Genomic DNA, 57,671 nt, shown 5'->3' with positions numbered 1-57,671 from the left:
TTATATTATTTTGGTTTTTTTCATACACTATGTGTACACACAAACGGTCTATCTTTAAATTACATATGACTACAGCTTTATTTTTCTTCTTTAACCTTAATTTTCGCTTCTTTATAAAATGCTAGTTTTCCTTCGTTATACTCTTTTGTATACCCGTTAAACTTCTCTTTTTCTTTTTTCATTTCTTCCGTTAATGTATTTACTTCTTTCACTTTCTCGCTAATTTCTTTTAATTTTGTTTCTTTTACTTTTAATTTCGCATAAAGCTCTTTTTCAATCGCCATTGACTTCACATAACTTTCGTTCATTTTTTGAAAAGCATCATAACGATTTTTATAAGCTTCTTCTACTTTTTTCGCTTGTTTTTGTATTTTCTTATCTTCAATTTTCTCCACATTGCTTTGAACTGATTTCATTTCTTTTTGCGCTTTCTCTAATGCCTCTTTTTCATTTTTCAACAATTTTTCACGCTCGTCCACATTGGAAACTGCTTGATCTAGTTTTTGGACAACAGCCTCATTATGATCTTTTCCTTCTGTTATAATTTGAGCATATAATTCTTGTCCTTGTTTTTCCAGCGTCTCTAATTTCTTCGCATCTTCAAACAACGACTTTTCTTGTTTAGCTGCATTTTCAAATGCAACAAATAAATTTTCTTCTGGTTTTTCACCAAAACACCCTGATAATAATCCTACTGATAATGCTCCGACTAATGCTATTTTTTTATAACTCAACTTCTTTTCCTCCTATGTTACATACGTTTATCATGCCAGAAGTTCAATGGGAAGTGATCACTTTCATGATACGCTTCAAACTCATACCCTTTTTCTTTTAAACCTTTTATAATTGCCGGTACTGCTGCAACAGATTGCGGGTGAATATCATGCATTAAAATAACTTCTTTTGGATTCGTTGCACCTGCAATTACATTTTCAACAATTTTTGCTGAAGCGGCATCAACCGGCATCTTATTATATTTCCAATCTAAAGAGTCAATTGTCCAATCCCAAACTTTAAAGCCACCTTCAACTACTTTATTACGAAGCGCTTCATTTAAACCGGGCATAGAACCGTATGGAGGGCGCGTTAATTTAGGAGATTCTTCAATAATATTTGCGATTAAACCTTGATCTTCTTTCATTTCATTTACGTACTCGCCACTTGTATACAATTTTTTAAAATCATGTGTCATACTATGCATACCTACATAATGACCTTCTGCTTTCTCACGTTTTACTAAATCAGGATACTGCTTTACATTTGCACCAATTAAGAAAAATGTTGCCTTCGCACCATTTTGTTTTAATATATCTAGTAATTCAGCTGTATACTTTCCTGGTCCATCATCAAAAGTTAAGTATGCAACTTTTCTTACTTGACCATTGAATTGAACTGGTGCAGTTTTATTCATCTCCACTTTCGACTGTTCGCTTGCAAGTTGCACTGAATTTACTTGATCTGCTACTGCTCTAGCTGGTGATGTAATGGATTGAAACATAAAATACCCAACTGCGATCGCAACAATAGCCACGATTGTAACTACCATACTTTTTACATTAAATACATTTCCCATTCTATGAAATTCCTTTCCTTCTATTATTCTTACATGCACATTATATATATATATATATTTATTTTATTATATATGCAAACATTTTTAAATAACTACAATAGTATTTTAATACATATGTATCAAAAAAGGCTGGCTAAGCGCCAGCCTTTTACACTTAGTTTCGGACCGCTTTTGGTGCAACACCTAAATGTTCATTTAATTTTTTAGAAATATCCTGCACATTTTTTTCGTTTGGAATGTAGTAATAAATCCCACCTATACGTTTATCTGTGCCTTCTACTTGAATTTTCTCCATTTGCAAATCAGTTCCAGCCATATTTCTTGTAATAGAAAGCATATCATCAAATGTTAAGTTTGTTTTCATATTACTATCAACTGCATCTAAAAGAGAACCTAATTTACTAATGGATTGAACAGACATTGCTTTTTTCGCAATCGCTTCAATAACAAGTTGTTGTCTTTGGCCGCGCATTGCATCACTATCAATTTTACGCGTTCTCGCCAACGCTAGCGCCTGCTCTCCATTTAAATGTTGATAACCTTTTTCTAAATGAATCATACCTGCTTGGTCTTTACTATCTTGTTCTGTAAATGTAACTGGTACATCCACATCAATACCACCAAGGGAATCTACAATTTTCACGAAAGAATCAAAATTAAATTTCACATAGTAGTCAACCGGAACATTTAAAAATCTCTCAACTGTGTCCCGCGTACTTTCAACTCCTCCAAATACATGAGCATGCGTAATTTTATCCATTTTCTTTTTTGATGGGATATACACACGAGAATCACGCGGAATACTTACTAATTTTACTGATTTATCATCTTTATTGATTGTCGCTAATAGTAGTGCATCTGTTCGAACAGCTTCTCCATATTGACTCTTTCGAATATCGCTTCCATCAACACCCATAATCAACACAGAAATATTATCTTTTAACGGTTCAACTTCTTTATCACGTTTAGTCGATTTTTCAATTTGAGCATATGCATCACTAACGACTGCTTTTGCTTTATTATATAAAAACGAACCATATCCTACTCCTCCAAAAATGAGCAAGAATAATGGAATCAAAATGAACCACTTCACAGATTTTCTTTTAGAACGTTTCTTTTTACTTCTTGTATTTTGTTCTATTTCAGAGCCCATGGCTATTCCCCTCTCTTTCTCTTTTCCTAGTATACTCCATGTTTATCAATCTTCATATTGAATTTCATTTCATTCACCTTACATTTTTGTAAGGTTTCATTGTAAAGAAGTAAAATCAATATGTATATCATTTCACATTATACTCTTGTGTTTTATTTTAACAAGTCACTAAATAACACTTGCAAAAATTTCGCATTTTTCAACATTTGGACAAAAAGACCGCCAGTTAGAACTTTCATTGCACAACTAGCGGAAGTTTTCTACATTTATGTTTTATTTTTCATTCACTTCAGGTTTATAAACCATTTTCTGACCTTCATCAAAAATAACAGCCGATTTTGCTGGTACTTTTGTATCTTCTATTTTCACATCTTGGTCAGAGAAGTTTACAATTACTTTTACGTCTTTACCATAGGAAGTTGTTTGCACAAGTTTGTCTTTTGAAAGATATGCAAAGTTCGTCATTTCTTCTTTTACTGCTTTTTTATGGAATGTTTCCCATGTTTTTAAATGACGCGTAATTTCATTTTTATGCTCCTTCCATTCCACTTCATCTAAGTGATATAAAGGTGGAACGTTATATAATAGTTCATATAACATACGATTTCCGACTTCATCTTTCACCTTCAAGCTGCCCCATTCCCAATGATGAGTTGTAATGACAGAGTCATTGTACACTAATTTATATAAAGGAATTGAATACACGGGATTTAAATATACTTGCTTATATTCTTCTTTCACTGGTACTTGTTTTGCGTACTTTTCTGGAACGTTTTGATTTGGCGACCAGTAACCTCCTACATAATATGGGCTTGTCTTATTCTTTCTCATATCTTCATCAGCCCATTTAATAACAGGTGTTTCAATACCATGTGCAAAAGCGATTACTTGACTTGCAAAATCATTTCCACCTTCAGAGCCAACAACCATACTTTTTTCTTTCGCGATATAATCCATTCGTGCTAAACGAGCTTTTAAATCTTGTTCTTGTGTTGTAATATGTTTTGGAGAATAATCATCATAAATTTCACCTGTGGCATCACAATCAATAAACCATGAATTAAATGGGGTACCATTATTTAATATGCCATTAACACGATCTTTCACACTTGGTAAGGATAATGTCGGATTTAATTTACGACCTCTTCCTAAAAAGCCCTGTATTTTCTCACCATTCTTTTTTGCAACCGTTGCATCTTCAAATAGTGAAGGGTCTTTAAAAGAAGCTGTATTCCAATTTTTATCGCCTTTTTCATGAATCGAATGATAAGAATCATATGGACCAACTAAATAGCCCATTTTCTCGGCCTGCTTCACAAATTCTGGTTGAATGAATCCTTGCTCCCAGTTCGGCAGTCCAATCCACGCATGACCAATACCTGCTTCATTCATCTCTTTTAATATATTTGTTCCATCTGCACTCCCCCATGTTTCAACATTCTCCACTGCATCACCAAGTGCCGATTTTAACAAATGTTTATTTAAGCCATACAATTCCGTTTCAGTTAAGTGATCTATACCTTTTTTCAATAATCGATTTGCTTCATCATCAATTTTCGGAAAAATATCTTCTTTGTAAAACTCCTTCATTTCTAATACTTCGTTTATATAGCGTAGAACAACATTTTTTTGATACTTATCAATAAAATCTTGCTTATTAATTTGATCAAACACATGTAATTCGCCAGGCTCTTTACTATATTTTTGAATTAGTTCTTTTACCCATCCAAATATAGGACTACCGATTTGTTGTCTGAATTTTGGCCAATCTACATTACTTTGTGCTAAAGCATTTTGATTCCAAAAATAAAAATGAGCTGCTCCATATAATTTTTCAACTTCTTTATTTTGTTTTGCTTTCTCTTGTAATGTTTTAAATTCGCCTTTCTCTACAATATTGTTCTTATATAATTTCGCGATACTCACCGCATCATTATCAGTCACATACAGTTGAAAACTATACGATTTATTTTTGTTAACACTTGAAAACTCATGAGTAAAATCAAATCGAATTTTCGGATCAGAATGGAATTTCACTTCGTTATTAAACATGTTGTCTACAACAAATATCATAGAATACTTAGAACCGTTTAAAGCGAAAAATTTCATTGAAAATGACTCCGCAAATGAATACGTTTCACCATTTAAAAAGTTCTTCCAGTCCTCATTATCGCTCGGAATATTTTTACCTTCCCATAAAGGAAGAGTATAATTATCAGCTTGTACTTTTGGCCAAGTAAAGCTTTCTGCACCCGTGGACTCAATCTCAATATTCACATGATCTTCTTGCTTTTCTAAATTCACTTTCACCTTCTGATCTGGATATTCCCACGATGTATGTGTATCATCTTTTTTCAATTTCGATACTTTCATTTTCGGTAAAGGTTGTGATACTTGTTCCTTCACACCATCATGTTCAACTGTTAAAGTAAACGTTTCTGGATTCACCTCATACGTAAAATCCTTATATGTTACTTTTTTTGTTTTAAATTCATGTAAAACATTTTTTTGTTTCCAATCGCAGCCCGTCAAAGACGTAATCGTCATTGTTGTAAGAAGACATATTGTCATCATTTTTTTCATCTTCTGCACCTCCACCACTGAATATACAGGTGGTTTGTTACAGGAATGTGGCAAATCCTAACGATTCGCTCAATGCAAAAATATTTTCATATTGTCCAAGCACCCCTTTCTAGCAATGAATACAATAGACTAAAACTAAAAGGAGCGTATATAAATGTCATATTACAGTGACAAGAAGTATCGTCATCATAAATCTGACGAGCATATTTGCAATTCAGAAAAACATGATAAACATTGCTATGATTATAAAAAATGTGAGAAAAAAGGAAAGTTAGTCGATTTTGATTATAAAAATTTAAGTCCCATAGCTGACCCTAATTTAGATGATATCCCAATCATCTCTCCTCTAAATGTACAATCTCCTTTTTCAATTGCCGCTGTTACATTACACAATGTAAAAAAAGGGAATGCTGTATGGTTAAATGCACTCTACCACATCGATAATGACACTATAAGCGGTACCGTTAGAACAGCAGATATCGTTACTGCTATTTATAAAAATAGCGTAGCTGAAAGTAATCTTATTTGGCGCTCAATAGTAGAGATTGATGCTCCTGAGGGAGATGATGTTTCACAAATCATTGCACAATTTGTTGATAAAATTACAGCTACTTCCCCAACTGTAACCTATATCTTGACTGCACAGTTGGGCCCACAGACTCCAAATGCAGTAGCTGGAGTAGCTGGACCAATTACATTTACTGCTTCAGAAATTACTTTTTAAATTTATTCTTACTATTGCATAATCAGCAAATCCCTAAACAAAAAATGACTACAGCACTTTTTCACACGTGCTGTAGTCATTTTTTTAACTATTAATATACTACTTGCAACCATATACAATGTATGGACTTTCTTATGCATATTACAATTTATCCACACAAATATCTGCCTCACTTTTTACAACTACTCCCTCATGATCAATATCCAGTTCACAAACCTGAAGTGCCGGAAACACTTTCCCTAACTGTTCAGCAATATCTCGACGTTTTTCATACGGAGTTAAAATAAAAACAGAAGGTCCTGCACCACTAAGTGCTGTCCCATATGCTCCAAACCTTTTTGCATATTCGCGAATAGAAGACAAGAGTGGAACAAGCTGCGAACGATACGGTTCATGAAATCGGTCTCTCTCCATCATTTCCCCAACAACATTCCACTTTTTTTGACATAATGCTCCTACTAATACATTACTTATTGCGCTTGCACGCACAGCATCATGAAATGAAAGTATTTCGGGTAATACAGAGCGACTTTTATTTGTATCTAATTCCTCGTTTGGAATAAGTGAGATGACTCCCAATTCTTTACTCTCTACCCTTACAACAGATACATAATTCCCATCCATTGCGCCAATGACTGTACCCCCCAAAATAGAAGCCGCTACATTATCTGGATGCCCCTCAAAGCTTGTAGCAAGGTGAATTTTTTCATCTGTTGTTAAATGTAATTCACCCAGTTGATTTGCAAGTTCTATTCCCGCTACAATGGCCGACGCACTACTCCCTAATCCTCTTGTAAGTGGGATATTACTAGTAACTTCTATTATATAAGGCGTTAAAGACGGGCATACTTTACGTGCCGTGCTTACAATTAAGTTTTTTTCATCATTTGGGATTGAAGAATCAAATGAATGTTTTACATGCCAATGAGTGGACTTTTCTTTTACGGCTACTTCCAAATATAATGATAACGCTATTCCAACAGAGTCAAAACCAGGACCTACATTTGCTGTACTAGCTGGAACACGAACTTTAAATGGAATCACGACACAATCACTCCTTTAATATGTTCTTTTATTTGTTCCAAATCATTTGAAACACTTGCAATCTCCAAATGATTAGAAGCAATAGCAATATCAGGGTCTTTTAAACCATTTCCTGTTAATACAGCAACAACAGTCTCCCCTTTTTGAATTTTTCCTGCTTGAACATGTTTAATTACACCTGCTAGAGAAGCATTTGATCCTGGTTCTGCAAAAACCCCCTCTGTTCTCGCTAATAACCGATAAGCTTTTAAGATTTCTTCATCTGTCACCATATCAATTTCACCATTTGATTGCTCCGCTGCTTCTACAGCATAGGACCAGCTCGCTGGATTACCAATACGAATCGCAGTTGCGACTGTTTCTGGTGACTCAATGACATGTCCTTTCACAATTGCAGCTGCTCCTTCTGCTTCAAAACCATGAATTCTTGGCTTTTTAAATCCCTTTTCTTTTTCATACTCACAGAAACCTTTCCAATATGCTGTAATATTCCCTGCATTTCCAACTGGAATGGCAAGAACATCTGGTGCTTTTTGCAGCTGATCACAAATTTCAATTGCAGCTGTTTTTTGACCTTCAATTCGATATGGATTCACCGAGTTTACTAATGTGATTGGTTCCTCCGAAGCAATTTGACGTACAGCTCGAAGTGCGTCGTCAAAGTTTCCTTCTATTGAAATAATCTCCGCTCCATATGCGACCGCTTGCGCTAATTTCCCATGCGCAATTTTCCCTTCTGGTATCACAACAATACACTTCATCCCAAGGCGAGCAGAATATGCTGCTGCCGATGCTGATGTATTGCCTGTTGAAGCACAAATGATTGCTTGTGATCCTTCTTCTTTTGCTTTCGCTACGGCCATTACCATTCCTCTATCTTTAAAAGATCCTGTTGGATTAGCACCTTCATATTTTCCATATAAATGAATTCCTAATTCTTTAGAAATATTTAGAAGTGGAATAAGTGGTGTATTTCCTTCCATCAAGCTTACATCTGGTGTATGATCATTCACTGGTAAATAAGAAGCGTATTGCTTTAATAATCCTTTATACATATTGTTTCTCCTCCTCAATGGCGTAATAACTCTTGACTTCATTCGCTACACTCTCTATTGACGCTAAAACTTTTTCAAACTGATATTTTGAAGTTTGATGCGTCACAATCACAATTTCCGCAAGCTCTTGATTTAGTGGTAATTGCATAATTTCTTCTAGGCTAATCGATTCATTAACGAAACATTCTGTGATTTTTTGAAACATTCCCGGTTCATCCCATAGTAAAATACGTAAAAAGTATTTCGAAACAACTTCTTCATCTTGTTTTAATGTATAAGGTACTGACTCTTTTCGTACATCTTGACTTTTCATTACTTGATTCATATTTTTAACGATTGAAATAATATCACTCACTACCGCAGATCCTGTTGGTAATTTCCCAGCCCCTGGCCCATAAAACATCACTTCTCCAACAGCATGTCCGTGTACATATACAGCGTTAAATTCGTTGTTCACATTAGATAGTGGGTGATCGATCGGTAATAAAGTAGGCGCTACACTTAAGTTAATAGCCGAACCTTGCTTCTCAGCTTTCCCAACCAGTTTCATAGTAAAACCTAATTTCTTAGCCATTTCTAAATCTTCTTTTTCTACATTTCGAATACCTCGAACACGTACATCATCTAAAGAAACATTCATTGAAAATCCTAAGTTTGCTAGAATAGCCACCTTTCGCGCAGCATCTAATCCATCTACATCTGCTGATGGGTCTGATTCAGCAAAGCCTAGCTTTTGCGCTTCTTGCAGTGCCTGTTCATATGACCAGCCATTTTGACTCATTTTTGTTAATATATAATTTGTTGTGCCATTTACAATTCCCATAATCTTTTCTATATGATCAGAAGCTAAGCCATCTGCTAGTCCTCTTAAAATTGGAATTCCTCCAGCTACGCTCGCTTCATAATACAACTGACGGCCATTTGCATTAGCTAATTTTAACAATTCATTCCCATGTACAGCCATTAAATCTTTGTTTGCAGTTACGACATGTTTTTTATTGCGTAACGCCCTAACAATAGCCTGTTTTGCTTCTTGAATTCCCCCTATCACCTCTACTACGATATCAATATCGGAATCTTCTAGAATTTCATTCGCATCACTTGTTATCAAGATTCCATCAATTGAAACATCACGTTCTTTTTCTACATCACGTACTGCCACCGCTTTTACTTTTACTTCATATCCTGTATCAAGACTGATTTTCTCCTTATGCTCTTCCAAAATATGAACGACACCGCTCCCTACTGTTCCAAGTCCTAATACTCCAACATGTACTACATTTCTCATTTTTAAATCTCCTCCTATTTTTTAAAATACTTGATAATTAACTTTTTCCTATTTGCGCAGTCAATGGTGGTTCTCGTTCGAATCAATTGTTTCACTCCAACTGCACCTCCCTTCAATTCAGCAATAAATTTTATAAAAAAAACACACTCATCCCTAAAAAAGGGACGAATGTGTTTTCGTGGTTCCACCCTTGTTCCAATTCAAATATACTTTCATTTTGAATTGCTCAAGTTCAGATAACGGCTGAGACCGCCAATAATTACTAGATTACTCGTTCACTATCGGAGTTCAAAGGTGGTAAGTTTATTTCTCGTGTTAGGAAGCTCACAGCCCTTGGCTTCCCTCTCTGTAAACCGTAAAAATAATCTCATGTCCTTATCATTACTTTTCGTTCATGTCTATTTGTTTATTCATTATACGCACATAAGCTACAAAATCAAGGGGTATTTTTATTTTTCTAAATCTTCAAACTTAAACCCCATAAAAAAACACACTCATCCCTAGTAAAGGGACGAATGTGTTTTTCGTGGTTCCACCCTTGTTCCAATCCAAATATACCACTCATTTTGAATTGCTCAAGTTCAGGTAACGGCTGAGACCGCCAATAATTACTAGATTACTCGTTCACTACCGGAGTTCAAAGGTGGTAAGTTTATTTCTCGTGTTAGGAAGCTCACAGCCCTCGGCTTCCCTCTCTGCAAACCGTAAAAATAATCTCGTGTCCTTATCATTACTTTTCGTTCATGTCTATTTGTTAAATTATTATAATTACGACAATTCTAAAAAGCAAGCCCATTTTTAGGAAAGACATTTATATATTCTTTTCTCCACAAGATAATTACACTTTTGTATTTTATTTTAAGATAGTAATTCAGACTACTAAAAAAATGATTAAACCTGTATACTCCTCTTTTAAAACTAGAATCCACATAAAATCATCAACTCAAATAACCATAATTCCAGTTTGGAACACTTCTCCCTAAAAAAGTAAACACCCTTTAACTCTCTAAAACATAAATTATATCTATATATTTTATCAACCCATGTAGTATCCAAATTTTTAATACAATCTTTTTGTATAACTTTCTTCTAACGAACGTGCAACTTCTTCTTCATTTGCGTTCACTTTAGCATGTTCGACAAGCATTTTTGCCGCTGATGGTAATGCTTCTTTTTCTAACCAAGAATCTGGATCCCACAACTTAGACCTTATAAACGCTTTTGCACAATGAATAAAACACTCTTCCACTTCCACAACAATACCAAGCAACGGACTACGACCATTTACTTGCATCTTTTCTAATATTTTTTCATCGTTTGTAATAGCTGCACGCCCGTTTATTCGTAAAGATTCTCCAAGTCCCGGGATAAAAAAGATAAGCCCCACTTTTGGGTTAGATAAAATATTAAGGATCGAATCAACTCGGCGATTTCCCGGTCTTTCCGGAATGACGATTTGATTTTCATTTAAAACATGTACAAATCCAGGTGCATCTCCTCTTGGCGAAGCATCACAATGACCAAGCTGATCTGAAGTAGACATTACAAGAAATGGAGATTTAGATAGATAATCAAGGCAATGATGGTCAAGAGATGGAATCACTTTCTTCACCGCACGCTCACTTGGATCTCCTACAATAAGACGTAACTCTTCTTCCGTTGTAATGAAAGAATTTATTTTTGTTTCCTCCAATCCCATTCAATATACACCCCTTACTTTTCTTTATTTTCTCAAAATTACATACAATTATTGTATACTAAACTATATAGAAAGGGGAATGTAAATGACAGAATGGTTAACGATATTTGATACAGCAGGAAACAATATTGGCAAAAAACTTCGTGATGATGTACATCGTGATGGTGATTGGCACGAAACATTCCATTGCTGGTTTGTGGAAAAAGAAAATGAAGATATTTCGTTATACTTCCAATTACGAGCTAAAAACAAGAAAGATTTCCCAGGAAAATGGGACATTACATCTGCTGGACATATTATGCATGGTGAAGATGTACGAATAGGCGGCCTTCGCGAAATTGAAGAGGAATTGGGCCTATCCTTTCAAACTACTAATCTAGAATACAAAGGCATCTTTAAAATCAATCATGAAATCCCACACTTCATTGACCGTGAAATGTGTCATATGTATTTTCATGCCGTTACAAAATCACTTCCGTTTGCACCAGGTGAGGAAGTAGAAGATGTAATGAAAATAAATGCGACTTCTTTCTTACAACTGTTAAAAGGGGAAATTCCCTCTACAACAGGCATTCCGGTTATAAACAAAAATGCTAAACCGATTACAATAACATTTGAAGATATCTATCCATATGAACTTGAATATTATAAATTCGTTATAGAAAAAGGACGAGATCTATTACATAACAACAATTTGTAACTCTTGATTGACTCCTAACTGAAATAGCATAGGAGTCAGTCAGCGTTTTTTAATAACAAGATTTATATGCGATTTTCATTATTTCTCCAGCACTTTTAATTTATTCTCCACCCGTATAAATAAACAAATGAGGAATACTATCATAAGCCCTAAAATAACAATCATTGTATGCGGATATCTAAATAATATCCCTATTAAACTTCCTATTAAAATCATTAAAAATCCATTTTGTTTCATAACTTCAGCGCTATATTGATTTCCAGCATCCCATAACTCTTTATTTTTCATTGATCGTTTTGTTCGATACCCGTATACTGCGTTTATATCTGTTGGTGGATTTTTTTGCAATACGAGTGCAGCTAGTATAAATATAATACCGATTAATACGCTCATTCCTATATTTATAAATGCATATTCCATCTTATCACCCCACATCGTTCCAAATACATTTGGAAGTTTATACCTTTATGATACACCTAAAAGCAATCACAAGCCTATATTTTCTATAACAAAAAAATACACCATTCTTATAAAATGATGTGCAATCTGAATATATTATTTTATATTTATTTTCTCTGTTTCGATGTTTGAAACATACTAGGCAACGTCACAAATCGTGCCCCTTTCGCTTTCAGTTCAGGAATAATTCGATCTAATGATTCTACGGACCCTTGCAAATTCCCTCCTGGCGTAGAGTGTTGTAATATAACACTTCCTGGAAATGCATTTCCTAATACAGTATTGGTAATCTTTTCTGCGTTTACCCCTTTCCAATCAACTGTATCTACACTCCACTGTACAATCATAAAGTTTTGCTCTGTAGCCCATCCCAGCTGTGTTTCACGTATTTCACCATAAGGTGGCCGAATGAACTTTGGTGCATACCCTACCAAACGCTTTAATATCTCTTCGGTTTTTACAATTTGATTCCGATATTCTTCATCACTCACTTTAGCTAAATTAGGATGATTGTACGTATGATTCCCAATAATATGACCCTCATTTGCAATTCTCTTTACTACACTCGGATACCTTTCTGCATTTTCACCTAAAAGAAAAAAGGTACCTTTCACGCCATAATGTTTTAACTTATCCAATATTTTCGGGGTAAATACAAGGTCTGGTCCATCATCAAATGTAAGAGCAACCTCAGCCTTATTATATGGACCAGAAAATGCATAAGCGTATTTTTCAACCCATGAAAACGGAGTCCAAGAGCCTCGAGCCTCCTCCCCACTTTGCACTTCGTTACCTAAACCAACATTTGATAAATTATGGATCGAACTAGGATAATTTTGATAATAAAAAGGATCTGAATACGGTATATAAGAATACGGAGTATAAAAAGGAATATTACGTTCTAGATTCCACTGAAAAGGACTAAACATTTCAGATGGATAAAAATAGTACATGATAAAAACCTCCCTTATATTTTATATGTCGTTCATTCGAATTTTGTTAGAAAGGTCCATATTCACAAACAGAAATAAGACCGTCCCACCTTTGGAACGATCTTAATTTCCCTTCTATCTAAACACTTAATAAATTTTTTTACTATCTTTCGGCATAGACTTCACATGATTTAAGTAACTTGTCACTCTAGCATCATCATCTTGTGGATATTCGTAACCAAAATAGCTAGCAATTCCGATTGCAATTTTCCTAAATAAATCTTCCATTACAAAAAATGACTTCCAAATATTTTCATACTCCGCGTTTGAGAATGTATCCATATATTGTTTCCATATGTTATTCTCAAGATATTGTTCAAAATACTTCCCAAACTTTCCTGCGCTTACTGTAAAATTTGTTTTTATCCCTATATGCCACTCAAGCATTTTTATTAACATGTCTCGAACAGGTCCTTCAAGCATCCCTTTTACATAAGGAAGTTCCTTTCTCCACAATCCTTTTGCTACATTTGTACTGCACCACCAAAACTCATTACAGCAATCCGCAAATTCTTTTTCGCTGGGTCTTTTTATAAGATAATCTGCATCACTTGCTGGTGGAAACGGTTCAATACAGCCATCTTTATCTAGAAGAAGGACCCTTAAGCTATCCCTATCAAGAGATTCATTTACTAATGAAACTGGAACTAAAGTCAAATCGATGCGATTCCCGTCTATAAACTGCATCAAATAAGGAAACATTCCATCCTTTTCAGGTGGAATTAACGTACTTTCTTCTGGCATTTGTATAATCATTCTTTCTCCAAATCTATTGATCCAGCTGTGATCAGATGTGAATGATTTTATATCTTTCACAACATATAAAATATCGTAATCTTGAAAGCAATCTTTCTTCACATTTGGATTTACACGAGAACCATTCATAATAACTGCACGAATACGTTCATCATCTCTCGCTGTATGTAATATTAAATCCATCATTTCTTTTTCGTTTCTCATATTTTTTAACACCCTCCAAATTTTATTCATCTACTGTACTGCATTTATTTTGGGGGAGCACGAGAAGAATTACCTGTATTCCATACACGTTATAACATATCAAACATTTTTTTCATTTTTCTCCTCCTATTTCTTCATACCTTTTAATTTAGCTCTGTTAAAAGTTAGTGTTGATAATTATAATCATAAATGTCCTTCTTTACTTCACCTTATTAAAGTTATATAAATCTCCATCATCAAATCCTGTCGCAAGCGCAACATCTTTAGCAAATTTCCCTGGATTATTTAGTACATATGTATTCACAAACATAATAGTTGAAGCAATCGTTAAAAATGTTCCTAATACGAGGTTGTTCTCTAACACCCCATACAAATTTTTATAAAGCGTTATACTTTGGGATGTGTCCTCCGGAAAATAATCATTATTACTTGCCCAGCCTTCATCATCGCTATGCCATTCATTTGAGCCGGAAATATATAATTGAATGCTACTTTCAGTCTCATACAACCCGAAGTTAATCGCTATTATATCCTCTTGTGGCTTTTCTTTATCAAGTAAGTCATTTAACCATTCTTCAAATTGATGATAGCTAATTTCAAGTGTAGCTCTATAACTATCAAAATTAAAGACATTTTCAATACTTGCCACATTTGTTTCTAGCTTCTCTTTGCCATTACTTAATGTGGGTGTATTCTTAATAAAATAATTTAATAACAAATCTATTTGTTCTAAGTTACTCACAAACTCACCTCTTTTTCAGAGTTCCTCTTCTATAATTCAAACACTTTCCTCTTATTATAAATCAAAAAATTCAGAATTAAAAAGAAACAAAAAAAGATTTGGCTTTAAACCAAATCTTTTTACACATATGTAATTTCTTACGGATTAGTAGACCAAAGACCAGCAGATTTAATAAATGTACGTTTATTTAATTTCAGCTGCGCCACGATAAACTCTGCAATATCTTCCGCTTGCATCACTTTATCTGGATTACCATCTGTTAATCCTAAATCAACTGCCATATCCGTTGCAACTGTACTTGGCGTTAAGGCCGTTACACGAATGTTATGTTTACGTACTTCCATCGCTAACGATTCTGTTAAACCAAGAACACCAAATTTTGAAGCACTGTATGCACTTGTTACTGGTGCACCTTTTTGTCCTGCTGTAGATGAGATGTTAATGATGTCACCAGACTGTTGTTCAATCATATTTGGTAATGCAGCGCGAGTTGCATAGTATACACCCATTAAATTGACTTGGATAATCTTTTCCCAATCAGCAACTTCTAGTTCTAAAAATTTGCCGAACTTAGAAATACCCGCATTATTAATTAAAATATCAATAGACCCTAATCCGTCTTTTAATGTTTCAATAGCAGTAGTAACTTCTTCATATGAAGATACGTCAGCAGTAGCAATAACAGCTTTTACACCTTCTGCCTCTACTTCTTTCGCAACTGCTTTTAAGTTCTCTTCAGAACGCGCTAAAAGACCAACATTTACGCCTTCTTTTGCTAAAGCAATTGCTACAGCACGGCCAATTCCTCTTCCTGCTCCTGTAATTAATGCATTTTTCCCTTGTAATAATTCTGCCAAATATAACACTCCTCAATCACTCTATATTACTTTCTTCTATCATGAATTCTATCTGCATTTAATTTGAAATGCAATTATGCACTTTGATGTGCGTAGGTTACTTGTAAGTAACTACTTTGTACAATTCACAAATTACATATACCAGTTTTAGATAACGTATCCTTCTTGTTTTTGATATATAATCAGCTTATCAACATAGTTGTGAGTATGGAAACCGTTCTTTTAAAGAATAAATCTTTTATAAATAGGACATGCCCTATTTATAAAAGATTGTTTTTCCTGAACTTAACCATCTATCGTTTAATTTATTAATTTACTATCAGGAATTGAAATAATAAACTCAGTTCCATCTCCAACCACACTCTCTACCTGTATCTCCCCCTGGTGAAGATCAATCACTTTTTTCACAATGGCCAAACCTAAACCACTACCTCCAAATGCACGATTTCTTGATGAATCCGCTTTATAGAAACGTTCAAAAATGTGCCCTCTTTGTTCTTCTGAAATTCCAATGCCTGTATCACGAATACGAACTTCAGCCTGTTCACCATTTCGCATCAATTGAATCGTAATTGTTCCGCCATTTGGAGTGAATTTTATACTATTGTTCAGTAAGTTTATCCATACTTGGCTCATACTTTCTTCATCTGCAGTGATATACATTTTCTCTAGAGATAATTCTAACTCAATTTCCTTTTCACTCCAAAGCGGTTCACAATTTAGCACAATTTGCTTTAATTGTTGGTCTAATCGATACGTTACTCGCTCTGGTACATATTCTTCAGATTCTAACAGTGTTAATTTAAGTAAATTATGGCTAAGCTTAGATAGTCTTGTTGTCTCCGTTTCAATGATCGTTAGATAATGTTTTCTCTTTTCATCTGTTAAGTAATCATCTTGGAGTGCAAGTGCAAAACCTTTAATGGATGTTAGCGGTGATTGGATTTCATGAGACACGTTCGATACAAACTCTTGCCTCATTCTTTCCATTGTATTTAATTCGTCTGCCATTTCATTAATACTTTTCACAAGGACCCCGATTTCTCCATCATACTGCTCTTCATTCCTTATTTTCACAGAAAAATCACCTTTTGTAATTTTCTTTATCGGTTCAATAATAGACCAAACCATCGCTTCTCGCTTTGGCCTCATCAAAATACCAATTAACATACTAATAAGAACAACAAATAAAAAGCCAAGTATATCACTAATAAGAAACGTAACAAAAGGTGATACTTCGATTTCAAGAGCACGTAGCACATTAGATGATATAAAAAATGCAATTGACCACATAACAATGAGGGTAGAAAGTATTCCTATAATGCTCCCTGTTACCTTCCAAAATTTCCGTCTACTCATTGCTGTACCTCTAATCGATAAGCTAATCCTCGAATTGTTTTAATCGCAAAACTAGCTGTTTCTTTTTGAAATTTTTCCCGCAAACGATTAATATGAACATCTAACGTACGTTCATTTCCTTCAAAATCATAACCCCACACTTCCTCAATCAATTGCTCTCTCGAACATGTTCTCCCTATCTTTGAACCTAGCATAAATAATAGTTCAAATTCTTTTAATGGTAATATGATAACTTGTTCTCCAACGGTTACCTCAAAAGTTTTACGGTTTAATAACACATTACCTACTTGAATAGATTGTGATACAGTAATTTGATATCGTTTCAGCAACGCCTTTACCCTTACAACCAATTCTAATGGATCAAAGGGTTTCACAAGATAATCATCTGTCCCCAACTGGAATCCTTTCACCTTTTGAGAAGTTTCTCCTTTTGCAGTAAGCATAAGAAGTGGAATATCATAATACCTTCTTAATTCATAACATAATTCCCAGCCATCCATATTCGGCATCATAATATCAAGTATAACCATATCTATTTTCACTTCTGCTATTTTGCCAAGGGCATCTATCCCATCAATTGCCTCGTATGTTTGAAAACCTTCTCGTTCCAAAAATACAGCAACGAGTTCTCTAATATGCGGGTCATCATCTACTATTAAAATTTTCGGCACCAAATTATCACCTCTTCTCTTTTATGATGAAGAAGCAGCGAAGTAAAAAATGCCCCCACTGCTTCAAAATCCAATACTACAATCATTTTATCCCGTAGTAACAGGCAGTAATACTCCCGCCTCAAAATTCGGCGAAAACAATGTCCAGCTCTAGCGGCTAAAATCTCCAGCCATTTCGTTCAACTACTAATCAGCGTGGATGAAGCCTCCACTGGTTAAAGTTTCACTTTATATTGCACCTTCTTTAATTTTCAATTGCTGCGTTGCAAATTCTCGGTACATATTATGAGAACGTAACAATTCATCATGTGAGCCGCTTCCTGTAAGTTTCCCTTTTTCAATAAAGATAATTTTGTCTGCATCTACAACAGTAGACAGCCGATGTGCAATCACTAAAGTCGTTCTTCCTTTCATTAAGTTATTTAACGCTTTTTGAACAACAGATTCTGATTTACTATCAAGACTAGAGGTCGCTTCATCTAACATTAAAATCTGAGGGTCTCGAAGCAACGCACGAGCAATTGCAATTCGTTGTCTTTGGCCTCCAGATAACTTCACACCACGCTCTCCTACTTCTGTGTCGTACCCTTTTGGTAAATCATCGATAAACGCATCGACATATGCCATTGCTGATACACGTTGTATTTCTGCATCACTTACTTCTCCTTCAACTCCATAACAAATATTATCTCGAATTGTTCCATCAATTAACGGACTATCTTGTGAAACATATCCAATTTGACGTCGCCACGATTGTAATGAATATGTTGAAATAGGATCTTCCCCTAATTTTATTACACCACTTGTTGGTTCATAAAAACGTTCTAGTAAAGAAAACAATGTCGTTTTCCCACTACCACTTGGTCCTACAATAGCAGTCACTTTTCCTGATTCAATTGTAAAATGAATATTTTGTAGTACCTTTTCTTCCTCGTTATACTCAAAATCTACATTTTCAATCAAAATAGATTGCTTCGCATTTGTAACATGAACACCATCTATATGATTTTCAACTTCATACTCTAAAATAGTCTGAATACGTTCCGTTGCACCAATTGCCTTTTGAAATTGTGTAAAGAACATAGAAAGTTGACTCATAGGCATAATAATTTGTACTAAATATAAAATAAATGCCACAAGTTCCCCGGTTGTTAGGGCACCACTAGAAACACGCATTCCACCATATCCTACAATAATAACAAGTAACGCCATTAAAACAAATGACATAACTGGTGTAATAAGAGCCTGAACCTTTCCTTCTTTCAAACCAAATTGTAATAACTTTTGAATTCCTTTATTACCATTTTCATATTCTCTTGATTCTGTATTTGAAGATTTCACCAAACGTATTTCGGATAATACTTGGTTTAATACACTTGTAAAAGAAGCTGTCTCATCTTGCAATGTTTTAGAAATTTTATACATCATTCTTCCAAGAGGTACTAAAATCAAGACTGATAATGGAATAACCGTTAATAATAGCACTGTCATTTTCCAATCCAAAACAAATAATACAATTAACGAGCCAACAATAGAAATGCCACCTGTTAATAAACTAGACAGGTGCTCTGAAATTAACGTTCTTACAACGCCTGTGTCGTTCGTCATACGACTAATCGTATCACCCGTTCTATTTTGATCATAGTAAGCAACCGATAAAATCAAAACCTTTTTCCATAGTCGTTCTCTAATTCCAGCTACAATTTTTTGCCCGATATAATTGAGTAAATAAATCGATAAACCGGATGCAATTGTTTGAACCACAAAAAATGCAACTAAACCAACAATTTGCATTGTACTGATTGAAGAAATCGAGAAATTATCAACTAATCCTTTCGTAAGCATTGGAATAAACAAACTTGCTCCTGTTGAAAACAAGCTCATTACTAACGCAAATATAAGAATACCTTTCGGGGGATTTGTCTCTTGAATAAGCCGTAAAAAATCCCTCCAATTCCCCTTTTTCTTCTCTGTATTTTGTACTTCCATTTCTGGTCATCTCCTTATTTCAAACTAAACGGTTATTTCTAAAACTAGCATACGATATGAATGTAAACTGAATGTAAACAATCCGATCGTGCATTTACTTATTTGGTAATAAAACACACCAAATCTTATCTTTACAACAGATATAACAATCTGATATTATTACCTGGTACTTAATTAAAAGTCAGCATACTATAGTCTCATAAAAAAACATAGTATGTTCATCTATAAAACATATATTTTCATAGCATACGTATTTCACTAATCTTCATTCACCGAAAGGGGTATACCGTGCAAGCAAAACACAATTCTGAAAAGAAGACCATTATATTCATTCATGGATTAGTTGGAAATCGTCGCGCCTTCAAAAAAGAATATAAACGATTTTCTTCTTCCTACAATATCATAACGTATGACTTACTAGGACATGGTGAAGACAAAGGACAAGCAATTGAATTTTCTTTAGAACGATTGGTACAACAACTCTCTGATCTTTATGAAACGGAAGGAATTAAACAAGCTCATATTTGCGCCCTAAGCTATGGGTGCTATATTGCTACTATATTTGCACACAAATATCCTGAAAAAGTATTAAGTCTTTGTCATATTGGAGGGCATTATAACAATCCATCCATGTTATATAATGTCTTTCGAAAATTTTGGGATAAAAGAGGACATGACTATTCTACTTGGCTACATCAATATGCAAATACAATTTTCCCAAGTGGAATATTAAAGGCAAATCCTTTTGCAGTCATTTCAAAAAATATTTATTATCGCTTTGGGCTACAACTACACTCGTCTATTATTGTCGAATCGCTCAAACACCGTTTAGAATTTGATTTAAAATCTCGTTTAAAAGAACTTTCACAACCTATTCTATGGGTAATGGGAGAACATGATCATCTCTACAAATCTTGTCTGTTCGACTTAAAATCTATCCTCCCAAACGTGTTATACAGAGAAATCCCGCTAGCTGGGCATGCCGCAAATTTATTTCGCCCTAGCTATTTCCATGATTTATATTCTCGCTTCTTACACGGGGATTTAAAATAAATATATATTCGTACAACATAAAAAGAGAGAAACATCTATTTATATATTTGTTTCCCTCTTTTTCATTTCTATTATTCATTTGTATTCACAAAAATAAAACGAAACATAAGAAAAGCTTTCCAGTTTCCTAGAAAGCTTTTCCTTATAATATGAAAGAGTAAAATTCTCTTATTACGCTTTTGTATAACCTGCTAAATGTTTGCTCCAGTAAGGGTTATTTACTGAACTAATTCTCACACCAGTTTCATCCGTTTCTGCACTGATGAACTGACCGTTTCCTAAGTAAATACCCATATGAGTCATACCACCAGCACCAGTAGTATTGCTAAAGTATACTAAATCGCCTGGTTGCGGATTGCTTGTTTTTGTCTTAGAACTCCAGTATCCCGCAACTGTTTGACGCTCACCGCTATGACCTGCTTTATTTAATACGTAGTGAATAAATCCACTGCAGTCAAAGCCAGCTGGTGTTGTGCCTCCCCATTTATATGGTGAACCATTTAATGATTGTGCAATTGATACAATTGATGACCCATTAGATTGTGTTGACGGTTTTTCTGTTTGTGGTTTTTCCACTTGTGTATTTCCTTGCTCACCGCCAGTAGTTGGACGAGAAGGCGTAGTTACGTTGTTTGTTCCGCCTTTTACAAATTTCACATAGTCCGCACTTACATATCCAGTTCTGCCATTATGGTTAATTTTATACCAGCCATTTTCTGCACCAGTAACTTGTAGTGTTGTACCATTTGTTACGCCACCAATTACAGCGTTATATGTAGCTGGGCCTGTACGTACTTTTAAAGCACCTGTATTAACCACGTATGATCCGCCAGTTTGAATTGTTGCATTATTGTTAGTAGCTGGTTTCTCTGTTTGGTTAGATACGGCTGTACCACCTTTTGTTACGAAGTCTTTGCTTATGTATCCAGTTCCACCATTATGGTTAATTTTAAACCAATCTTGTACTTCACCTACAACTTGTACTGTTTGGCCTTTGTTTACAGAGCCTAAAACAGTATGAGACGCGCTAGGACCTGTACGTACGTTAAGTGAAGAAACGTTAACTGTATAATTGCCTGTTCCTTGTTGAACAGCAGTTTCTTTCTTCCCACCAGTTGTTACGAAGTCCCCACTTACATAACCTGTTTGACCATTTACAGATACTTTAAACCAACCGTTTTCTTGACCAGTAACTTGTAGGACTTGACCTTCTGTTACTTTAGAAATAATGTTATGTTCTGTGCCAGCACCTGTACGAACATTTAGTACATCAGCTGTTACTGTGTATTTTAGTTCAGAATTTGTTTCTACCGCTTTTGTTTCCACTGCTTTTGTTTCAATTGTTTGCGTTTGAGTTTGTCCATTGATTTCTTTTAGTGCATCAGATGACACTTGTGCATGAGCAGAATCCATTCCAGGAACTGCTACACCAGCTACAGATGCTGCTGCTAAACCTGCTATTACTTTCTTCATAAGTTGTGTTTACTTCCTTTCCCTAATACCCTCTAAAAAAACGAACTTAATAATCTATAATATTATTAAATCTAAATGCATATAAAATACCATTTTTTGACAAGGGTTTTATTTTTCACACGTCGATTATTGTAAATGATTGACGTGAATTTTATGTGAACTTCATGTGAACTTTCAATTCCAAGACTATATTTTATAATAAAATCTACCTTTTTTTATTTTGAAATAATACTAAACTCTCTCATCACTCAAAGTAAAAAAGCTAATTATCTTATTAAAGAATATCATCGGCCTCAAATTAAAAAGTTTTTTTGCAGTTCCACCTTTCTATCATGACAAAAATCTTACCATTTATCAACTATATAATATTCTAAAAAATTATATTTCACTCACTATTCATTAAAAGTAATTCTTTTTCTCGGTAAGCAGACAAGAAATTATCTATAATTCGAGCTCACACCAATTGAATTCTTATTTATCCCGCTATTTGCAGGCAGTAAGACCCACACCTCAAGATTCAGAGAAAAAGCAATGTCCAGCTCTAGCGGCTAAAGAGGATAGGTGAAGAAAACCACCACTGATTAAAGTTTCACTTTATACAGAAAAGAATCCCTCTCTCTAGAGCAATCCAAGAATCCATAAATATTAAAACCGTTAGTACTTATACTATTAATAGCTGTTGCGATTTACACGATTATGAAAAAAGATTTAGGAAAAGATGCCAGTTATAGCGGGATAACTATTAAAAAAGGAATTATCTTCTCTTCTGTTATTTTTATCATCGGATTTTATGATGGCTTTTTTGGTGCTGGGACAGGATCATTTTTATTATTTACATTCTTAATTATTGGCTTTGATTTCCTTCAATCGGCCGGTAATGTAAAAGTTTTTAATTTTGCTAGTAACATCACTGCACTTATGATCTTTCTCTATTTAGATGTCGTTAACTTTGCATACGGTCTTCCAATGGGACTTACGATGATTCTTGGGGCTTTTGTTGGATCAAATTTCGCAATCAAAAAAGGGGCATCTTATGTACGAGTATTATTTATCATTGTAACGTTATTTCTTATCGGGAAAAATATTGCAGATTATTTAGGAACTATCTAAACAAAAGTTAGGTAATATGTGGTATTTGTAGCATTTAATTGATAAAATAACCTTTATACATCGAAATGACAGGAGGTTTATTATTAATAATGGAGCAAATTATCAATAATAGTTCAAAACATTATATAGAATTTCATTATATACTTGTATACTTACTATCCTTATTAACATTCAAAAAAGTAACAACGATCGAAATCAAAAAAAATGAATTAAAGGCAACCATAAAACAACAAAGAGATGCAATTGTAAAAGAAAACCCTTATAAATTATAAAGATATTCTATAACGGGCATAGAAAAAGGATTATCAAAATTGATAATCCTTTTTACTTTATTTATAAAATTTCACTCGAGTCTCTAACGGCTGAAATTCTTTTTCTCCTGCCGGTGCAACAGGTTTACCAAATGGCATTTGCGCAGTCAACTTCCAAGATTCTGGAATATTCCATTCTTTTCTTACTTCATCATCAATTAATGGGTTATAATGTTGCAACGTCGCTCCAAGCCCTTCAATTTCTAATGCGGTCCAAATTGCAAATTGCAGCATTCCTGATGATTGCTGGGACCAAGTTGGAAAATTATCTTTGTATAACGCAAACTTTTCTTGAAGATCTTCTACCACTTTACTATCTTCAAAATATAAAACTGTCCCATAGCCACTTTTAAAAGCATTCATTTTTTCTTCTGTTGGGGCAAAATTATTTTCCGGCACAATTTTCCGTAATGTTTCTTTCGTAATATCCCATAGTTTATCATGTTGCTCACCTAATAAAACAACAACCCTTGCACTCTGAGAATTAAAAGCTGAAGGTGTATGCTTTACGACATGATTCACTACTTCTTGAATTTTTTCATCAGAAACAACTTGCTCTTTACTGATTGCATAAATTGATCTTCTGTCTTCAATTGCTGAATAAAAATCTTTCGCCATACTAATTCCCTCCAATTTTTTAGTTGAGGCTGACTGTTATGTATTATGATAGATTACGCCTCAAACTTATTAATAATAAGCTTATAAACTTATTATATCTACGAACGAAAATACTTTCAAACAATTTAACTCATACTTTTTCAGTTTTTGTTTTTTGTGCTTTTTATATTCCCTAAAATTGAATTTCGCCACCTTCACTTTATTAGAGAAGAGGGGCCTCTCGATTAAAATGATAAAAAACAGCTTATTTACCACTCAACCCGAGTTGTAAACAAGCTGTTTCACTTCACCTACTTAACAATTTCAAATCCATAAGACATTAGTTTATGCGTTTCTGTAAAACGTTCCATCTCACTCTTCGTACCCATCACAACCGTTACGATTCGTTTATCTCCTTGTTTCGCAGTCCCTGTAAAACAATATCCCGCACTATCAGTAAAACCTGTTTTCAGTCCATCCATTCCTTCCATGTAAAGTTCTTGGTTGGCTGGATTTAACATTTCATTCGTACTTGTAACAGTTATATTGTTAAATGCTAACTGGCTTTGACGTAAATGCGTGACATCCAATATCTCTGGATAATCCTTTACAAGTCGGTACGCTAACTTCGCTACATCTGCTACAGTCATTTTCGTTTCACTTCCATCAGCTTCTTGCAATCCAGAAGCGTTTGCAAACTTAGTTGCCTCCGATAACTCCAGCTGTTTGGCCGTTTGATTCATAATCTGTGCAAAATCTTGCTCCGTCTTTGCCATATGTTCAGCTAAAGCAACTGCAGAATTATTAGCGGATTGAATCATTAATGCATGATATAAATCTTTAACCGTTAATACATCTCCTGTTTGCACCGGAATTCTAGCACCCTCTGCCTGTGCAGATTTAGCACTAATTTTCACTTGGTCGTCCCAATGAACCTTTCCATTATGTATATTTTCCAAAAGAATATATGCCGTCATCATCTTTGACATACTCGCCGGAGCAAGCTGCTCTTCTTCATTATTTTTATACATAACTTGTCCGTCACTTGCATCAATAATCATTGCTGCTTTCACTTCAACTACTGGGACATATTTTTGTGGAATTACCTTTTCAGATAACCCCGTCTCTGGTAACTCTGCTACTTGTAGAGGCGGACCATCTATTGTCATTTCCCCTGTTGCTTTGGACACATTCTTTTCTAAAATACTTCCTTGAAAAAAGAACCAACATGCACCCAAAATAATAGCACAGAGTATTGTTACACTTCCCCACCCTAACCTTTTCATCAGTAAAACTCCTTTTACTCTATCTATTATAATTTCAAATTTAACCATAACAATAATAGCTTAAAATCGTCAAGAGTGAATAAAAAAGAACCTATATGCCATTTTAGTTTCAGAATGACACTAAAAAACGAGTGGCTTTCCATATAAAAGCCACTCGTTTCTTTACTGACCTAAATTTTGAACTTTATCTTTTAAATCTTGAACTTGTTGCACTGTCTTCATAAACTCTGAGTTTTTAAATTGTTCTACATCCATTTTTCCTTCTTCTATCTTTTTCATAGTTGTATCAATCAATGCGCTTAATTTTTCATTATATCCAACAATTTGCTGATGAATGTCCTTTGCTACATCTGGAGGTGTCAATTCATTAAAAGCTGGAATATCCTTTTTTATCTCTCCAAGCTTAGTTTCTAATTCTTTTCGAGCAGCACTATCATTGATGGCTTTTTCTACTAATCCCGGCGCTTCATTTGCAAACGCACTTACTTCATTCACATAGTCTGTTGCCTTTTGAGCGTAATCAATTGAATTCTTACCTTCTTCAATGACAGAACATCCCATTAAACCGATTGTAATTAAAAACATAAGTAATATTATCTTTTTTAATTTCATATGTTACCTCCTAAACGAATATGGATCCGCTGTTTCTTCTTATACATTTATAAACACTTATTCCTTTCGTTATACTATTATCCAAAATACTAGTTATTTAACTTTTCATTTTCCTTACCTCAACTTATATATTCTAGCAAAACTTTTCCATTCCCTTGTCATACTTCACAAAGAAAAAAACAACTCATTCTCAAAATGAAAATTGGTTGTTTTTTTAAGCCGTCGTTCCAAAATCAAGCATATTAATCTTCACGTCATATTTTACAGAAACTTTACTAAAATGTTGATTCCGATTATTTTTCCTTTATCATACGAATTACGTTCTTACATATCCGATAACCGTTACCAAGTCTAATTCTATATGTACACTAATAATTTCCTCGATAATATTTGTATATCCTTCTCCAATAGCCGCTCCATATTTAATGGAAACTTCTTTTTTCTTATAAACAGACTGAGGTATAGTCAAAACAAATTTCCTAAGATGTCTTTCATCTACTGGTTCCATAAGCAAAATGATTCCGTCTTCTTCCTCAAACATACAATCATCCTTTCACATGCATTCCTACTATGGCTCAGTATTGCCTTTATTATATTCGTTCTAAACACATACATCATCAAGTTCCCTCATCGATACATCTAAATATTAAAAATTACAAACATTGAAACATCAAGAATTTGTACTTTTACTACGTGTGGTTATACTCCTATATCCATTTCATAAAGCTTGCGGTATTTCTCATTACTCATTAGAAGTTGTTTATGACTGCCTTGCATCACAATTTGGCCCCCATCAAGGAAAATGATTTCATCTGCATGCTCAATTCCCATAAGATGATGTGTTACCCAAATTACAGTTTTATCTTTCGTTGCTGCAAACATCGTTTCCAATAAGGCTACTTCCGTTTTAGGATCCAAACCAATAGTCGGTTCATCCAGTACAATAATGGGTGCTTCTTGCATAAGAGTTCTTGCAAAAGCAACTCTTTGGCGCTCGCCTCCAGAAAATCTCTTCCCCATCTCATGCATTTTCGTTTGTAATCCATTCGGAAGAGATTGAATATGAGAAGCAATTTGTGCTTGTTCTAAAGCTTTCCAAATATCTTGATCCGAAGCCTCAGGTCTTCCGATACGTACGTTATTCCCGATTGTCGTGTCAAACAAATGTGGTTTTTGATTTAACACCGAAATATATTTTGATAACAGGTTCGTATGTGCTAATTTTCCATTTAGTAAAACTTGACCATTTACTGGATTCAGAGCACCGGTTAATAACTTTAATAAAGTAGATTTCCCTGTTCCACTTCTTCCTAAAATAGCAATTTTCTTTCCAGCTTTTATATGAAGCGATATATCTTTTAATACGAGTTCATTACTTTCTGGGTAATGATACGAAACATTGTTCAATTCAATTTCTACATTCATTGGCACAAACCCTATTTCCTCTTCACATGTCTCTCGTCTTTCTTCTGCAACTATAGCACTCTCCACATTATGAAGACGATGTGCAGACTCTACGTAAGATGGAATTCGATCAATTGCATCTGAGACAGGGATAAGCGCATTTGTTATTGATAGTGTCATTAATATAAATGCTGCAATCACTGTTGGTGCAATTTGCCCGCTTCCCGCTTGATTTCCAGTCCAAATAATCATGGAAATGACAACGATTCCTACTATTAAATGAATGATCCCATCTCGAATATGATGCCAACGTTTCATCTTCTTTTCAATCTTTACTAACTGGACATTTTGCTCTGTATATTCTTTTACAAACTCAGTTGTTCTGCCGCTTGCTTGCCAATCGGATAATCCAAATACAGCATCTGTTAATTGTTGATATAAACGATTCCTACCTTGCTTCAATCTAACATGCTGTTGTTTCATCATGAATAGCGATACAAATGGAAGAAGAAAGACAATAACAGCTAACATGCTTCCTACTATAAGTGCAAACATCCAATCAAACGCACCAAGGATAACAACAAATATACTGTATACAGCTAACGCTAATATACTAGGGAATATTGTACGCAAATATAAATTTTGTAGATGCTCGATATCCTCAGATAATACCCCTAATACATCACCAGTTTGAAAGCGAGACCGTAAAAATAAAGCTTGCGGTTCTACTATTCTATACAACTTTGTACGCATCTTTTCTAATATACGGAGAACCACATCATGCCCAACTAAGCGCTCTACATAATGAAAAACAGCTTGCCCGATACTAAACGCACGCGTTGCCACAATCGGAACATATACGGCCATTATATTTTCTGGCTGAAGAGAAGATTTAGAAATTAAATAACCTGAAATGAAAAGTAGCATTGCCCCTGAACTTATCCCAAGAAGGCCGAGAATAAGAGTCAGAGTCATTCTCCCTTTATTTTGCTTTATATAAGGCCCAATCCAGTTATTCATTTCGCTCTCCTCCCTTCAGTATGAAAATGGAATGATTTTCCCTCAAAAAGCTCTTCGTATGTTCCTTTTTCTATAATCTTACCTTTTTCTAAAACAAGAATATGATCCATTTGTTTCATCCAATGAAGACGGTGAGTTGCAAGAAAGACAAGTTTCCCTTTAAATACACGTAACATCGCTTGCTTTATCTCAAACTCAGTTTCAATATCAAGGTGAGCTGTCGGTTCATCTAGTAAAATGATAGGCTTTTTACTTAACAGAGCACGGGCCATCGCAACGCGTTGTTCCTGCCCACCACTTAGCATACGACCGCCTTCTCCAATTCTTTCATACATTCCATTTGGAAGCGAATCAATAAGCGAACGAAGACCGACCTCATCTATTACTCTTTCTACTTCTTCACTGGTTGTATTTGTCTCATAAAAACAAAGATTATCTCTTAATGAAATCGGAAAAATATATGGCTGTTGCGGAATATAAGCGATATTTTGGATCCACGCTTCACGCGTACTTGTATTTATTGTATTTCCATCTACAATTATGCTTCCATTTGATGGCTGAAGAAACCCTGCTAACACATCGATTAATGTCGATTTCCCTGCTCCACTTTCTCCAATAATGCCAATCATTCCATTACCTTTCCATGAAAAGCAAATATCTTCTAGTATCTCTTTTCCTGTTTCATCATTACAAACATTTATCTCTTTTAATTCCATACTACTAGATGAATCCCACATCATTTTCACACTACTTATATGAGGTGACACATCTTTTTGTTTTTGCAAAATCTCTTCCATTTGCTCCATTGCGATTTGTCCATCTAATGTCGCGTGATAATTGGCCCCAACTTGACGAATTGGTAAAAAATATTCTGGAGCTAAAATTAAAATTGTAAGAGCTGGCAACAACGAAATCGTTCCGTCTATTAGGCGGATTCCAAGACCTACTGCTACAAAAGCAATTGATAAACTTGTAAAAAAATCGAGTGCAAAAGATGAAAGAAAAGCAACTCGCAAAGTACGAATCGTTGCTTTTCTATATCTCTTACTTACCTTTTCAATCTTTCCTTCATGCTGCTTACTTTTTCCTAAATACTTTAATGTTTCTAATCCTTTTAACGTATCTACAAAATGATTGGATAATACGCGATACGTATCATATTGATTACCAGCCATCTTCTGCGCTGCCAGTCCTAAAAGAATCATAAAAACGATAACAATTGGGATCGTTACAACTAGAATTACCGATGACTCCACATCAAGTGTAAAGACATATATAACAAGAAGCGCTGGAACGATACAACTTCTAATCATTCGAGGGATTGTTAACTCAATATATGTTTTAAACTTTTCTACCCCTTCAATTGATAAGGTCACCACATGACCAGTTCCACTTGTTTGAACAAATCTTGGTCCTAATGTGAAATATGCCTCAATTAATTGTTTGCGTAGTAGCAATCCCACTTTTTCAGCAAAACGTTCAACTAGTAACTGTGATGTTCGAATCAATATTTGACGTACAGCAAATGAAATTCCAAAATATAAAATTTCATTTAACACCCCCTGCACTTGTTCCCCTTGAAATAAAAACGTAATAGCACGGGCTAAAAATACGGTCTGCGCAATAATGCTACAAGCTTCTAAAATACTAATCATACTTAATGATACATATAAAATACGGCTACCTGGATAAGACGGAAGTCCTCTTTTTCTTTTCATTAGTACTCCAAATCATCGTCTGACTTAACAGGTTGTCTAAACACATAGAAACTCCATATTTGACTTCCGATTACAAACGGCAATATAGCAATTGAAAAATAAGTCATGAGTTTTAACGCGTAAGCCCCTGATGCTGCATTATAAATTGTTAAATCATTCATCGCCCCTAACGTACTAATCATGACACGCGGGAACATGCCAATAAACACACTTGCACTTAGCAAAATGATTGTTAAACTCGTCATAAAGAAAGCGAATCCGTCTCTTCTTCTTTTATTTAATAACGTTGATGCAAATAACGCTACAAAAGCTCCAATTGGGACCATAATCCACTCTGTACCATGAGCAATGAAAATATCAGTTTTCCATAATCCTACACTAGCAAAAATAAAAAGTGCTATTAATGAAAAGGGAGCAATTTTTATTGCAGCAATACGTGCACGTTCTCTTAATTTACCAGTTGTACGTATTGTAAGAAATTGCAATCCGTGAACGATACATAATAGAAGGAACATTACTCCTCCAAGTAACGCAAATGGATGCAGTAATTGCAGGAATCCACCTACAACATTTTTAGTTTCATCAATCGGTACACCTACCATAAAGTTTGCGATCGCAACTCCCCAAAGGATAGGTGGTAGCAAACTTCCAATAAATATGCCCCAATCCCATGCGTTTTTCCATTTATGGTTGTCTATTTTCGCACGAAATTTAAAAGCAACTCCTCTCATAATTAAGGCAAGTAGCATAAATACAAACGGAATATAGAAACCACTAAATAATGTCGCATACCAATGTGGAAATGCCGCAAACATAGCGCCACCAGCACAAACAAGCCATACTTCATTCGCATGCCAAAACGGTCCGATTGTATTTAAGTAAACTCGTTTTTCAAAGTCGTTCTTTCCTAAAAACCTTGAAACTGTTCCTACACCAAAATCGAAACCTTCAAGTACAAAAAATCCAACAAATAAGATTGCGATAATGAAAAACCACAACTCATTAAGAGATAACATACTCTTCCTCCTTATCAAATGGATCATGGCTTTGATAATCCTTTTTCGTTTTCTTATTCGCATGTCCTTTAATAATACGAACGAATAAGTAAACGCAAATTCCACCCATAATTAAATACATTGATGTGAATGAAATAAGTGAGAATAATACTTCGCCAAATGTTACATTTGGTGATACAGCATCTTCTGTTTTCATAACACCAAAGACAACCCACGGTTGACGACCCATTTCAGTCATAATCCATCCTACTGTATTACCGATGAATGGAAGAGCGATTGCATACACCATTAATTTTAAATACCAAGGCTTTTCAGCTAAACGATCTTTTCTTGATAAGAACCATCCGTAAGCTCCTAAAAGGATCATAAATGTTCCGCTCATTACCATCGCCCTAAAGCTCCAAAACATTGTACGTACGGGCGGAATGTAATCTCCAGGTCCATATTTTTCTTCATATTGCTTTTGAATTTGATTCATACCTTCTACTTGACCGCTAAATTTATCATAAGACAATAGACTTAACATGTATGGAATTTGAATTTCAAACGAGTTTGATTTTGTTTCCGGATTAATGTTTGCTAAAACTGTAAATGGTGCTGGATCTTCACTTGTATTCCATAATGCTTCAGCTGCTGCCATTTTCATTGGTTGTGATTTAATTAAATGCTGCGCTTGTGCATGACCAAAGAATAGTACAAGCGCTGTTGCAATTGTTCCAACAGTAATTGAAACTCGGAAAGACTTTTTAAACATCTCCGTCTCTTGTCTTCTTGAAATTTTCCATGCGCTAACCCCAGCGATAAAGAATGCTCCTGTTGCCAATGCTGCTGTAATCGTATGTGGGAACTGCACCCATAGTTGCGGATTTTGAATAATTGCCCAGAAATCGTTCATCTGCGCACGTCCATCTGCTGCCATTTCATATCCTACTGGAGCATGCATAAAGGCACTTGCAGTTAAAATCCAAAATGATGATAACATTGTTCCTAGTGACAAAAGCCAAATACATAGAAGGTGGATGCGCTTCGGGAGTTTATCCGCACCAAATACCCATAACCCAAGAAATGTTGATTCTATAAAAAAGGCTAATAGCCCTTCAATTGCAAGTGATGGTCCAAAAACATCACCAACAAAACGTGAATAAGTTGACCAGTTCATACCAAACTGAAATTCTTGTAAAATCCCCGTTACAACACCTACTGCGAAGTTAACAAGGAATAACTGCGCCCAAAACTTCGTCATCTTCTTATAAATCTCTTGCCCCTTTACGACATACAACGTTTGCATTAATGCAATAATAAAGGCTAAACCGATAGACAACGGAACGAAAAAATAATGAAAAATCGTCGTGGATGCAAATTGAATTCGTGCCAATTCGAGCGTATCCATGTCAAAATCACTTCCTTCTTACATTTTTATATTTTTTAATAGATTGTGTCGTAATGATAGAACTGATAAACATTACAACGCAATGAATCGGAAATACGAAAAGATAATATCACTTATGTATTGTTGGAAAATAGAAATCTTCTGTCTTTTTTACATGTAAGAAAAAATGCTGTTTCCATTCGGTTTACCTTTTCACTATTTCCACAGTGTTTTGTTCGTTAATCGAATTGTATAATATACTTACATAATAAATCCCTATGATTTTTGACGTATTATTGACAGGATTTTGTCTGAAATATGTCTTTTGTAATTTTTTTGAAATAGAAATTTCATATTATAAAAACGTATTTTTTTAACATAGAACTTACTTTTGTAGCAATACAAAAATCGATTCCCTCTTCATCCACTTGACTTTTCTTGAAAAAAATGTCCTGTATCCCATTCGTAAATTCGCTTATTTTTTGTCAAGAGAAAAATGTATTTTTAAAATTCAGACCAACAATATTACTATTCACAATAGAAAAATCCTACTTATTTTTTATATGAAAATTCACAATTTGGTCATTTTCTAAACATACACAAATATGCCGAACTACTTCTACCTTCACTCCGATTACGGGAAACTTCTCACTGCAACTAAAAAACACCGAGAATGGATTACATCCCCGGTGTTTCTTCTGACTTATTTTGCTGTATGCTTTTTTATAGCTGGTATAATTTCAGTCGCAATCAATTCAATATTTTTTACAATCTTCTCAAACGGCACACCACCAAAATCAATTTGTGCCATAAATCGTTGTTGTCCATATAGCTCATATTGGTAGAGAATCTTTTCGATAATTTGCTGTGGACTACCAATCATTAACGCATCTCTATAATCTATCGCCCCTGTAAACTGTTGCTTCGGATAGCCCCCACCACGTAATGCAAGCATACCAGCATTAATATGAGGATAATATTCACTAAGTGCATCCTGTGAATTTTCCGCTGTATAAAATAAACTTGTTGTCGCAATAGGTAAAGTTGCTGGGTCAAACCCACTTTGCTTTGCTGCTTCACGATAAGCATCTACTGAAACTTTGAAATTAATAGCAGGTCCACCTAGTGTCGTTAACATCATCGGTACACCAGCATGCCCTGCTTTAATTGCACTTGCAGGTGGCCCACCAACAGCACGCCAAATTGGCATCTTATTCTCTTTAGGTCTTGGTATAATCGTCGCATGTTCCAGCGGTGCTCTGAATTGACCTTTCCAAGTTATACTTTCTTCGCTATTTATTTTTAATAAAAGCTCCATCTTCTCTTCAAATAATTCTTCATAATTATTTACATCGTAGCCTAGTAAGCTATATCCCCCTATGCGTGAACCGCGTCCAGCTACGATTTCAGCACGACCATTTGAAATTAAATCAATCGTTGCAAAATCTTCATATACACGACTGGATCAGACGTACTTAATACTGTCGCTGAACTAGCGATTTTAATATTTTTCGTCGCTTGTGCAATCGCTCCTAAAATAACCGTATGTGCCTGCGTTGTAAAATACGTTTGATGACTTTCACCGACAGCAAATACATCAAGTCCTGCTTCATCGGCTAACTTACTTGCCTCAATTAATTCATGAATTCGCTGCTGTGCACTAATTTTCGAACCATTATGTGGATTTAAAATATGATCCCCAATTGAATATAATCCAAATTCAATTCCTTTACTTGTATCAATACGATATTTTTCCATAGCTACTCTCCCTCTCTTAATCAAGTGGTACTAATTTTTTTTCAATTTCTATTCTTTTCTCTTCTAAAAACGGTGGTAAATCTAACTTTTTCCCAAGCTCTTCAACTGATGAATCCACTGTAAATCCTGGACCATCTGTTGCAATTTCAAATAATATACCGTTTGATTCACGGAAATATAAACTGTGAAAGTAAAAACGATCAATAATTCCCGTTGATTCAAATCCCTTTCCTTTCACAATTCCATCCCAATAACGCAGTTCGTCTTCATTTTTCACACGAATAGCTAAATGATGAACGCTTCCTTTACCTGGTCTTTCCCGCTCACCTTCCTGTTGTTTCACAAGAATCTCTCCAAACGCTTTACCAGCGACAGATTGGTAAATCCCCTCTTCATCTGAACGAGAAACTTCTATATACCCAAACATATCTGTTAATGTTTTCGCTAATTTATTTAAGCTTCGTACTGTTATCTCAACTGTTCCCATACCTAAAATGCGATGTTTTTGTTCTATAAGAGACTCTTCCCACTCCGTCCAATGCTGAGGTACTTCTTCACCATTGTTGTTTAACAATACTAATCGTAAGCCGTCTGGATCTTCAAAATGTAAAGCACCTCGACCAGCATATGTTGTAATTTCACCATGTTTAACTTGTAATGATTCAAAGCGCTTCTTCCAAAATGTAAGACTTTCAAAAGATGGGACGAGTAGCCCTATTTGCGTAATTGCATTCGTACCACGAATGGTTCTTCCTACATTCGGCATTTCAAAAAATGATAATTCTGTTCCAGCACTACCTGTTAAATCCCCATAAAATAAATGATACATAAAAGGATTATCTTGATTCACAGTCTTTTTCACTCGGCGCAAACCTAATACTTTTTGATAAAACTCATTATTTATTTGTGCATTTTTTGTCATCATTGAAATATGATGATGCCCAGGAATTTTATACATTTTTTGTTCCTCCCTTTATCGATTGACTAATCAAGTGATAGTGTAAAAAAATTACTCAGACGGTAATTCTTTTTTTTCACTATTTTTATGAACACGCGTTATTAACTTATATAGTGTTTCTTGTTCTTCTTCGTTTAATACATCCTCAAAAAATGATGATTGAAACGCAAGTTGCTCCGGTAATGCTTTGTCTAAAATAGAGTCCGCTTTCTCCGTCAGACTAATCATTTTCATTTTCCAATCTTGTTTACGTACAATATATCCTTCTTTTTCAAGGCGCGCTAGCATACGCGAAATACCACCTTGTGTAACCGTAACTTTTTCAGCTAACTCCATTTGCGTGAGTGGCTGATAAATTCGAATTTGCATGAGGACATCAAATTGAGCAGTCGTTAAATCAAAACGTTTTAAAAAGTCATTTGACAACTGATTACTTTGATTTGTAAAACGGATTAAACGTAACCAAATTAATGATCCTACCGTATTTTCACGCATTTCGAATCCCTCCTCATCACTGATCTTACTATCACTTTACTACTCAACTGATAAAGTTGCAAGCAAAAAATTTCAACGATTGAAACCTCCATCAGCAGAAGATTCCCCCGCTGATGGATCTGATCTCTCTCAACCGCCGTCCGTATTGCTCCCTAATTCTTGAGAAAATGTTTCATACACTATGTTCAATTTCCTTGTCTTTCGCTACCTTTTTATTGTTTGTTATATTCCTTATTTTTTTAATCGCTCCTACCAATCCTGTCGGGAATCCTAATAACACAATAATATATAGCAATCCAAGGAAAATCGTCCACCGTTCAAAGATTGGGTACTGCGTCGCAAGTTCAGATAAATAATATTTTAGAGATTCAATAATCCCTGCGCCCGCAATTGCTCCAATTAATGTTCCAACTCCCCCAATCATCGTCATCAGTAAAGCATTCAAAGTCATTTCAATCGAGAACACAGTTGTATTTATAAATCGTAATGTAATAACAAACAACCCACCGCTAATTGCTGCGACCACTCCTGCAACTATACTCGCGATAATTTTATAGTGAAGCACTTTATATCCAAGCGCTTCTACCCGTTGCTCATTTTGTGAAATCGCCTTCAAAACTTTTCCGATAGAAGATTGGGTAAATAGGCGCAGCAATAAAAAAATTACAAGTAGACATCCGAGTGTAATATAGTAAAAAGCGAAGCGATCACGAAACATATCCGGTACACCAAATGTAAATCCATCTCCTCCATGCGTGACGGCTCGCCATTTTTCAGCAAGTACAAAAAATAGTTGGGAAACAGCCAGTGTTAGCATGGCATAAAAATGACTTTTTAACCGTAAAGAGAGTAAACCAATTATATAACTAATGATCGCTGCTAATATAACGGCCAACGCAATACCAATAAAAAAACTCATTATAGAAACTTCGTAGCGATCAAATAAGAGTGCGACGCAATAAGCCCCTATTCCAAAAAACATACAATGACCAAATGAAACAATTCCTGTATATCCAAGAAGAAGATCAAAGCTCATTGCGAATATAGCAAAGATGAAAATTTGTGTGAACAAAATGAGTAAGCTCCGCGAATCATTTACGAAAGGGAATATACTTAAACAAACCAATACAGCTACCCCAAAATATATCCCAGCCCGGTTACATGTACTGTTCACCATTTCACCCCTTTTCACCAACAAGTCCTGTCGGTTTAACTATTAAAAAAAACAATAACATTAGCATATTAATCGCGAGTGATAAATCAGGTATATAATATGCCGTAAATGCTCCAGCCAATCCAACAATTAAAGAGGCTAGCGCCGAACCTTGCACACTGCCTAATCCCCCAATAATGACAACAATAAAAGCTAAAATCGCATACTGCATACCCATTTCAGCAAAAATAACGCCTGAATATGGTGCAAGAAGAAACCCTCCTAATGCTGCCATTCCAGCTCCTAATAAAAAGACAAATGAAAATATAGCCTTTACGTTGATACCAAGAGCTTGTACCATCTCCTTATCCATTACACCAGCACGAATCATAAGACCTATTTTTGTTTTACGTAATAACAACATCAAGCCAATATAAATTACGACTCCAACGATAATGACAAATAAGCGATACTTAATTAATATAATGCCATCAAATGTAAAACTCCCTTGTAACCATGATGGTAATTTAGCACTAATTGGATTCGGTCCCCAAAATACTTTTATACATTCACTAAGTACGAGCATTCCACCAAGTGTAACAAGAAGTTGACGAACATGATTGCCATAGACAGGACGAATGAGAAATCTTTCTAAGATGAAACCAAGGAACATTCCCATCACAACTGCACCAATTAATGCAAGCATATAACTACCGGTCATATTGAATAACCAAACCCCTGTAAAGGCTCCCCATGCAAACAATCCACCATGAGCAAAATTAAGCACACTCATTAATCCAAAAATAAGCGATAGTCCAGATGCTAATAAGAAAATAAGCATACCTGTCGAGACGCCATTTACAAACAAATTCACTAACACATCCACGTGCTATACCTCCTCCGTATCAATGTTAAGAAATCCCTAAATATTTCTGACATGCTTCCTTATCTTCTTTCAATTCATTCATTGGGCCGTTATGCACGATTTTTCCATTGTCCATAATATAAAAATAATCACCTATCTGACTAGCCATCATAAAATTTTGTTCTACAAGTAAAACAGTTGTTTTCTCTTTCATTTTTAAAATAGCTGACATTAACTTTTCAATCATAATCGGTGCTAATCCTTTACTTGGCTCATCGATTAATAGCAATCCATCGCTATTAATAAATGCCCTTGAAATCGCTAGCATTTGCTTTTGTCCTCCGCTCAACAATCCACTTTTTTTATTCCAATATTGTTTTAAATCTGGAAATAGATCCAGCATCCATTCTACTTTTTCCGCATATTCTATTCCTTTTTTTACCCCGGCAAGAGCAAATGTTTCCTCTACCGTTAAATCATGAAAAATCCCTTGATTTTCTGGCACATAGCCTATTCCCTTTCGTGAAATCAGATGAGTAGATAAACCATTTACTTTTTCATCACCATAATACATTTCACCATTCGAAATTCGATGAAATCCCATAATTGAACGTAAAGTTGTTGTCTTTCCAGCCCCATTTCTCCCAAACAATACGGTGATTGTTCCTTTCTCAACCTTAAAAGAAACACCTTGCAAAATATGAAACTGATCCAAATATGTTTCTATATTATCCACTTTTAATAGTGTCACCGTACAATCCCCCTAAATATGCCGTTTGTACACGCTCATCCTTCATAATCTCTTCTGGTACTCCTTCAGCTAATAGTTCACCATGAAATAATACAATAAGATAATCTGATACATGTAGAACCATATCCATTTTGTGTTCAATAAGTACAACTGTATTCTCACGATTTTTCTTTATATTCTCTATTACTTGAAGAATAGCTGGGACTTCCTCAACAGAAATACCGGCTGTCGGTTCATCAATTAGCAGTACCTCTGTCCTGAGCGCTAACAGCATAGCTAGTTCTAATTTCCTCTTTTCTCCATGTGCTAAATCTTTCGCTAGCACTTCTTCTTTTTCTTGAAGTAATACGGTCTTCAGAAGACGTCTTGCTTCTCCCATCTGCTGCTTAAATCGTGAGAAGTTTGGAAAAAAACTATAATAATCTTGCGTAAACGACTGTACACTTAAACGTACATTTTCAATCACTGTTAAATCCGGAAAAATATTTGTAAGTTGAAAAGAGCGTCCCATTCCAAGGCGTGTCCGCTCTGGAATCGATAACTTTGTAATATTACGTCCATTAAAATAAATCTCTCCTTTTGTTGGAGTAATCTGTCCACTTAACAAGTTAAAGAGCGTCGTTTTCCCTGCCCCATTCGGGCCAATAATAGAAATAAGTTTCCCTTTTGGTATCGTCAAATGCACATTTTTGATAACATGGTGTTCACCAAATGAGACACAAAGATCTCTAGTCTCTAACAAATTCTTCACTCTATGTCCTCCCCTATAAAGCTTTTATTTTTAGGGTAAAAAAGAGAAACGGATGTAAAGAGAGTTAGCCTTCTCTCTTTACATCTTTAATTTAAAAGAATATTCCATTTATTTATTTTGAATTGGGGGCTCTGTTTCTTTCATTGTTAGTTCACGCTCTAGAACAGGTACTGGATAATCCACACCATCTTGTTTTTGCAGCGTTATAGAATAAAGCGTTTGCAAAGCTTGGTGATCTTTCTCCCTAAATTTCATCTTCCCTTTTGGTGTATCAAATTCCATTCCTTCCATTTTCTTAATAAGCGTATCAACATCTGTATCGCCTTTTGTTTTCTTTAACCCCTCCACAATAGAAATTGCCGCTGACATTCCTCCAGCTGTAAATAAATCTGGAACTGCTCCATTGAAACGTTTCTTATGTTCTTCCACTAGCCAATCGTTTACTTTATTTTTCGGAAGTGTATGATAATACACTGAAAATCCTTGCATACCTACTAATGCATCCATCGTTTTTAACGCTGGTATATCTGGTGCCCCAGTTGAAATTTTAATCCCTTGTTCTTCTACCTTCATATCCTTTAATTGCTTCCATGGTGAATTCGCACCAGCCCAAACAATAAACAAATAATCTGGTTTCGAACTAATGATATTTTGAATATTCGCTGTAAAATCAGTAGAATTTATATCAGCGTATTGTTCGTTTACAATGTTTGCCCCTAGTTTCTTCGCCCCAGCTTTAAATGCTGCAATTCCTTCCCGACCAAAAGCGTTGTCTGGCGCAAATGTAGCAATCTTTACATCTTTCTTAGCAATCGATGCTGCACCAGCAATTGCATCTTGAGATGAATTTCTTCCTGTTCTAAATATATATTTATTCCAGTTCTTACCCGTAATACTATCTGCAACTGCAGGTTCAACAACCATTATTTTTTCATACTCTTCAGCCAGCGGTAATACTGCTAACGTATCACTAGAACTCGATGATCCTACTAAAAAATCAACCTTATCTTCTTCTAATAGTTTCGTAGCTTTCTTAACTGCTACATCCGCCTTCGTTTCCGTATCTTCTACAACAAATTTAATCTTCTTTCCTTCCACTTTTCCTGTTCCACCGGTTGCATAGTCAAGCCCCAACTCAAATCCATTTACCGTTTGTTTTCCATACGATTCTAATGGACCTGTTAACGAAGCAAGAACACCTACCTTGATCGTTTTCTCACCATCTGTACTTGCTTTCTCCCCTGAACAACCTGCTGTTACTAACAATGAACCAAGAATACATCCCGTAAACACCATTTTTAGCCACTTACGTTTTTTTGCTGACATTGTGATCCTCCCTATACTTTACTTTCTGATAGAATCAAATACGCAATAGCAGTAAAACACCCGTAATCATGACTTTTCACAATACAAATAATGTTATCAATAGAAAATTCTTGAAGTACCTCTACATTCGCCAAATATTCCCAAACACCTTCCCGTACATTTGTAAATATTTGTACAATTATTCGAATTACACAGTTCATTCCTTAAAAACATACTAACTATCCGCTTCTCAAAGAATATCCCGTACCATTACTTATTGCTATATCACCAAATTATAATTTCCCTTCCACTTTTTTATTTCATGTATAATAAAAAGTGCGATATTTCAATATACACTGAAAAAACGGATTAGTAAAAAGGAGAAACTGATGGATAAATTATTACAAGAGATTGCAAATTTGATTAATAGAATGGATAAACGAATTATTATTGGGATTTCAGGACATGGTGCTGCCGGAAAAAGTACGTTTGCCAATAATCTCATAACTCTTTTCATGCAAAATGAAATGAATTACATGAATACAGATCCATATATTGTGAGTTCGGATATTCGTAAGCATGCAGCTATTGACTATACATACGAAAACGTAAATCATCATTATAAAATGACCGCTTGTCATCCAGCTGCACATCATGTAGCAGCTTTAGAAAGAGATGTTCAGATGATCAGAGATGGATTAGATTTTTATACAATAGACACGGATTATATGAAGAGTGAGTTAATTTCTTCAAAAAGGAAAGCAACAATTGTAGAAGGTATGAGTGTCGCATTTATTAATCCCGATTTATTGGATTTGAAAATTTACTTATACACAGATAGCCAAACGGAATTAATGAGAAGATCTAGTCGTGATATTGTTGAAAGAGGGGTCGATATTCAATATTTACAACAATCTCATGAGGAACGTCGAATTCAGTATGAGGTGTTTATGCATCCGTACAGTCAACATTTTGATATTGTTGTCAAAAATACCGACGAAGCGACTTACTTAGAAAAAAATACACTTACATTTTAGAAATATACGTAGTTTGTCATGATTTAGGTTTAATCTATCATTCTTTTTTCATACATAACAAAACAGCGCAGAGTCTATTCTACGCTGTTTTCACTTGCATATTCATTATAAAACTAATTGTTTTCTAATCTACGTAACCCTTCTTCCACCTGTTTCTTATCCAATCCTTCACCAATCATTACAAGGTTTGTCGGAAATCCAAAATCCTGTTCTAATAAAGTTGGCACCCCAAATGAATATTGTAATAAATGGGGATATTTATCTCCATGAAATTTGATAAATCCTTTTACACGATACACTTCATTTGGCAACTTGGAAAGCCATTCATATAATTGGTCTCGATCAATTGATTTTCCAAATTGATATGTCATCGTTTGTATATGTAAATGCTGTTTTACATGTAATGTCTCATGTCCTTCATTGCTTCCAAATTGAGATTCATCTATATCTTCTAAAGATATATTGCAATACTTTGTTTCATACAACTTAGCATGCTTATTAACAGCCTTTACATCTTCCCATACCTTTTTCTTATCCTCATCTGTTAGTAAATCTGATTTATTAATAAGAATATGGCTTCCATATTTTATTTGCTCCCGTAATAACTGTTGAACATTTGCACTTAATAAATCTCGATTTAACCACCTCATTGCATCTAAGACGACTACAATTGATTTCACTTCAAGAAAAGGGGCTAATATTGGTGATACACATGCATCCAACACTTCAATGGGATGTGCAACTCCAGTTGTTTCTATGTAAATCACATCTGGCTTTTCTTGTTGATATAAAGAATGTAACTGTATCTCAAGTTCTTCTTTTAATGTGCAACAAATACACCCTTTTAACAGTTCTCTTAAAACATTCTCCTTCCCAATAATGTCTGTATCTACTGAGTATTCACCTATTTCATTCATTAAAACGGCAACTTTACGATTTTTTTTCTTTTCTGCTAACAATAAGTTTTGAAGTAACGTTGATTTTCCACTACCTAAAAATCCACCTAATATATGAATTTCTACTTTACTCATATGACCGACCATCCATTTCTTTTCTTTAAATATATAAAACGTAATAATTCCGATTTACTTCTATTATTTTATTAAAAGAATTACGATTTGTAAACAAAACTTCTCAACTATCCTTTTTATTCAATTATTGATTCACTTCATAAGCAACTCGAATCCCAGATTCAATCGCCCCTTGCATCCATCCATGCGTTAATGTTGTATGTTCTCCCGCAAAATACACCCTACCAGCTTGAGGAGCAATATAAGGAAATATCTCGGTTTCCTGTCCTGGTTCAAAAGCCGTAAATCCTCCACAAGAATATGGATTTCGGCTCCAGCTAAATGACGCCCCTGTTATAAATTCTCGATATACCTCCCTTCCATATATTTGCGCTAAATTATTTAATGCAAATTGGATCCGTTCTCTTTCAGATAAACTATCCCATGTTAACGCCTCGTCAGCCCATGTGTAACTGGCTAAAACAATTGCAGATCCAGGTGTATGAATACCATAACTCGGATAATACGTAAACCGAATAGGTAAATCAGTGATTGATTTCCCCCCATATTGTCCTTTTCTTTCCCAAAATCGACTTTTAAATTCAATAGCAATTTTAGTTGCAGCAATATAGTTTAACTCACGAATCGCGCGCCGTTTATAATATGGAAATAAATGTTCTGGCTTAACTTCAACAAAACGTAATGCTGAGAAAGGAATTGTTATAATCGCTACGTCACCTGTTACATGAAATTCTTCTAACTTCCCTTCATGATTGACTTGAATGATGACACGATTATCTTCTTGTTCAATTTTTGTCATTTTATAACGAAACAGTATATCATCTTTAAGCTTAGGGAGAAAGGAATGCGGCAGTGCATCCATCCCACCAGTTATCTCATAATATTTAGCCGTTGATGTAAAAAAGATCATTTCACGTAATACTTCAATTAAAGACATCCCCATATAAGCTTCCATATCAAGAAGTATTCCAATCATATCAATTGCACCGTCAGAATAATAATAGTTTAAAAAAGAGCCTAGCGAAAATAATTTATATTTCTTTTCTATAATTCCCCAATGTTTATCTGGGTCTTTCTTAATAAAATTAAGAATTGGATTTAATACGTAGAGCATTAGCTCTTCGGCTGTTTTTCCTCTTTCATTCATCCTAGTTGGATAATTTAATATACTTGGATTCCTTTCAAATATACTAAGTCTAGTTTGAACAGAATTAGTATAAATAATATCTGAAGGTGTTCTATTTATAAACAAATTTACCGGAAGCTTAAACTTTTGAATATAGCCCATCGTTAAAAAATGCGTATCCGGAATTCTCATCGGGCCTGCATTAAAATACAATCCACTTCCAAAAGGATCCCGAATTGTATGCACTCTTCCGCCTATCCTATCATTTGCTTCTATAATCGTCACTCTATGCCCGGCTTCTTTCAACAAAGAAGCTCCAACTAATCCCGCAAGTCCTGCGCCAACAATAATAATATGTTTTGGCTTCTCTGTTTTCGCTACTCCTGCACGAATAATATGAAGCATGTGTTCCATTGTTAATGGATTTGACATCCCAAATTTCTCCTCTTCATAAGGATTATATTGGATTATATTCAATACAAAGGATGCCTATGTTTCATTCCTTATAACTCACATCTACATAGGTGGATGTATTTTGAAATACTTGAATATATTTTATAAAATGTTATAAAATATATTTGAACCTATAGAAGTAAGACCTATTTTTCTTACATATCAAAATTACTGAAATAGCGAGGAATTGTCATATGAAAAAAGGAATTAACCGTGTTGTATTAGTAGGAACTGGAGCAGTAGGATGTAGCTATGCTTATTGCATGATTAACCAAGGTGTTGCAGAAGAGTTTGTTCTTGTTGATGTTAACGAGGCAAAAGCAGAAGGAGAAGCAATGGACTTAAGTCATGCCGTTCCCTTTGCACCTGCACCAACAAGAGTTTGGAAAGGGAGCTATGAAGATTGTAAAGATGCAGATCTTGTTGTAATCACTGCAGGCTTACCACAAAAACCAGGTGAAACACGTTTAGACTTAGTTGAGAAAAACACTAAAATCTTTAAACAAATCGTCCGTAGTATCATGGATAGCGGATTTGATGGTATCTTCTTAATTGCTACAAATCCTGTAGACATTTTAACTTACGTAACATGGAAAGAATCTGGCTTGCCAAAAGAACGCGTAATTGGTTCTGGTACAACTCTAGATTCTGCTCGTTTCCGTTACATGCTAGGTGAATATTTCAATATTGACTCTCACAATATTCATGCCTATATCATCGGTGAACATGGCGATACAGAGCTTCCTGTTTGGAGCCACGTATCAATCGGAATTCAAAAACTACAAACAATTCTTGAAAAAGATAATAGCCATAACCAAAAAGATTTAGATGAAATCTTTTTAAATGTTCGCGATGCTGCTTATCACATCATTGAGCGAAAGGGCGCGACCTACTATGGAATTGGTATGTCCCTTTTACGTGTAACAAAAGCAATCTTAAATGATGAAAATAGCGTATTAACTGTATCTGCATATCTTGAAGGTCAATACGGGCAAAAAGATGTTTATATCGGTGTTCCTGCCGTCTTAAATCGTCAAGGTGTCCGTGAGATTTTAGAAGTTGAACTAAGTGAAGACGAGGAATTAAAATTCGACCATTCTGTTCAAGTACTAAAAGAAACAATGGCTCCTGTACTATAAAGAAAACATGCTAATTTCACCCTCAAAAAGCAATCCAAAAGAATTGGATTGCTTTTTTATATCTTTAAAAACTCATTCCGTATTTGGATAGGATTCTTCTCCATCATGCACTTCAAGTACATCAAGTAAGAAAATAAAGATTGGAATCCCTATAATAAGGCCCCATATGCCAAGGAAATGCTCTGAGAAAATAAGAATCATAAATGTATAAAAGATTGGAAAATTCGTTTTTGCGGACATAAATTTCGGATTTAAAAAATAGCTTTCGAGGGCGTGAATCACTGTAATAAAAATTAATATATATACGACATAGGCAATCCCACCGACGTTATAGGCAATAATACAGAGTGGAACAAGAGAAATAAACACACCAGCAACAGGTATTAAACCGAGTAAAAATATCATAACTGCTAATACCAGAAGCTGTGGAAATCCTAAAAAAATAAGCGCAATAACAGTAAGAATACAATTTACCACTGCAATTAAAAACTGTGCTTCAATGACTTTTCCAAATGACCGGGCAAATTTCTGACCAAAATATGCGATTTCCTCATAAAAAACCCTTAATTTACTCTCTTTAAATTTAGAGGTAAATGAGATGATCCTCTCTTTTTCTAATAAGAAGAATAAACTTAAAATAAGAGAAAATAAAATTTGCATACTTACCTTTCCAATATTAGCTACAGATTGATAAATTACATCTACACCTTGTTCAATATATTTCGATAATTCCATTTGATTAATAGTAGAAAGTACATATCTTATCACTTCATTATCTGGTGGATTTTGAAAAAACAATTTAAATTGATGGATCAATTGTGAAATTTGTATCGTTAATACAGGTAAATATTTATATAATGTGGTTACAATAAAGGTCACTAATACAATATATAAACAAGCAATAATTAATTTCCTATTTATCTTTATCTTTCTCGAAATAAATCGTTGAAATCGATCCATTAAAAACGTCAAAATAAAAGTGATTAATATTAAATTAATCATACTTTTTAATCCATATAATACAAGTGCTAATAGTATTAAAACAAGAAATCGTTGAAACCCTCTGCTTCGAAAGAAATTTTTCACTTCAATCATTAAGAATAAACCTCCCCCTTCGCTATATAGAAATGTAATATAATTAGGAACAAATTGAACATTCATCAATTACTATAGTAATCCATTTTATGAACCCTTTTAGACAATCTTTCTTATTACTTCAAAAGAATCCTCTTTTTCTTTCGAATTGTCGGATTTTTCATTCCATCTTTTTTCTAAAAGCCTCTTTGTTAACTCTAACTATATATGTAACTCCCCTTCTGTTCCACTATATTTCTATCAAAGGGTGAGGTAAACAAGTCCTCTTATCCCCCTCTACATTTTTGAAAACCATCTATTTTCAGATTGTTTTTGATATGCATATCTAATTACCTCCTCCTCCCCTCCTAAACAAAATGCGAAATAATAGTCTAAACCATTTCAATTCAATCATTTCTTTTTTTGTATTTGCTTTGCTAACAATTCCTTCACTTGATTATAGGTTAACCCTGAGTTTTGATTTAAACGCTTTACTTCATCAATATCCGTACCTACTACCGTATATTTCTTCCCTTTATCCATAACTACACATCCTTTTATAATTTTTCACTAAATCAACCTAACATTACTTGTTATATTACTTCCCTAAAGGAAGAACCCATACTCCTTAAAAACACATCTTTGTTTGAAATACAAAAAAGAGAAGCTATTTCTAAAACAGCTTCTCTTTTCACTCTCTATTTACTATTAAGAAGATATTAAGGCTTTTTGAACAGTATGGCTATCAACATATTGTTTGAACCTTACAACTTTTCTATTACGTATTTCCCAAACATGTACAAAGTCAGCTTGAAATGCTTTACCAGTTTCTTTATATACGCCAGAGTATATTCCTTCAGCAATAATGATTTCTTTGCTATTTACTTCATGATACGTATGCACGCTCGCCTTAAAATCATTCCACTCTGATGCTAGCCGACTAAAAACATTCTCTATGACAGCTTCTATCCCAATATACGTGCCACCATATAGGAATCCTGCTGCTTCTGTCCACTCTACTTTTTTTGAAAGTGCCTTTATTAAATGATCTGGACTTTTATACGTATTACGAATGATTTGTAAATTCGTACTTTCCTTCATATAGTGACCCCTACACTTCTAAATATATTTCAATAAAATTTCACTACATCTTCAGTAGGTAAGAACGTTCTTTCACCTGGTTGTTCATTTGGCTCACCAAAAGGCATTTGTCCTACTAAGCTCCACTCTGCTGGAATATTCCAAGTTTCTTTCACTTCAGCATCTACAATTGGATTGTAATGTTGTAATGATGCTCCGATTCCCTCTGCAGATAATAACATCCATACAGTATGCTGTAACATCGCATTTCCTTGATGAGACCAGAATGGGAACTGTTCTTTATATAACGGTGCATTTTCTTGCATTTGTTGTACTGTCGCTTGATTTTCAAAGAATAGTACTGTTCCTACTCCATCACGGAAACCTTTTAGTCTTTCTACAGTTGCTTCAAAGTTTTCTGCCGGCACGCGAGCTCTAAGTGTTTCTTTTACAATGTCCCAGAACTTTTCATGCTCTGCATCCATTAATACAACCATACGGCCACTTTGCATATTGAAAGATGATGGTGCGTGTAAAGCAATCTTTAAAACAGCTTCGATTCTTTCTTTTGTAATCGTAGCATTTTTTGTCACTTTACGGATTGAACGACGGTTCGCAATTGCTTCTTTTAAGTTTGTTGTAGTTACTGACATGTTGATTCCTCCAAATTTATACGTTTTATTATTTATCTAAACAAATCAATTTGACCCTTTAATGAAAAATGGATTAGCAATATCCATCTGTTTTACATTGCATACCTTCAAATGAATTTGTTTTATCCTTTTCAATTTCTTTATCAATTACCTTTTCTAATGTTTCTTTACTAGCAAGCCCTTGAATAACTTCATCTCCAATCATTACAGTTGGAACGGCCATAATATTTGCTTCATCGTATGCATGTTGGATTGCCTGTTGATGCTTCTCTTTATATTTACGAGTTACTAAAGCATCTTTAAATTCCGCTTCAGGAAGCCCTACTTCTGCTGCTAACTTTGTTAATACATCAATGTCTTCAATGTTTTGTTCTTCCTGGAAAAACGCAGTAAACACTCGGTGATGGTACTCATTCCCAAGTCCACGTTCCTTCGCAAATTGGCACCCTTCAAAAGCTAAATGTGTATATGGATGCGGTGAAACACGTGGCAATCTCATTTCAACTCCTAATTTCTTTGCAGTCGGAAGAATGAAAGCATCCCATGAACCTAACTTATCTGGCTCATTCCAAGGATCTATTTTAGAATATGGACTTGGACGTAATTCAAAGGGCATCCATTCAATCTCTACATCTTTTTCCTTCGCTACTTCATCCAATGGACCTTTTGCTAAAAAGCAAAACGGACAAATAAAATCAGAATACACTTTCATTTTTACAGTCATATGAGTACACCTTACCTTCTTTTGATTTCACTAGATGTAACAATTTCAGTTACATCTATAAGAAAAAAATATGCATTCTCTTTTTATCGATCTTTGCATGTTTCAAGCATTCATTTTCTCTTGTAACGATTCAAACAAATGCTCCATCGTGATATTTTTTAAAACTTCTTCCATTGCAGATTGCGCTTGAACTAAAATTACTTCCAATACAGCTTGAATATTTGCCCCAATTGGACAATCTGGATTGGGTTGTTCATGAATATAGAATAACTTATCTTCCTCAACTACATTTACTGCATGATACACATCTAATAATGTAATTTCATTTAAACCCTTTAATAACCCAGCCCCACCTGGCCCTCGATTTACATAAACAAACTTTGCTTGTTTTAAGTAAAACATGATTTTCCGAATCACAACCGGATTCGTATTTACACTTTCAGCCATAAATTCTGAAGTACAAATAGAAGATGGATTGTTTTTCAAAATGGATAAAATATGAACAGCTATAGAAAAGCGGCTACTAATTTTCAAAATGATCACCACCTCGATGTAATCATTATAGTTACAACAAAAACATAAGTCAACCCTTTCTATACACTTTTGAACATATACATAAAAGGTACCTCATTCTTCATCATATGAGATACCCTTTTATTGCTCTACAAATAGTTCTTGGAATTCTTCAATCAACAATTGCACAGCTAATGAAGATTCTTTTAAAGAAGGAACAGCTAATGCAATTTCTCTCCACACCTGTGGTTCTAATTCTCTTGTTTGCACATTCGGTGGTAAATCTGATAATGATAATTCAGCTAGTATCGCTAACCCTAAACCCTCTTGTATCATATTCAAAGATGTCGTCACAGTAGAAACAACGTATTCAATGCGAAGCGGTACGGAAGCTCGCTTAAACATTTCTATAATTGGCGGCTCATACCCACCTTTACAAATAATGATTGGCTCATTTTCTAAATCTTGAATTGTAATTGTTGTTTTCTTACATAAAGGATGATCGTCCCTTAAAACAATAACCATTTTCCCCTTCGTTAACGGTACAATTTCCATTTCTTTATTTGGCAAAATAATAATTCCTACATCAATTACACGTGATAATAGCCACTCCTCTACTTCTTTCAATGTTCCTTCATGAAGAACCAGTTCTAAATTCGGATATTTCTCCCGAAAGATATTGATCATTTTAGGCAAGAAATACGCCGATGCACTTGGAAAACTTCCAATTCGAATTGTACCAACTTCATGCCCTTTTTCCATTGCTACTTCTTGTTCTACTTTCTCAACACCATTTAAAATTTCTCGAAAATGAACTAAAATACGATTTCCTACATCAGTAAGAATTAAACCTTTTCGCTTATCACGTATGATAAGTGTCACACCTAATTCAGATTCCACGCTAGAAACAGCATGACTGACAGCCGGTTGTGTCATATTCAAAACTCGTGCTGCCTTCGTAAAACTTCCTAATTCTACTACTTTTACAAAAACTTGAAGTTGTGTAATCGTCATAACTAATTACTTATACTCCTTATAAAAAAGATTCATTTTATTTATCATGTTCAATATCATATCATAGTGAAATGAAATACAACAAGGAGGTATTATCATGTCTCAGCTTTCTCGAACAAAAGCAGCCATGATTCTTTCATTTCTCGTTCTGATGTGGGGGATTAATTGGCCTTTATCTAAATTCGCCCTGCAGTATACACCACCCGTATTATTTGCAGGTATTAGAACAGTAATAGGCGGATTTATTCTACTTATATTTGCATTACCGAAATATAAACAACTAAATTTAAAAGAAACTTGGCATTTATACTTTATTTCCGCTCTACTCAACATTATTTTATTTTATGGACTACAAACTGTAGGACTGCAGTATATGCCTGCTGGACTTTTTTCAGCTATTGTATTTCTTCAGCCTGTTTTACTTGGAATTTTCTCGTGGATTTGGCTTGAAGAAGCAATGTATGGCTTAAAGATTTTCGGTCTTATTCTTGGATTTACAGGTGTTGCTGTTATTAGTTCTAGTGGTTTAACCGGGCATATTTCTATCGTCGGCATCTTACTAGCTTTAGGATGTGCAGTTGGGTGGGCGCTTGGTACAGTCTTTATTAAAAAAACTGGAAATCGCGTAAATGCAATTTGGATGGTTACACTTCAACTGATTATAGGAGGTTTTTGCTTAATTGGATTTGGTTCAGAATTTGAAAACTGGTCTAATATTGCTTGGAGCATACCATTTGTAATGGTACTACTATTCATTTCGATCTTTGTTATTGCAATGGGCTGGCTCGCCTACTTTACACTCGTCGGAGCTGGGGAGGCGAGTAAAGTTGGAGCCTATACATTTCTTATTCCGCTAATCGCAATTATTGTAAGTTCTATCTTCCTACATGAGGCGATTACAATTAGCTTATTCATTGGACTTTTATTTATTGTTGTAAGTATTTGTTTTGTAAATATAAAACCGAAATCACTCATCATGAAACAGTCTATTGAACCTAAAAAATGTTAATTAAATATAAAATGAAACTTTAATCAGTGGGGGTTTCATCCCCACTGATTATAAGCCCTCACCAATCGAGCTTATACAAACTATTGTTCTTCTGGATAATCACAATACTCAATAATCGTCCCCTCCGTATCTGCGGGATTAAGATAAATCAATCTTCTACCATGCTTATTTATACGGAGTGTATGCTCTAATGTTCGGATCCCTTGCTCTTTTAATTCCTCTAAAGCTTGATCTAAATTATCTACACGATACGCAATATGATGTACACCTTTTCCTTTTTGCTTTATGAATCTTGCAATCGGCGAAGTAGTGTTATTCGTCGGTGCAAGTAATTCAATCCTATCTCCATTTACTTCAAGAATAGCTACTTCACTCTCTACACCTGCCGCCTCACTTACATAACGATCTATTAATGTTCCTAATAAAACCTTTTCGTAAAACCGTATACTACTATCTATATCACGTACAGCGATACCGATATGATCAATTTTTTTGTTCATTCAATTTCTCCTAATTTCATTTTTCTTCTTTAAAATAATCGTTAACCGAATAGCCATCTATGCAAAGTTCAGATTGCTATCTGTATTACATTATACAGGTAACTTTCATAAAAACTCCCACAGTTTATCTTCTATATAATAAAAAAAGTTATAGAAACAAATTCTATAACTTTTTCGCTACATATCACTACTTATTCACTTTAGCTATGCTAGAATGAATTTCATTTTTCACTCTTACATAACTAATACCGTATCCAACAAATGCTCCAATAATAGCTGGGAAGACCCATCCTAATCCGACTTCATGCATTGGAAGAATTCGAGTGAAGAGCTGATTCACCATCTGAATATTTACTCCGGCCGCTGCAAGTCCATCAAATATACTTATAATAAATGTTACAAGTAAACTTACTTGATAAACTTCTCTTCTCCCTTTAAATAACGAATGGAAGAATGTTAAGAAAATCAATACAATCGCTAATGGATATATTGCTGATAATACTGGAACAGAAACTGCAATTAGTTGTGTTAATCCTACATTCGCAACAATTGCACTAAAAACGGATAAAAGAACAGCGATTTTTTTATACGATACCTTTGGAAATAGCTTATGGAAAAATGAAGAACATGCTGAGACAAGTCCTACACTAGTCGTTAAACAAGCCACTGTAATCATTAGCCCTAATAAGATTCCACCATATGAACCAAAGTAGTAGTTTGATACTTTCGCTAAAACTTCCCCACCATTTTCTAAGTGTCCGAGTTTTGCGACACTTGAAGCCCCCATATAAGAAAGCGCTGTATAAAGAATCGCTAATACTGTCGCTGCAATAATTGTTGCTTTTGCACAAACAATCATGATTTGCTTTTTCGTCTTCGCACCTTTTTCTTTAATCGCATTAATGATGATAATGCCAAATACGAAAGATGCGAGCGTATCCATTGTTAAATATCCTTCTTGAAACCCTTTAAAGAATGCGTTAGATGTATACGTTTCAACAGGTGCTTGCATCTCCCCTATCGGATGAATGAAAGCAACGATTACTAAAATCCCAATGAATGTTAATTTAATTGGCGTCAAGATTTTTCCAACAATATCGACAATTTTCGCGGGATTGAGCGAAAAAAAACAAGTAATACTAAAAAATATGATTGTAAAAACGATTAAAGGCATAGAACCAAAACTTTCTGATACAAACGGTTTAACTCCGATTTCAAAAGAGACATTTCCAGTTCTTGGTATCGCAAACAATGGACCAATCGCTAAATATAAAACCGTTGTAAACACAATTCCGAAAACAGGATGCACACGACTCGCAAGTGATTGTAAATCCTCTTTACCTGAAATTCCAAATGCTAACACGCCGAGTAATGGTAGTCCAACTCCAGTTACTAAAAATCCTGCATTCGCTGACCAAACATTAGTTCCCGCCGATTGACCAAGCATTGCTGGAAAAATTAAATTCCCTGCCCCGAAAAAGAGAGCAAATAACATTAATCCGATCACTACTATGAAAGAAAAAGGTACTTTATTTGTCATTATACAACCTCCATTACAAAATCAATTATCTCATTTCCAGTTTTAACTAATTGAAGATTCTGAATATTCAATTTAGAATACAGTTATTCTTGCCTTTATTATAGTTCAGAGAATAATATATTGCAATATCATTTTCAAACTTTTCTTTCATTTTATATTATAAAAATAGTAATCCTCTTTAAAATCACATAAAAAATCCATATATCGCCAATACCATCATTTGAATTTCCTTATTATTCAATTCCAAATCATTATAAAAAAGTGTTGTGTAATCACAACACCTTCTCTTACAAAAAAGAAAAACTCATTAAAAAGATAATAAATTCCGTTCAATGGCGTCGAGACTTAAATCTAGTATTAGTTTTACTGGATTTAGATATAGTGGCATATGCCCATCAGCTTAATATTTTGAAGTGCCTCAAAACAAAAATTTCTCATCTCTACATTTGTCTATGAAAACTCCAGTCATTTTTGAATCATTCATTTCTTAATTTGATGGGAATGTGACGTGTCCCTTTTTAATCAGTATATTTTTTGAAACTACACTTACAATAATAGTTATTACAATATTTACAAATAATGCTATTGCTCCCGTACTAATGTCATTAATAGCGTGCGGGACTGTCGGAAAAAAGGTTGCGATTTTTATATTAAAAATCGTAGCATACAATACAATAAGCACTCCTGTAATAATTCCAGTCATTGCGCCATATTTATTCATATAATTTTTTTGGGAAAAGCTAAGAAATAATGCAGGGGCCAATTGTGCGATGAGACTGTATGACATGATGTTTAACAGCGCGAGCGCTGTTCCACCAAAGACTGTGAAGATTAAAGCAGTCAAAGAAAGGATAATAATGAATAATTTTGAGGCTACTAATTGTTGCTTTTCAGTGGCTTTTGGAAAAATAACATTGTACACTCCTTTGGTTAAACCAACAGATGCAGACATTAACATAACAGATGCTGGTACTAAAGCCGTTAATAAACCAGCCGCTCCAACTATTCCAATAATCCAAGGATCAAATGTCTGAATAGATAATCTTAAAAGAGAAAGATCTCCAGCTGCTCCTTGTAAACCAGGGATTTTTACGATAGCTGAAAAGCCAATAAAAAAAACAAACAGTAATAATATAGTGTATAACGGTAAGGTAATTGCATTTTTGCGAAGTGCCTTTTCACCATTTGCCGAGAAAACCACCGAGAAGGAAGTCGGTAATAAATAAAAAGATATTGCATTTAAAAGGACAGTAGAGATAAACCAAGGTACACTTAGTCCCTGATTGGCTAACGTTAACAATTCAGGTTTAACAGCCTGAACAGACTCAAACATGTTCTGAATCCCACCAAAATAGTGGACAGGAATATATATACCTAAGAAAATAACTACTCCCAAAATCATAATATCTTTAATCACAGCTGTCCAAGCTGAGCCATGAATACCAGAGAATATTACATATGTTGTAATAACTATTGCACCTATAACACTTGCAGCTACTGGTGAAATAGCTCCGTAAGAAGCTTCTGAAACAATGATTCCTAACCCTTTCATTTGTATACAAATATATGGTACAATCGCTAAACTTCCCACAATAGCTACTATCATCCCCATTGCACGACTATCGTATTTAGATGCAAAATAGTCAGGTTGTGAAATAATGCCATGTTCTTTACCGTACCTCCAAATTTTAGGGGCAATCCAATAAGATATTATATATGCTAAAAATATATACGTGGGCACATAATATGCAGCAGCCCCTTTGGAATACGCCCAACCACTTCCGCCTAGAAAAGTAAAAGTCGTATAAACCTCTCCAGCTATTAATAGAAATATGAACAAGGTTCCAAAACCTCTGTCACCAACTGCAAATTGCTGCAAATTCATATTTTTCCCTCTTTTTGCTGCTATTCCTAAATAGAGAGATACGATTAAGAAAATAAACATAATAAATAACGATATATTCATTCTGTCTCACTCCCTTGATTATCAGGATCAAACTTATAAACAATCGTTAAAATAACCGAGGAAAATACCATCCAAAATACAATCCAAAATAAAAGAAAGGGCATTCCTAGTACGTAAGGCTCAATTTTATTTGCAAATGGTAAAAATCCTATCACCCCTATAAAAGGGATTAAGAGTAAGAGTTTAATGTATTTCAAAATATGCTCGACCTCCTATTTCATAGTTTGAATTTTTATGGATTAAGAGCCGATATCATAAAAGGATTTGTTAATAGATTGATGTGAAATGAATAGAATTGTAATGAAGCTCCTTTTATTAACAAATCCTTTTGCTTACATTTAATTTTTCAACATTAAATCATTCTCTTTTTGATAGACAATTTCTCCATCAATAATCGTTGTCTCCACTTTCAAATCTTTAATACGGTCTGGTTCAGCTTTTAAAATACTTTCATTTAAAATGACTAAATCCGCCAATTTCCCTACTTCTAGACTGCCTTTTATATCCTCTTCAAAACTTGCATAAGCACCATTCCATGTGTAAAGTTTAATAGCTTCTAGTACACTAATAGATTGATTCGTACCAACTTCTGTTCCAAATTGGCTTTTTCTATTAACTGCAGTATGAATTCCTAATAAAGGATTATAATCCGTAACCGGAGCATCTGAACTACCCGCTGTAATAATGCCTTTATCTATATAATCACGAGCAGCGTACATATAATTAACACGTTCACCATAATTGTGAACATATATCTCACCATATTCATATGGAAATGGTGGATTTGGAATAGGGATAACTTCAAGTTGTTTCATTCTTTCTTGTAAATCAGGAGTTGAAATCCCTGCATGCTCGATTCGATGACGATGATCTTTCCTTGGAGATTCTTTTAATGCTCTTTCTACGCAATTTAAATACATTTCAATAGCTTTATCCCCTTGAGCATGTACAGTAATTTGATAGCCTTTTTTATGTGCTTCACCTAGAACTGCATATATTTCTTCCTCACCATAATAAAGAATCCCGTAATTGTTAGGATCGCTGGAGTAAGGTTCTCGAGTTGCAATCGTTGGACCAGAGCTACTTCCATCTAAAAATATTTTAGCCGGTCCAACTCTAAATTTCTCATCCCCTGTACCAGTTATGATTCCTGCATTCATCATTTGGTTTACAAATTTATCTGATTCATTTATGGTACCAATGATTGCATATACCCGAACACGAATTTCTTTCGTTTTTATAGCTGTCTGTAACAACCGATAACAATTAGAATCAAAAGTTCCTGCTTCATGGATACTCGTGATTCCTCCTGAAATAAAATGATCTGACGCAATTTTAACAGCTTTCATAAGTTCAGCATCTGTATAACTCGCTACATCGTTCATCTTCATATTTGCCGCTTCAAATAATTTACCTGTCATTTCTCCCTTCTCATTTTTTTCAATTACTCCACCTTGAGGATTCGGTGTCTTGTCGTCAAATCCGGCCTTTTCCAGCGCTGCTGTATTTACAATACAGATATGTCCACATGTACGAGAAATGATGATTGGATGGTCAGTTGAAATGGCATCTAGTTCAGCAATCGTTGGATACCTCTTTTCCTTTACTTTTGTTTCATTAAACCCCCAAGCTCTTATCCATTCGCCTTTTGGAGTCTCTAACGCTTTTTTCTTTAGCTCATTCAGCAAAGCTTCAACAGAATCCATGTGATTTTCCTTGCAACTAATATTCAACTGAAAAACACCATATAAAATTAGGTGTGTGTGAGAATCAATAAATCCAGGAAGAAGAGATTTGCCTGCTAGGTCAATGACTTCAGTCTTATCTCCAATGAATTCTTTCATTTCCAAATTTGAACCGATCCCAATTATTCGATTATCCTTTATTGCTACAGATGCTACTATTGAGTTTTGACTATCTGATGTAATCACTTCACCATTTATAAATACTAGATTTGCA

General features: G+C 34.7%; 54 protein-coding genes, 2 pseudogenes and 2 other annotated features (1 of these 58 only partly in view). Of the genes and pseudogenes, 8 read left to right on the top strand and 48 right to left on the bottom strand.

What is annotated here, in order from left to right:
* Positions 1-77: 77 nt before the first annotated feature.
* The 4 genes from CN373_RS18780 to CN373_RS18765 form a co-directional block, all read right to left on the bottom strand.
* A complete protein-coding gene (locus CN373_RS18780; protein ID WP_098359888.1) occupies positions 78-734 on the bottom strand; it encodes a YkyA family protein in 657 nt (218 codons plus the stop codon).
* A gap of 17 nt (positions 735-751) precedes the next feature.
* On the bottom strand, positions 752-1,573 hold the full coding sequence (locus tag CN373_RS18775; RefSeq protein WP_000528708.1) for a peptidoglycan-N-acetylglucosamine deacetylase: 822 nt from the start codon (positions 1,571-1,573) through the stop codon (positions 752-754).
* Positions 1,574-1,727: 154 nt separating this feature from the next.
* Positions 1,728-2,726, bottom strand: coding sequence for an LCP family protein (locus tag CN373_RS18770; protein ID WP_000534333.1), 999 nt, complete (start codon positions 2,724-2,726; stop codon positions 1,728-1,730).
* Between the two features lie 273 nt (positions 2,727-2,999).
* Positions 3,000-5,309: a glycoside hydrolase gene (locus CN373_RS18765; RefSeq protein ID WP_098359887.1), complete on the bottom strand. Its 2,310-nt coding sequence runs from the start codon at positions 5,307-5,309 to the stop codon at positions 3,000-3,002.
* Between the two features lie 154 nt (positions 5,310-5,463).
* Between CN373_RS18765 and CN373_RS18760 the strand changes: the two genes are divergently transcribed.
* Entirely contained in the window at positions 5,464-6,033 is a 570-nt protein-coding gene (locus CN373_RS18760; protein ID WP_098359886.1) for a hypothetical protein, read from the top strand.
* 141 nt (positions 6,034-6,174) lie between these two features.
* Here CN373_RS18760 and thrB read toward each other — a convergent pair whose 3' ends face one another.
* The 4 genes from thrB to CN373_RS18740 all read right to left on the bottom strand — a co-directional run bounded on the left by thrB (position 6,175) and on the right by CN373_RS18740 (position 11,119).
* Positions 6,175-7,077: a homoserine kinase gene (gene thrB / locus CN373_RS18755; protein WP_000612006.1), complete on the bottom strand. Its 903-nt coding sequence runs from the start codon at positions 7,075-7,077 to the stop codon at positions 6,175-6,177.
* On the bottom strand, positions 7,074-8,132 hold the full coding sequence (gene thrC / locus CN373_RS18750) for a threonine synthase (protein ID WP_098359885.1): 1,059 nt from the start codon (positions 8,130-8,132) through the stop codon (positions 7,074-7,076). Before thrC ends, thrB begins: the two co-directional genes overlap by 4 nt.
* Positions 8,125-9,420: a homoserine dehydrogenase gene (locus CN373_RS18745; protein WP_098359884.1), complete on the bottom strand. Its 1,296-nt coding sequence runs from the start codon at positions 9,418-9,420 to the stop codon at positions 8,125-8,127. Before CN373_RS18745 ends, thrC begins: the two co-directional genes overlap by 8 nt.
* 157 nt (positions 9,421-9,577) lie before the next feature.
* Positions 9,578-9,811 (bottom strand) — a binding site (T-box leader).
* Between the two features lie 113 nt (positions 9,812-9,924).
* Positions 9,925-10,160 (bottom strand) — a binding site (T-box leader).
* 320 nt (positions 10,161-10,480) lie between these two features.
* Positions 10,481-11,119, bottom strand: coding sequence for a pyridoxamine 5'-phosphate oxidase family protein (locus CN373_RS18740; protein ID WP_000522077.1), 639 nt, complete (start codon positions 11,117-11,119; stop codon positions 10,481-10,483).
* A gap of 85 nt (positions 11,120-11,204) precedes the next feature.
* Here CN373_RS18740 and CN373_RS18735 point away from each other — a divergent pair, with 85 nt between their 5' ends.
* Complete coding sequence (locus CN373_RS18735) at positions 11,205-11,819, top strand: NUDIX hydrolase (protein ID WP_098359883.1); 615 nt, start codon at positions 11,205-11,207, stop codon at positions 11,817-11,819.
* A 78-nt stretch (positions 11,820-11,897) separates the two neighbouring features.
* On the opposite strand, the gene CN373_RS18730 is transcribed toward CN373_RS18735, so the two are convergent.
* The 8 genes from CN373_RS18730 to CN373_RS18695 all read right to left on the bottom strand — a co-directional run bounded on the left by CN373_RS18730 (position 11,898) and on the right by CN373_RS18695 (position 19,848).
* Positions 11,898-12,239, bottom strand: coding sequence for an SdpI family protein (locus CN373_RS18730; RefSeq protein WP_000455443.1), 342 nt, complete (start codon positions 12,237-12,239; stop codon positions 11,898-11,900).
* Between the two features lie 146 nt (positions 12,240-12,385).
* Positions 12,386-13,231, bottom strand: coding sequence for a peptidoglycan-N-acetylglucosamine deacetylase (locus tag CN373_RS18725; RefSeq protein WP_000291183.1), 846 nt, complete (start codon positions 13,229-13,231; stop codon positions 12,386-12,388).
* A gap of 126 nt (positions 13,232-13,357) precedes the next feature.
* A complete protein-coding gene (locus CN373_RS18720) occupies positions 13,358-14,230 on the bottom strand; it encodes an aminoglycoside 6-adenylyltransferase (protein ID WP_098359882.1) in 873 nt (290 codons plus the stop codon).
* Between the two features lie 199 nt (positions 14,231-14,429).
* Positions 14,430-14,972 (bottom strand): hypothetical protein, encoded by a 543-nt coding sequence (locus CN373_RS18715; protein WP_098359881.1) that lies wholly within the window; start codon positions 14,970-14,972, stop codon positions 14,430-14,432.
* 137 nt (positions 14,973-15,109) lie between these two features.
* On the bottom strand, positions 15,110-15,829 hold the full coding sequence (locus CN373_RS18710) for a 3-ketoacyl-ACP reductase (protein WP_111901841.1): 720 nt from the start codon (positions 15,827-15,829) through the stop codon (positions 15,110-15,112).
* 300 nt (positions 15,830-16,129) lie between these two features.
* Positions 16,130-17,188 (bottom strand): sensor histidine kinase, encoded by a 1,059-nt coding sequence (locus tag CN373_RS18705; RefSeq protein WP_098359879.1) that lies wholly within the window; start codon positions 17,186-17,188, stop codon positions 16,130-16,132.
* Complete coding sequence (gene hitR / locus CN373_RS18700) at positions 17,185-17,862, bottom strand: envelope stress response regulator transcription factor HitR (protein WP_098359878.1); 678 nt, start codon at positions 17,860-17,862, stop codon at positions 17,185-17,187. Before hitR ends, CN373_RS18705 begins: the two co-directional genes overlap by 4 nt.
* A 225-nt stretch (positions 17,863-18,087) precedes the next feature.
* On the bottom strand, positions 18,088-19,848 hold the full coding sequence (locus tag CN373_RS18695; RefSeq protein WP_098359877.1) for an ABC transporter ATP-binding protein: 1,761 nt from the start codon (positions 19,846-19,848) through the stop codon (positions 18,088-18,090).
* 288 nt (positions 19,849-20,136) lie between these two features.
* Between CN373_RS18695 and CN373_RS18690 the strand changes: the two genes are divergently transcribed.
* Positions 20,137-20,901: an alpha/beta fold hydrolase gene (locus CN373_RS18690; protein WP_098359876.1), complete on the top strand. Its 765-nt coding sequence runs from the start codon at positions 20,137-20,139 to the stop codon at positions 20,899-20,901.
* 171 nt (positions 20,902-21,072) lie between these two features.
* Here CN373_RS18690 and entFM read toward each other — a convergent pair whose 3' ends face one another.
* A complete protein-coding gene (gene entFM, locus CN373_RS18685; RefSeq protein ID WP_098359875.1) occupies positions 21,073-22,374 on the bottom strand; it encodes an enterotoxin EntFM in 1,302 nt (433 codons plus the stop codon).
* 642 nt (positions 22,375-23,016) lie between these two features.
* On the opposite strand from entFM, the pseudogene CN373_RS18680 reads away from it, so the two are divergent.
* A pseudogene (locus tag CN373_RS18680) lies at positions 23,017-23,484 on the top strand (sulfite exporter TauE/SafE family protein); the annotation flags it as partial.
* A gap of 89 nt (positions 23,485-23,573) precedes the next feature.
* On the top strand, positions 23,574-23,756 hold the full coding sequence (locus CN373_RS18675) for a hypothetical protein (protein ID WP_000435027.1): 183 nt from the start codon (positions 23,574-23,576) through the stop codon (positions 23,754-23,756).
* Positions 23,757-23,813: 57 nt separating this feature from the next.
* On the opposite strand, the gene CN373_RS18670 is transcribed toward CN373_RS18675, so the two are convergent.
* The 17 genes and pseudogenes from CN373_RS18670 to CN373_RS26055 form a co-directional block, all read right to left on the bottom strand.
* Complete coding sequence (locus tag CN373_RS18670; protein WP_001029950.1) at positions 23,814-24,413, bottom strand: nitroreductase family protein; 600 nt, start codon at positions 24,411-24,413, stop codon at positions 23,814-23,816.
* Between the two features lie 290 nt (positions 24,414-24,703).
* Positions 24,704-25,678, bottom strand: a complete 975-nt coding sequence (locus CN373_RS18665; RefSeq protein WP_098359874.1) for a D-alanyl-D-alanine carboxypeptidase family protein — start codon at positions 25,676-25,678, stop codon at positions 24,704-24,706.
* 162 nt (positions 25,679-25,840) lie between these two features.
* On the bottom strand, positions 25,841-26,290 hold the full coding sequence (locus tag CN373_RS18660; RefSeq protein WP_000768446.1) for a DUF6376 family protein: 450 nt from the start codon (positions 26,288-26,290) through the stop codon (positions 25,841-25,843).
* A 316-nt stretch (positions 26,291-26,606) separates the two neighbouring features.
* Positions 26,607-26,831, bottom strand: coding sequence for a hypothetical protein (locus tag CN373_RS18655; RefSeq protein WP_098359873.1), 225 nt, complete (start codon positions 26,829-26,831; stop codon positions 26,607-26,609).
* A 158-nt stretch (positions 26,832-26,989) separates the two neighbouring features.
* Complete coding sequence (gene cydC, locus CN373_RS18650; protein ID WP_098359872.1) at positions 26,990-28,714, bottom strand: thiol reductant ABC exporter subunit CydC; 1,725 nt, start codon at positions 28,712-28,714, stop codon at positions 26,990-26,992.
* The gene (gene cydD, locus CN373_RS18645; protein WP_098359871.1) at positions 28,711-30,432 is read right to left on the bottom strand and encodes a thiol reductant ABC exporter subunit CydD; all 1,722 of its coding nucleotides are present in this window, start codon (positions 30,430-30,432) and stop codon (positions 28,711-28,713) included. Before cydD ends, cydC begins: the two co-directional genes overlap by 4 nt.
* A complete protein-coding gene (gene cydB, locus CN373_RS18640) occupies positions 30,432-31,448 on the bottom strand; it encodes a cytochrome d ubiquinol oxidase subunit II (RefSeq protein ID WP_000950057.1) in 1,017 nt (338 codons plus the stop codon). Before cydB ends, cydD begins: the two co-directional genes overlap by 1 nt.
* Positions 31,435-32,838, bottom strand: coding sequence for a cytochrome ubiquinol oxidase subunit I (locus tag CN373_RS18635; RefSeq protein ID WP_000380157.1), 1,404 nt, complete (start codon positions 32,836-32,838; stop codon positions 31,435-31,437). The genes cydB and CN373_RS18635 overlap by 14 nt, the downstream gene beginning before the upstream one ends.
* A gap of 682 nt (positions 32,839-33,520) precedes the next feature.
* Positions 33,521-34,575, bottom strand: a pseudogene (locus CN373_RS18630) (LLM class flavin-dependent oxidoreductase).
* Positions 34,576-34,591: 16 nt separating this feature from the next.
* On the bottom strand, positions 34,592-35,533 hold the full coding sequence (locus CN373_RS18625; protein ID WP_000276782.1) for a ring-cleaving dioxygenase: 942 nt from the start codon (positions 35,531-35,533) through the stop codon (positions 34,592-34,594).
* A gap of 51 nt (positions 35,534-35,584) precedes the next feature.
* Positions 35,585-36,028 (bottom strand): MarR family winged helix-turn-helix transcriptional regulator, encoded by a 444-nt coding sequence (locus CN373_RS18620; protein ID WP_001208969.1) that lies wholly within the window; start codon positions 36,026-36,028, stop codon positions 35,585-35,587.
* A 172-nt stretch (positions 36,029-36,200) separates the two neighbouring features.
* The gene (locus CN373_RS18615; protein ID WP_000248248.1) at positions 36,201-37,205 is read right to left on the bottom strand and encodes a branched-chain amino acid ABC transporter permease; all 1,005 of its coding nucleotides are present in this window, start codon (positions 37,203-37,205) and stop codon (positions 36,201-36,203) included.
* A 1-nt stretch (position 37,206) separates the two neighbouring features.
* Entirely contained in the window at positions 37,207-38,067 is an 861-nt protein-coding gene (locus tag CN373_RS18610) for a branched-chain amino acid ABC transporter permease (protein ID WP_098359870.1), read from the bottom strand.
* Positions 38,068-38,092: 25 nt separating this feature from the next.
* The gene (locus CN373_RS18605) at positions 38,093-38,797 is read right to left on the bottom strand and encodes a branched-chain amino acid ABC transporter ATP-binding protein (protein ID WP_000173539.1); all 705 of its coding nucleotides are present in this window, start codon (positions 38,795-38,797) and stop codon (positions 38,093-38,095) included.
* A complete protein-coding gene (locus CN373_RS18600) occupies positions 38,775-39,548 on the bottom strand; it encodes an ABC transporter ATP-binding protein (RefSeq protein WP_098359869.1) in 774 nt (257 codons plus the stop codon). Before CN373_RS18600 ends, CN373_RS18605 begins: the two co-directional genes overlap by 23 nt.
* A gap of 108 nt (positions 39,549-39,656) precedes the next feature.
* Entirely contained in the window at positions 39,657-40,874 is a 1,218-nt protein-coding gene (locus CN373_RS18595; protein WP_001274769.1) for a substrate-binding domain-containing protein, read from the bottom strand.
* 11 nt (positions 40,875-40,885) lie between these two features.
* Positions 40,886-41,008: a hypothetical protein gene (locus CN373_RS26055; RefSeq protein WP_002056446.1), complete on the bottom strand. Its 123-nt coding sequence runs from the start codon at positions 41,006-41,008 to the stop codon at positions 40,886-40,888.
* Positions 41,009-41,242: 234 nt separating this feature from the next.
* Between CN373_RS26055 and CN373_RS18590 the strand changes: the two genes are divergently transcribed.
* A complete protein-coding gene (locus tag CN373_RS18590; protein ID WP_098359868.1) occupies positions 41,243-41,890 on the top strand; it encodes a uridine kinase family protein in 648 nt (215 codons plus the stop codon).
* Positions 41,891-42,003: 113 nt separating this feature from the next.
* On the opposite strand, the gene CN373_RS18585 is transcribed toward CN373_RS18590, so the two are convergent.
* Entirely contained in the window at positions 42,004-42,921 is a 918-nt protein-coding gene (locus tag CN373_RS18585; RefSeq protein ID WP_033664075.1) for a CobW family GTP-binding protein, read from the bottom strand.
* A 124-nt stretch (positions 42,922-43,045) separates the two neighbouring features.
* Positions 43,046-44,479, bottom strand: a complete 1,434-nt coding sequence (locus CN373_RS18580) for a flavin monoamine oxidase family protein (protein WP_000070242.1) — start codon at positions 44,477-44,479, stop codon at positions 43,046-43,048.
* A gap of 215 nt (positions 44,480-44,694) precedes the next feature.
* Between CN373_RS18580 and CN373_RS18575 the strand changes: the two genes are divergently transcribed.
* Positions 44,695-45,639: an L-lactate dehydrogenase gene (locus CN373_RS18575; protein ID WP_000715330.1), complete on the top strand. Its 945-nt coding sequence runs from the start codon at positions 44,695-44,697 to the stop codon at positions 45,637-45,639.
* A gap of 72 nt (positions 45,640-45,711) precedes the next feature.
* Here the strand turns inward: CN373_RS18575 and CN373_RS18570 are convergent, their stop codons facing one another.
* The 7 genes from CN373_RS18570 to CN373_RS18540 all read right to left on the bottom strand — a co-directional run bounded on the left by CN373_RS18570 (position 45,712) and on the right by CN373_RS18540 (position 50,697).
* On the bottom strand, positions 45,712-46,734 hold the full coding sequence (locus CN373_RS18570; RefSeq protein ID WP_098359867.1) for an AI-2E family transporter: 1,023 nt from the start codon (positions 46,732-46,734) through the stop codon (positions 45,712-45,714).
* 390 nt (positions 46,735-47,124) lie between these two features.
* Positions 47,125-47,256 (bottom strand): hypothetical protein, encoded by a 132-nt coding sequence (locus CN373_RS26050; protein ID WP_000357379.1) that lies wholly within the window; start codon positions 47,254-47,256, stop codon positions 47,125-47,127.
* Between the two features lie 165 nt (positions 47,257-47,421).
* Positions 47,422-47,814, bottom strand: a complete 393-nt coding sequence (locus CN373_RS18560) for a nuclear transport factor 2 family protein (RefSeq protein WP_000665206.1) — start codon at positions 47,812-47,814, stop codon at positions 47,422-47,424.
* A gap of 29 nt (positions 47,815-47,843) precedes the next feature.
* Positions 47,844-48,446 (bottom strand): nitroreductase family protein, encoded by a 603-nt coding sequence (locus tag CN373_RS18555; RefSeq protein WP_000117572.1) that lies wholly within the window; start codon positions 48,444-48,446, stop codon positions 47,844-47,846.
* A gap of 73 nt (positions 48,447-48,519) precedes the next feature.
* Positions 48,520-49,170, bottom strand: coding sequence for a DsbA family oxidoreductase (locus tag CN373_RS18550; RefSeq protein ID WP_000216658.1), 651 nt, complete (start codon positions 49,168-49,170; stop codon positions 48,520-48,522).
* A gap of 102 nt (positions 49,171-49,272) precedes the next feature.
* Complete coding sequence (locus CN373_RS18545) at positions 49,273-49,704, bottom strand: Rrf2 family transcriptional regulator (protein ID WP_000704065.1); 432 nt, start codon at positions 49,702-49,704, stop codon at positions 49,273-49,275.
* Positions 49,705-49,824: 120 nt separating this feature from the next.
* A complete protein-coding gene (locus CN373_RS18540; RefSeq protein WP_098359866.1) occupies positions 49,825-50,697 on the bottom strand; it encodes a LysR family transcriptional regulator in 873 nt (290 codons plus the stop codon).
* Positions 50,698-50,794: 97 nt separating this feature from the next.
* Here CN373_RS18540 and CN373_RS18535 point away from each other — a divergent pair, with 97 nt between their 5' ends.
* A complete protein-coding gene (locus CN373_RS18535; protein ID WP_000080862.1) occupies positions 50,795-51,706 on the top strand; it encodes a DMT family transporter in 912 nt (303 codons plus the stop codon).
* Between the two features lie 80 nt (positions 51,707-51,786).
* Here CN373_RS18535 and CN373_RS18530 read toward each other — a convergent pair whose 3' ends face one another.
* From CN373_RS18530 to CN373_RS18510, 5 genes are all read right to left on the bottom strand, one after another.
* The gene (locus CN373_RS18530; RefSeq protein ID WP_098359865.1) at positions 51,787-52,206 is read right to left on the bottom strand and encodes a VOC family protein; all 420 of its coding nucleotides are present in this window, start codon (positions 52,204-52,206) and stop codon (positions 51,787-51,789) included.
* Positions 52,207-52,393: 187 nt separating this feature from the next.
* Positions 52,394-53,746 (bottom strand): branched-chain amino acid transport system II carrier protein, encoded by a 1,353-nt coding sequence (brnQ, locus tag CN373_RS18525; protein ID WP_000182729.1) that lies wholly within the window; start codon positions 53,744-53,746, stop codon positions 52,394-52,396.
* A 487-nt stretch (positions 53,747-54,233) separates the two neighbouring features.
* Positions 54,234-55,712: a sodium:solute symporter family protein gene (locus CN373_RS18520; RefSeq protein ID WP_001027118.1), complete on the bottom strand. Its 1,479-nt coding sequence runs from the start codon at positions 55,710-55,712 to the stop codon at positions 54,234-54,236.
* Positions 55,709-55,909: a DUF3311 domain-containing protein gene (locus CN373_RS18515; RefSeq protein WP_000874079.1), complete on the bottom strand. Its 201-nt coding sequence runs from the start codon at positions 55,907-55,909 to the stop codon at positions 55,709-55,711. Before CN373_RS18515 ends, CN373_RS18520 begins: the two co-directional genes overlap by 4 nt.
* Before the next feature lie 141 nt (positions 55,910-56,050).
* Positions 56,051-57,671 carry the 3' portion of an amidohydrolase gene (locus CN373_RS18510; RefSeq protein WP_098359864.1) on the bottom strand. It continues 5 nt past the right edge of the window, so 1,621 of the gene's 1,626 nt are visible here — the last part of the coding sequence; its start codon lies beyond the right edge, outside the window; the stop codon is at positions 56,051-56,053.

The sequence above is a fragment of the Bacillus cereus genome, assembly GCF_002561295.1.
Lineage (GTDB): Bacteria > Bacillota > Bacilli > Bacillales > Bacillaceae_G > Bacillus_A > Bacillus_A cereus_S.
This window is presented reverse-complemented; position numbering and strand designations above follow the sequence as displayed.

Bases quoted from the DNA above. Each gene is read 5' to 3' on its own strand.
- CN373_RS18775 (WP_000528708.1), bottom strand. From the start codon at position 1,573: ATGGGAAATGTATTTAATGTAAAAAGTATGGTAGTTACAATCGTGGCT.
- CN373_RS18770 (WP_000534333.1), bottom strand. From the start codon at position 2,726: ATGGGCTCTGAAATAGAACAAAATACAAGAAGTAAAAAGAAACGTTCT.
- CN373_RS18765 (WP_098359887.1), bottom strand. From the start codon at position 5,309: ATGAAAAAAATGATGACAATATGTCTTCTTACAACAATGACGATTACG.
- CN373_RS18760 (WP_098359886.1), top strand. From the start codon at position 5,464: ATGTCATATTACAGTGACAAGAAGTATCGTCATCATAAATCTGACGAG.
- thrC (WP_098359885.1), bottom strand. From the start codon at position 8,132: ATGTATAAAGGATTATTAAAGCAATACGCTTCTTATTTACCAGTGAAT.
- CN373_RS18745 (WP_098359884.1), bottom strand. From the start codon at position 9,420: ATGAGAAATGTAGTACATGTTGGAGTATTAGGACTTGGAACAGTAGGG.
- CN373_RS18740 (WP_000522077.1), bottom strand. From the start codon at position 11,119: ATGGGATTGGAGGAAACAAAAATAAATTCTTTCATTACAACGGAAGAA.
- CN373_RS18735 (WP_098359883.1), top strand. From the start codon at position 11,205: ATGACAGAATGGTTAACGATATTTGATACAGCAGGAAACAATATTGGC.
- CN373_RS18730 (WP_000455443.1), bottom strand. From the start codon at position 12,239: ATGGAATATGCATTTATAAATATAGGAATGAGCGTATTAATCGGTATT.
- CN373_RS18725 (WP_000291183.1), bottom strand. From the start codon at position 13,231: ATGTACTATTTTTATCCATCTGAAATGTTTAGTCCTTTTCAGTGGAAT.
- CN373_RS18720 (WP_098359882.1), bottom strand. From the start codon at position 14,230: ATGAGAAACGAAAAAGAAATGATGGATTTAATATTACATACAGCGAGA.
- CN373_RS18705 (WP_098359879.1), bottom strand. From the start codon at position 17,188: ATGAGTAGACGGAAATTTTGGAAGGTAACAGGGAGCATTATAGGAATA.
- CN373_RS18695 (WP_098359877.1), bottom strand. From the start codon at position 19,848: ATGGAAGTACAAAATACAGAGAAGAAAAAGGGGAATTGGAGGGATTTT.
- entFM (WP_098359875.1), bottom strand. From the start codon at position 22,374: ATGAAGAAAGTAATAGCAGGTTTAGCAGCAGCATCTGTAGCTGGTGTA.
- CN373_RS18675 (WP_000435027.1), top strand. From the start codon at position 23,574: ATGGAGCAAATTATCAATAATAGTTCAAAACATTATATAGAATTTCAT.
- CN373_RS18670 (WP_001029950.1), bottom strand. From the start codon at position 24,413: ATGGCGAAAGATTTTTATTCAGCAATTGAAGACAGAAGATCAATTTAT.
- CN373_RS18665 (WP_098359874.1), bottom strand. From the start codon at position 25,678: ATGAAAAGGTTAGGGTGGGGAAGTGTAACAATACTCTGTGCTATTATT.
- CN373_RS18660 (WP_000768446.1), bottom strand. From the start codon at position 26,290: ATGAAATTAAAAAAGATAATATTACTTATGTTTTTAATTACAATCGGT.
- CN373_RS18655 (WP_098359873.1), bottom strand. From the start codon at position 26,831: ATGTTTGAGGAAGAAGACGGAATCATTTTGCTTATGGAACCAGTAGAT.
- cydC (WP_098359872.1), bottom strand. From the start codon at position 28,714: ATGAATAACTGGATTGGGCCTTATATAAAGCAAAATAAAGGGAGAATG.
- cydD (WP_098359871.1), bottom strand. From the start codon at position 30,432: ATGAAAAGAAAAAGAGGACTTCCGTCTTATCCAGGTAGCCGTATTTTA.
- cydB (WP_000950057.1), bottom strand. From the start codon at position 31,448: ATGTTATCTCTTAATGAGTTGTGGTTTTTCATTATCGCAATCTTATTT.
- CN373_RS18635 (WP_000380157.1), bottom strand. From the start codon at position 32,838: ATGGATACGCTCGAATTGGCACGAATTCAATTTGCATCCACGACGATT.
- CN373_RS18625 (WP_000276782.1), bottom strand. From the start codon at position 35,533: ATGTATAAAATTCCTGGGCATCATCATATTTCAATGATGACAAAAAAT.
- CN373_RS18620 (WP_001208969.1), bottom strand. From the start codon at position 36,028: ATGCGTGAAAATACGGTAGGATCATTAATTTGGTTACGTTTAATCCGT.
- CN373_RS18615 (WP_000248248.1), bottom strand. From the start codon at position 37,205: ATGGTGAACAGTACATGTAACCGGGCTGGGATATATTTTGGGGTAGCT.
- CN373_RS18595 (WP_001274769.1), bottom strand. From the start codon at position 40,874: ATGTCAGCAAAAAAACGTAAGTGGCTAAAAATGGTGTTTACGGGATGT.
- CN373_RS18590 (WP_098359868.1), top strand. From the start codon at position 41,243: ATGGATAAATTATTACAAGAGATTGCAAATTTGATTAATAGAATGGAT.
- CN373_RS18585 (WP_033664075.1), bottom strand. From the start codon at position 42,921: ATGAGTAAAGTAGAAATTCATATATTAGGTGGATTTTTAGGTAGTGGA.
- CN373_RS18580 (WP_000070242.1), bottom strand. From the start codon at position 44,479: ATGTCAAATCCATTAACAATGGAACACATGCTTCATATTATTCGTGCA.
- CN373_RS18575 (WP_000715330.1), top strand. From the start codon at position 44,695: ATGAAAAAAGGAATTAACCGTGTTGTATTAGTAGGAACTGGAGCAGTA.
- CN373_RS18570 (WP_098359867.1), bottom strand. From the start codon at position 46,734: ATGATTGAAGTGAAAAATTTCTTTCGAAGCAGAGGGTTTCAACGATTT.
- CN373_RS26050 (WP_000357379.1), bottom strand. From the start codon at position 47,256: ATGGATAAAGGGAAGAAATATACGGTAGTAGGTACGGATATTGATGAA.
- CN373_RS18560 (WP_000665206.1), bottom strand. From the start codon at position 47,814: ATGAAGGAAAGTACGAATTTACAAATCATTCGTAATACGTATAAAAGT.
- CN373_RS18555 (WP_000117572.1), bottom strand. From the start codon at position 48,446: ATGTCAGTAACTACAACAAACTTAAAAGAAGCAATTGCGAACCGTCGT.
- CN373_RS18550 (WP_000216658.1), bottom strand. From the start codon at position 49,170: ATGACTGTAAAAATGAAAGTGTATTCTGATTTTATTTGTCCGTTTTGC.
- CN373_RS18540 (WP_098359866.1), bottom strand. From the start codon at position 50,697: ATGACGATTACACAACTTCAAGTTTTTGTAAAAGTAGTAGAATTAGGA.
- CN373_RS18535 (WP_000080862.1), top strand. From the start codon at position 50,795: ATGTCTCAGCTTTCTCGAACAAAAGCAGCCATGATTCTTTCATTTCTC.
- CN373_RS18530 (WP_098359865.1), bottom strand. From the start codon at position 52,206: ATGAACAAAAAAATTGATCATATCGGTATCGCTGTACGTGATATAGAT.
- brnQ (WP_000182729.1), bottom strand. From the start codon at position 53,746: ATGACAAATAAAGTACCTTTTTCTTTCATAGTAGTGATCGGATTAATG.
- CN373_RS18520 (WP_001027118.1), bottom strand. From the start codon at position 55,712: ATGAATATATCGTTATTTATTATGTTTATTTTCTTAATCGTATCTCTC.